Here is a 57,671-nt window from a genome sequence, read left to right as displayed (position 1 = left end):
CTACCCTGGGACAAATGCTCACGGTAGCTCAGGGCTCAATTCCAGTCTTCTTAAGCGGATACATCATTACTGCGCCACGTTGGGACGAAAGAATCACCGTCGATTCGATAATGCTCGTATCACCCGATCCATATTGTGATGATCGAAGCGAAGGAGATCGGCAGGATTGGTGTCGAGTACTCGAAGAACTCGACTTACCCAGGGACACCATGATGCCTGATGAATTTCTTCGCCTTCCCTATTCGCCAAGCTCAGGGTCCGCCTGGTGGATGTGGTGGGACTGAAGCGCCTAATCTAGGACCATGATGATTCGTCGTGCATACACCTGGCTCTTCGACCACTTCATTTACCGAACGGATCCAGAACGGGCCCACCATCTGGGTATTAAAGCAATCGAATTGGCAGGTAAGGTTCCGGTCACCAGGGGGCTGATGCGAGCAACCATGGGCTACGAGGAACCTTTCTTTTCTGCCTCAATTCCCAGTGGGCACCCGAGTCGAGAAATCACTTTAGGCAATAGAAGGGTGCGTGGACGTCTCGGTCTAGCCGCTGGCATGGACAAAGATGCCCAGGCGGTGCTCGGCCTAGATGCCCTCGGTTTCGGCTTCATTGAAATCGGGACAGTGACCCCCAAGGCACAGCCTGGAAACGATGCGCCACGCCTATGGCGTCTGCACGGCGAGCACGGTCTGCGCAATCGCATGGGCTTTAACAATGACGGAGCTGACGCAGCAGCTGCACGATTGCGCGAGTTGCGCTCCACAAAAGCCGGTAGGGCGGCAATTGTGGGTGCAAACATTGGAAAGAACAAGACGACGTCAGAAGAAATGGCTGCTGGCGACTATGAGTACTGTGCGCGCATCCTGTCCCCCTGGGTTGACTTCATCGTGGTGAACGTCTCCTCACCCAATACGCCCGGACTTCGAGACCTTCAATCAGTCGATGCCCTGCGGCCAATCTTGCAGGCGGCCGCGCGCGGTATTCACGCTTCGGTCAGCGACCGACAGGTGCCACTCTTTGTCAAAATCGCTCCTGATTTGAGCCCCGAGGACATCATTGAGATTGTCGAACTAACCAAGGAGCTCGATATGGCCGGAGTCGTTGCAACGAACACAACGATCGACCATGACCTGGGTGAGGGAGGAGTGTCAGGCGCCCCCCTTTACGACAAAGCCTTGGACGTTGTGCGCCTCGTCGCAGACCACCTGGACGATGATCAGATACTCATCGCAGCTGGCGGCATTTTCACTGTCGAGGACGCGATCAGAATGCTCAACGCGGGTGCTGATATGGTTGAAGCCTTCTCTGCGTTCATTTATCAGGGGCCCAGCTGGCCAGGTGAAATCAATAGAGCACTGTCGCAGTACTAATCATGCTCATTCCCCTAGAATCTTCCGACCTATCAGCCGATCCAAGACTTTCTGACTACACCCGTCTCAAAGACGTGAAGTTACGCTCCGCCCTCGAGCCTGAGCGCGGCCTCTACATGGCCGAGTCCACGAATGTCATCATGCGAGCACTTGAGATTGGACACCGACCACGCTCGTTCCTCATGTGCGAAAAGTGGCTTCCTGACCTCGCTCACCTCATTGAGATGTCCACGGGGGCAGCAGATGGAGGCGCCGTCCCCATCTTTGTCGCGCAAGAGGAGTTGTTGAAACAGATCACTGGATTCCATCTACATCGCGGCGCATTGGCAGCAATGCAACGACCACAGTTACCTACCGTCGACGAGCTTATCGCAACAGCCCGTCATGGCTCACCGGCCAGGAGGATCGTCATCCTGGAAGACTTAGTGGACCACACGAATGTGGGAGCTGCTTTCCGCTCCGCTGCAGCCCTGGGAATCGACGCGGTCCTGGTGACTCCGCGCTGCGCCGATCCCCTCTACCGGCGTTCAGTACGTGTATCAATGGGAACTGTTTTCCAAGTGCCGTGGACCCGCATCGAACAATGGCCTTCATTGGACACACTTCACAGTGCAGGATTTACAGTCGCCGCCCTCGCATTGTCGGATGACTCAATCTCCCTCGATGAGTTCGCCGTATCTGCAGCATGCACTGATCCAAGTTCGCGCGTTGCCCTCGTCATGGGCACCGAGGGCGACGGCCTAAGTGCGCGGACCATCACCGCCTGCGACACGGTGGTTCGTATCCCCATGTCAGGGGGCGTCGACTCCCTCAACGTTGCGGCTGCTTCGGCAGTTGCTTTTTGGGCCACGCGCCACGTCGGAACTCAAGCCCTTTAATGGGCTGGGACAACGTCTTAGATTGAGCCAAGACTGGCGTCATTGATGAGTTCAGCAATAACTGCGGCACATTCTTGCCAATCAGAAACCTCACGGGTCGGATAACCCGCGGCTTTGACCGGATAGTCGTTACCTTGGGGATCCAAACGATCTCCAATGAAGAGCATCCTGTGCGCATCAATACCGGTGTGTTCGACAAGTTTGGCCATGCCATATGCCTTGTCGATGCCACGTTCGGTGATGTCGACCGAGGTCGATCCCCCACCGCGTACATCCAGCTGAGGTAAGTCCGCGGCGACAGCGTCACGCAGTGCCGCCTTCTTCGTCCCGTCCGGATCCCAGGCCTGTTTGGCTTCCAGAGGAGCTTCCTGGCCCAATGCTGAGAAAGTGATCTGAGATCCTCTGTCCTCGATGATGTCTCCCCACGGGTTGTCCTCCCACAGATCGAGCCTGCGGGCATGGCGCTCCAGGGATTGGCAGGCAGCATGTCTGAGGTCTACTGGCAGGTCGTGGGCGTACACCTCGTTCCAGTGTCCGTCCTCGTAGCGCAAATATCGCGTACCGCAGGTCGGCATGAGGTGGAGGCGAGATAGTTGATCCTCGCTCGCTTCGATGTGCTCAAGAACCTGGCTGCGAAACTGAGCGATCTGCCCGCCGGAAATAATGCACACGTGCACGCGATCCAGTAAGGAACGCAAGCGGGTAGCCATGAGTTCAGGTAGCGCACTCTTAGACGGAGCCAGGGTGTCATCTAAATCGAAGGCAACAAGTTGAATCGCCATAGGTCTTAGGATTCTCAAACCTGCGGGTGGGCGTCGATCTGGGCCTGTAAGGCGTTTCGTTCCTCATCGGAGGGAACTGACAGAACTTGCAGTAGGACAATCGAGGCTACGAGCCCACCCCACACGAGCAAGATCGTGACAATCATGAGAAGAATCGCGGCAGCGCTCATCGTTCGTCCTCCTGAGCCGTTCCGGTTTGTGAAGCGCCGAGAACCTTATCGACTGCCTCTTGGGAGATCGTCGGATGTTTCCACGGCAGCACGGTGAAGATGCCTGCAACCACGATCGTGAAGATCAGGCATCCCCAGCCAAAGATATGGATGAACGCCGGTTTGTAATCGCCATAACCATTTTGCGCTAATTCGATTAGCGTCATGAAAGCCATGATTGCCAACACCACGGGGATGACGATTCCGACCAGAGGCTCCCACGCTTTGGAAACCTTAACTGACGACACGGAGTTCAAGTGCATGCGTAAACCCTTAGCGCGAATACCTGCGAAAGCAACCAGCAGTGCCATCGCGGTAGCTCCAGACACAATGCCGATGTTGTTAATGAAGTAGTCGATGATGTCGAGGTTATTTAGACCCGAGCGGGTACCAAAGAGAGCCAATGACACGACCATGGCGGGTACGCCCAACACCAGGGCAGCTTTAACTGGAGAGAAACCGAACTTGTCTTGAAGTCCGCCAGATACCACCTGAAGCAAAGACAGCAGCGAGGTGACTCCGGCAAGCACGAGCGAGCCAAAGAAGAGGACACCGAAGATTGATCCACCGGGCATCATCGAGATGATCTGGGGGAAGGTAACGAAGGACAGAATTGGGCCGGATAGCCCTTGAACATCTCCCACGCCCACGTTCTGTTGTGATGCCATGAAGCCAATCGCTGAGAAGACGCCGATACCGGCCAAAATTTCAAATGACGAGTTGGCAAATCCTGCGACAAGAGCTGTACCTGTCAGATTCGACTTCGGCTTGAGATACGAGGCGTAGGTCAGCATGATGCCAAAGCCCACAGACAAAGAGAAGAAAATCTGCGAGAAGGCAGCTAGCCACACGGAAGGATTCGAGAGCGACGACCAGTGCGGGCTAAAGAATGCGTTGAGTCCTTCCAAAGCCCCGGGAAGGAAGATCGCCCGCACCACCATCACGAGGAAAAGGACGACTAACAGCGGTAGGAAGATCCTATTTGCTACCTCCACACCTTTCGACAAGCCACGTCCAATGACGAGTAGGACGAAGATCCATACGAGGGCGAGAGGAATCATCACCGAAAAAGCCGGCTCCCAGGAGAAAGTTGCACCATCGACAACTTGGAGGAACTCGCCCGTGAAGAAGCCTGCGGGATCATCACCCCACGCCTGGTTGACCGAATAGATCGTGTACTTAACGCCCCAAGCCAGAACGGCACCGTAGTAAACCATGATGACGAAGCAGACGATCACTTGGAACCAGCCAATGTATTCGCCCGCCGAGTGCAGCTTGCGCAACGCCCACGGAGGAGAGCCACGGAACTTGTGGCCCAGGGAGTAGTCGAGCCACAGCATGGGAATACCTACGACTACGAGTGCCACCAGATAGGGAATAAGGAAGGCACCGCCGCCGTTCGTGTATGCCACCCCTGGGAAACGCCAAATGTTGCCCAGGCCGATCGCGGAACCGATTGCGGCGAAAAGAAAGCCTGCTTGGCCCGACCAAGTATCTTTGCGGCTGGGTTGGATGACCGCCGTGCTCTGTGTAGTCATGTGGGATTCTTCCTCCTGAGGATTCGGCCCCAGACTAGTTCGGCGCGCACACGGGTTCTTGACCGTCTCGCATTTTTGGATGAGCAAGGGTGGCGTGACCTATCCATCATCTTCGATAAGAATCCGTCGGAAAACAGATTTTGGGATTCAGACGCCCGCAAATATGCGAAATAACCACGCTGTCAGGATGGTTAAAGGTAACGAGGCGAAAGTCGTGGCCAGTACGGTTCCCTGCGCAATTTCTTGTCCAGTTTTAGCTCGAGTCGCCGCGATAAAGGCGTTTTGCGCAGTGGGAAGTCCCGCCATGACGGTGACCGCCATCAATCCGCTTGGCGACATTCCAATCGCGTAGCCCACAGCCCACGCAATCAAAGGTTGGGCGACAAGTTTGCATCCGCTTGCTAAGAGGATTGCTATCCCCTTGGTGGACTTGAATGAGAAGCGCTGTCCAACGAGAGATGCACCAAAGGCCAAAAGAATCATTGCTGGCGCAGCCTCGCCAAGCATGGACGTTGTCACCTCAACGATTCGTGGCACGCGGAGTTTCGACCATGAGAAAACGAAGCCTGTTACTGCTGCTAAAACCATAGGGTTGGTGATCACCGTGCGAATGATCGACCATGGCCGAGGTTTATTCGACGAACCCGCCAGGTCAGCCAAGACGAAGAACATTGGCGTAAAGAATCCGAGTTGAAAGACCAGAATCGGTACAACGTGGGATGCATCTGCCAAAACATATACGGCGATGGGAATACCAATGTAAGCGGCGTTATTGAGAGAGGCCGACATTGCACCTAGGACCAAATCTCCACCGCGCACTCTTGCAACACCTGCCGCTAATGCGACGAAGAGCAACGCTGAACCCAAACCGGAGGCTGCACTAACCAGCAGGGGTTGGCCAAGTACATGGGCCACGTCAGTTGAGCTGACTGCGGAAAAGAGCATGGCCGGTGATGCCCCCCAGTAGCACAGGGTTGCTAGGACATCGGAGGTCTGGGCACCCACGATGTCTCGGTGACGAACCCACCAGCCGATTGCGATGAGTACAGCGATCGCGCAGATGCTCCAGATAATGTCGGACACAGCAAACACTTTAAGCGCGTGGGGCTCCCCCAGGCGCCAGTGTCCCAATCCGGCCACAACGCACGATGCAATGGCCGATTATTTCCAGGTGGAGACAACCTCATCAAATTTGGTCAACGCCGACGCAATCGCCATATGCATATCCAGGTATTGGTACGAGCCCAGTCGCCCGCCAAAGAGCACGCGATCTTGGGTGGCTCGAAGAACGCGATATTCCTCGAGTTTTTCGCGATCTTGAGGCGAAGAAACCGGGTAATAGGGTTCATCCTGCCCCTGAGCGAAGCGCGAAAACTCCCGCATAATGACAGTGTTCGTTGCTCCCGACCGATCACGTTCAGGGTGAAGATGTTGGAACTCGTGGATACGGGTGTAGGCCACCTCCTCGTCCGCGTAGTTCATGACGGAGCACCCCTGGTAGTCGGAGGTTTCGACTACTTCAGTGTCGAAATCCAGGGTCCTCCACGACAGCCGTCCGGCCTCGTAGTCGAAGTAACGATCAATAGGGCCTGTGTAAACAATGGGAACTTGGCCCACCGTTTCCATCTTCGTCATACCGTGTGAACCGGAGAAGAAATCCGTGTCGGTATGTATTTCGATACGTCGATGATCTGCCATATTGTGCAACCACTGGCCATAGCCATTAAGGGGTAGCCCCTCGTATTTATCTTTGAAATAACGGTTCTCGTAGGTCAGTCGTACGGGCAGGCGCGAAATGATTGCAGGGTCGAGGACGGTTGGGTCGGTTTGCCACTGCTTAGCGGTGTACCCCTTGATGAAAGCCTCGTATAGCGGACGGCCGATGAGGCTGATGGCTTTTTCCTCAAGGTTGCGAGGTTGGGCTCCACCCAATTCAGCTGCTTGCTCTTCAACTAGTCGGCGCGCCTCGTCTGGGCCGTATGCAGCACGGAAGAACTGGTTGATTGTTCCCAGGTTGATGGGCATCGGGAAGACTTCACCACGATGGTTGGTGTAGACGCGGTGACAGTAGTCGTTGAAAGTCGTGAAGCGGTTGACGAAATCCCAGACACGCTCGTTGGATGTGTGAAATAGGTGAGTTCCGTAGCGGTGAACCTCTACACCAGTTTCCGGATCAATGGACGACCATGCGTTGCCGCCAATATGCGGTCGTCTCTCGATAATGGTGACATTCATTCCCAGGTCTTCGGCGGCTTTGCGGGCGATGGTCAGACCGAAAAAGCCTGAGCCAACAACAAGAAGATCCACGGTTCATGCCCCTTAGAAAGATCGACAACGACGTGATCATCATAGCCTCGTAGCAATTCCAGGGCTTCGCGTCGGATCGACTCTATTCCTGACCGACGAGTAGCATTTGGTCTGTGGCGTGAGCCTGATTTGAGGGAAAAGGAGCTGTTCGATGATTCGGATTGCCATCGTCGAAGATGAACCCGTCAGCCGCAAACTGTTGCTGGACTATCTGGCTCGCTACGAAAAAGAGCACTCGGTGTCTTTCGAGGTCTCAACTTTCGAGGACGGGTCAACGATTACCCGAACCTACAGGCCGCGCTACGACATCATCTTGATGGATATTCAGATGAAGTACATGGACGGAATGTCGGCGGCGAAACACATCCGGTCTATCGATGATCAAGTCGTATTGATCTTCATCACCTCATCTCCGCAATTTGCTATTAAAGGCTACGAGGTCGACGCGATCTCCTATCTACTCAAACCTCTGCCCTGGTTCGCTTTCGAGCAAGAACTTATGCGATCCATTAATACCGTGCGTAAACGCCAAAACTCTTCTCTTTTGCTTCAAACAGGCAATGAAGTGATCCGCCTGGATATTGATGATGTGACGTATATCGAGTCGATCAAACATCGTCTTGATGTTCACACTCGAGATCATGTTTATTCCATTGTCGGCACACTCAAAGATATGGATGCGAAGCTGGCCGAACATGACTTTTTTAGATCAAATTCTTGCTACCTCGTCAATCTTGCCCATGTCCAGCAAATCCAGGACCAATCCTGTTTTCTCACTGGCAACGTCGAATTGAGAATCTCTCGCCCTCGTAAAAAACCTTTCTTGACGGCGCTGACTCAGTACGCGGGCGGTTTACGCTAATGAACGACGCCCTACCTGATATTCCTCGCCTCTACACGGGGTTGGCCGAGGCCGGGGCTTGCATGCTCTACATGTGGTTTCGTTCCTATCGGATTTCTCGTAGCCGTTTCGTTGGCTCGTGTGTTTTCGGCTTGGTTGTTCTCATTGGTACTCAACTCATTGCAGGCGAACTACCGGTGTCGCTCTGGATTCCGTCGATGCTCTCTGCTGTTGGCCTGATGGGAGTCACCATTTGGTTGGGTACATCCGCATCCCTGGTCGAAGTCGCTCATTTGACTCCGCGAGCCTTCATTCTCGCCGAGCTTGTCGCCTCTCTTTTCTGGCAGCTCAACGTCTTCTTCTCATCAACTACACCGAAAGTCACTCCACCCGCTGTCATCGCGGTGCTAGTTGTCTACTCAGCCCTTTTTGGCTGTGCAGGTTTCATGGAAAGACGTAATCTTCGCCCCGGCGAGCCCTTACTCCTTGAACGCTCAGATCTGTGGCTAACAGCAACGATCGCAATTATCACTTTCGCCATGTCGAATCTGAGTTTCGTTTCAACGTCGACCCCATTCTCAGGTCGTTTAGGGCCCGAGGTGTTCTACATCCGCACACTGGTCGATTTGTGCGGCTTTGCAGCGCTTTATGCTCAACAGGAGCGGATTCTACAGATGAGGGCTGTATCAGAACTGTCATCCATACAGGCACGGCTGGAATCTCAACACAGCCAGTATTTGCAGTCAAAGACGGATATCGAAGCCTTGAGTCGCGCCCATCATGATCTCAAACATCAGATTGCTTTGATCCGCGCCGAAGTTGATCCACACTCACAGATCGAGCATTTCGAACAGATTGACAGATCGATGGCTGAACTCGGACAGCGGTACCACAGCGGCAACCCAGTTCTCGACGTCATTTTGACGTCCAAGGGCCGAACCTGTGCGGCCTGGGGTATCGATTTCACGGTGATTGCCGACGGTTCGTTGCTTGAGGGAATGAGTTCCATGGATATTTCTACCCTCTTTGGCAATGCCCTGGATAATGCGATCGAAGCCAGTCGTAAAGTCAAAGATAAACAGCGCAGACTCATCAAACTCTGGTTAACGTCCCAGGGACAGATGACAGTGATCCGTGTGGAAAATTGGTTTGTGGGTGAGGTTTCGTACAACCCCGACGGTTCGCTCCAGACTCTTAAGTCCGATCACGATCACCACGGCTACGGGGTGAAGTCGATTCGTTGGACGGCTCGCAAGTATGCGGGAGAGGCTACCACCTCGATTGACGGCAACTGGTTCCGGTTGACGGTGCTACTGCCAAGCTGTGTGCACGCAAGCGGGACTTAAAATCAGATTGGGACGTTGCCTCAGTGACAGACGTACCGCTCTAATCAGTTAAATCCCAGAACAGCGCGAGCAACCTTGTAGCCGTTGGAAATTACTCTTGTGTTACCGTGCCTGACAAGGCGAGCAAGGAAGTCTTTTTCGACGGCAGCTGCAGCATCGGGGGACGTTTCTTCCAGGCGGCGCCACAAACGGTCTTTGAGTGCGAGATGTTCGGGAGTTCCCGATAAATGCGCCATGACTGTTGTAATGACGCAATTAATCCTTAAATAGTGGCACATGTAGCGGTAGAGGTTCGGGTGTACGTTGCCAGGATCTGGCATTGCTCGAACCATTGCTTCGTTTACCCGATCGAGTTGATCAAGGCGCGAAATCATCACTGTTTCATTGACAGATTGATCATCGCGACCAATGAAGTAGCGATACAGGTCGACGTCGAGATAGCGAATGGAACGAATGTAGGGCAAAGGAACGTGTGAGTACAGATAATCGACGTAGAACGTGTGTTCTGGCAGAACAACACCGCTGTCACGGATCACCTGGGTGCGCATCGTCAAAGAGTGCATCATCAGGTATTGGTCGTAGCGGCACCGATGTACCTGTTCCCATCCGATCATTTTTCGAGTGGGCAAGACGTTTCGATAACGGATGACGGCTTTGTGGGCCTTGCCTTGCTTCTCATAGACGTAGTTCGTCACTAAAAGATCAAGGTCGCGCCCCGCTTGACGTTCTTGACGAAGAACGTCAAGAGCCTTGTTGAGGGCGGTCCGATCCAGCCAGTCATCGGAATCAACGACTCTGACGTGAGTACCAGTGGCGTGTTGGATACCAGCGTTGACTGCTCCCCCATGTCCCTTGTTCTCTTGGTGAATGGCTCGCACGCACGTTGGGTAACGCGTGGCCCAGTCATCAGCAATTTGCGCTGTTCGGTCCTTTGATCCGTCATTGACAATGATGACTTCAACCTCGTCGTTGTAACCGACCAGGGTAGTCATTGCTCGGTCGAGGTAGTCCTGTGAGTTATAGGACGGGACGATCACGGTCAGCAACGGTTGGGTCGCCACGAATTATCTTCCTTTACCTCAAGTGAACAGGTCAGAGTTGTGTCCCCTCTATGGTGCCTCAGATCTGCCCAACATACATAGGACTCGCGTGTGTGATGAAGGGGCGCAGATGCTCGGGAGCCCTTCAGGCTGCCTGATCGACAGGCTCTTGTTTAAAGATCACCTTGAAGATCGGGAAGAAGACCCAGAATGATACTGCGGAGTTAATAATCATGGTGACGACATCTGCCACGGTCTCACCGGTGGATGCTCCCATGACGTCGATACACCACGAATAGATTGGTTCCTTGTAGAGAACTTGAAGGGCTGCGGCGACGACCGTAATGACGACGTAGGCGATGAAATACCAGAATGCGGCGCGAGCTACGGAAGAGTTTGACTTAAAGGTGATGTTGCGTTGCGCGAAAAAGTTGATGACCTGCGCAATCAGTAGGGTGACTTGCACAGCAAGAAAATATGCGAGGCCGCCGCCGGTTCCGTCAGCCTGAATTGCGCCGGCCGCATAGTCGAAGAGGTAAACGGTCGACCCGCCCGAACTTCCTACGGGAAGAAACTGGAACGCGGTTCCTTGGAAGGAAGTAAACCCAAAGATCCATTTGAATACCGGCATTAACACCAGCTGAAGAACGGTTACTCCGTTCGACAGGATGAAGAAGACAATGAATTGGGCGATGGTCTCGTGCTTCTCTTCGAAGGAGCGCCACCAGCTGACGATTTTATTCACGTTCCTGTGCTTTCTTACTCTTGTTAATCGACCGCGCTAGGCGTTCATTTAAGACGAGTGTCCGTCGAGTTCTCGTTGTGTGCGCCGATCCGCACGGCGGTTCCTAAGGTATCCACCAACGACGGTTTTAAGGCCACGCCAGGTACGCGCATTGACCAGGTCGACAATGCCGTCAACCATCTCGTCAGACACCATGCCTCGAGTCATCTTGCCCATCGTCCTGAAAGGCATATTGAGGATGAAAAGGATATTGAGATCCGGTTTTCCTGTTGCGTCCGCCTGTGCTTTCTTCTTGTGCAGGAAACGAGCGGCCGAGCGAGCGATCCTCGACTTCGCTCGGTTCATTGACGAAAGCGGATCCGCATCGGTCAAGAGATCCTGTTCCTCCTCGCGGGGAATCTCTCGTCCCAATAACGCAGCGAACTCGGCATCGGTAACGTCGTGCACATTGCCGGTCCAGTAACTGCCAAGAGAGCTGTTGGCGGGTTCAGGTACAGTGCCAGTGACCTGGTGCGTGGCATGCAGAATGAGGTCGGAGGCGTTGCGGCCGATATGAACCGTCCACTGCCCGTCTTCGACCGCCCACTGATCTGAGTCTGTGTCCCAATGTCGGAAGGTATATCGGTCAAAGGGAATAAATACGTCAGTGCTCTGACCCGCCTGGAGCGAGACCTTGGCAAATCCTTTGAGTTCGATGTTTGGTGCGAACACTCCGCCCGGTGATGACACATAAAGTTGAGGAACTTCGGCGCCCTCGACGTCAGACGTATTCGTCAAGGTGAAATGGACACCGTCGCTCTGAACACGCAGATCGGCGTAGTCGAAAGTCGAGTAGGACAGCCCGTAGCCAAAGGGATAGGCCACTTCAGTGCCGGTGGTGGCAAAGTAGCGGTACCCAACGTAGGGCCCTTCTTTGTAATACGACAATGTTGATGTTGCCGGGTAGTTTCCATAGGTCGGCTCATCCGAATACGCAAGAGGATACGTTTCATTGAGCCGTCCAGAGGGATTGACCGCGCCGGTAATCACTCGCAGAACAGCGGAGGCACCGGCCTGCCCAGAAAGGGATGTGTGGATGATGGCGCGAGTATTGATAGCCCAATCTGTTTCCACAGATGATCCTGCGGACAATACAGCGACGACATTCGGATTGACCTCTGCCAGGCGTTCCAAAAGTTGAGTTTGCACCTGCGGTAGGCGCATATGGGTGCGGTCGAGTCCCTCGGATTCTGACAATTCATCTAGACCGATGTAGGCGAGCACAACATCAGCGCGTGAAGCAAGATCGATTGCTTGACGCACTAAGTCCTCATGAGGTTCTCTCTGGCGGTTGTAGCCCTGAGCGTATCCGACGCATTCAAGTGGGAACTGGTCGAGCACGTCAAGGGTTGTCTCCAACTGCGTGGGATTAACCTGAGATGAGCCCGATCCTTGATAGCGCGGAGTGTGGGCCATATCCCCGACAATCGCCACCTTGGTTGCGCTCGCTAGGGGAAGAATTCCGTCCTCGTTACGCAGCAGGACGATTGATTCTTCAGCGACGCGGCGCGCCAAGTCGTGGTGTGCTTGAGCCTGGATCGTCGGACGTTGCCCACCCGAACGTGCCCCTCGGGCGAGGGCGACTACTTCCTGAGCTCGGGCCCTGACGTCGGCCTCATTGAGCTCACCGCGTTTGACGGCTTCGACGATTGCGCGGGCTCCGTGCAGTCCGGGCCCTGGCATCTCAAGAGAACCTCCGGCTCGCGCGGCATCCACCGCGCTGTTGGAACCACCCCAGTCGGAGACAACCATGCCGCCAAAACCCCACTCGTCTCGCAGAATGTCAATCAGCAGATGCTTATTCTCGTGGGCATAGGTTCCGTTGATGCGGTTATAGGAGCTCATAATTGTGCGCGGCTCAGCTTCACGCACCACAACTTCAAAAGCGGTCAGATAGATTTCCCGCATAGTACGTTCGTCAACAATTGAGTCCGAGGCCATTCGCCGCAGCTCTTGGGAATTGACAGCGAAGTGCTTAGGGCAAGCAGCCACGTCTTGGGACTGGATGCCTCGCACTAACCCAGCGGCCATACGCCCGGCCAAAATTGGATCCTCAGAGTAGTACTCGAAGTTGCGCCCGCACAGAGGCGAACGTTTGATGTTGAGTCCGGGCCCAAGGACCACATCCACGCCCAATGCACGGGCTTCTTGGCCAAGTGCCTGGCCCATCTCCTCAGCAAGTTCTGGGTCCCACGAATTTGCAACTGTGGCCGCCGTTGGGAAACAAGTCGACGGCTCAGAGGCTGCGATTCCCAGGTGGTCGCCGCTACCGAGCTGGCGTCGAATGCCATGAGGTCCGTCGGACATGACAAAGGACGGGATGCCTTTGGCAGGTAAAGCGCGCGAATCCCACTCGGATTCTCCTGATAGCAGCGCAGCTGCTTCCAGCAGGGTGAGTTCTGGCTTATCGGTCGAGGCCACGTCTTCGTTCCCTTCTCATGCGCCATCGCCTGCCCGAGATACCGGAGCACCTGCAGGCCTTGAAGATATTGAACAATTCCTCAACAATCCCGTTCGACTCGGGCTGCATGATCTGTCATTTTGGTTGCTTATTCTGTCGATGAGAAAAGGCGGCGCCGGTTAAGTTACCGGCGCCGCCGCACTCACCTTAGTTCAGGCGCGTGGCGCTGAGTTCTCAACGCTGACCTTCGGCTGATCAGAGTGCTTGCGCACACGTCGCCACACTCCCCAGGCTCCGGAGAGAATGCCGAGAGTTGCAAGAGCTGTCACCGCGTATTGCGCGTACTTCCACATCGGCGGTTCGTATGTGACAGTCGCACCGGGAGCAAGCCCGTTCATGGCGTTGGAGTTGGCCACCGTGTACAGGATGTTCTTCGTTGCCTGACGGATATTCGTCACTGCCAATGCTGAGTCGTCGTCTTTGAAGGACTTGGACGGAGCAAAGGTGAGTGTCAGGTCAGTACCAGCGTCGATACCCTGATCGGGGCTCATGTAGTTGTAGAGATTGAAATCGGTGATGGCGAAGCCGTCGAATCCCCACTCGGAACGCAGTACGTCAGTCATGAGTGCCTTGGAGCCGCCAGCCCAAGTCGCGCCGATTCGGTTGAAGGAGCTCATGACTGCCAAGGAACCGATCTGCGCTGTTTGGGTGTTTCCGTTGGCGTCAGCAATGTAGGTAACCTCTGAGGACACGTCTTTAACCGCTGCTTCGAAGGCCTTGAGGTAGAGCTCGCGAATTGCCTGCTCATTTGCCCACGATGCAACACCATTATTGACGCGGTTGGTCTCTTGGTCGTTCAAAGCAAAGTGTTTGAGCGTGGTGTAGAGGCCCTTTTCGATCGAACCCTGGGAAACGGCTGCCCCCAGTTTCGCCGAGAGGAGCGGATCCTCCGAATAGTACTCGAAGTTACGTCCAGCAAAGGGGCTGCGATGCAGGTTCATTGCAGGCGCATACCAACCCGCAACGTCCTTGAGCAGAGATTCATTACCAACCATGGTGCCCATGGCCTTGGCCAGCTCAACATTCCACGTCTGTGCAATGGTGAACTCTGAAGGATAGGCCGGTCCGTTAACGGAGGCGTTGATGAATGACGAGAAACCAGCAGGCCCGTCAAGATCAGTCACAGCGGGCTTTGCAATCGATGGAATTGCAGCCGAGTTGTATGCGCCGTTGAGCAGCATATTCGTCATGTCCTCAACCTCGAGAGAGTCTAGGAGCTCATCCCAACGTTCGTCGTCATAGTCGGCGCCTCGCAAGTCAACAAGGGTCAGATCCGTGTCTGCACCGGTTGTGGGCATCTCGCCCTCGAAAGCCTCGGCTGCCCCGGCGGCGTCATATTCAGCAAAACCAGTCTTAATGGCGTCGGAAGCCTGCATCAATTCGGTTCCGATTGGAGATTTCGGGAAAGTGCCAGCAAAGTCTGCTCGTGAAAGGTTGAGAATCTTCCCGGACTCCGAAGCATCATCAGTGAATTGCTTCGAAACATCCTCGAATCTATTCGTCGCACTCACTTCATCACTGGATCGCGGATTGTCCTCGCCGTAAACAACCGTCTGCTCAACGGTGTAGGTCATTGCTTGCGTGCCTTCGGCGATATTGTGCGAGTCGTCTTGAACGGTGATTGCGTAGTCACCAGCTTCCAGTACGTATGCGCCTTCGCCCTCGTAATCGTAGGAGGCCATGTCTTCGACATTGAACTCGACAGTAACGGTTTCAGAGGCTCCCGGGGCGATTTCGCCTGTCTTAGCAAATCCACCGAGTACGACGGAGGACTTTTCAATGCCGCCCTTGGTGTAGGGGGCTGAGTAGTAGACCTCAACAACGTCCTTGCCAGCCACAGTTCCGTTGTTCGTCACCTCGACGTCAAGCGAAATGGTGCCGTTGACCTCGCCAAAGTTCTGAGCGACAACTTTCTGGGAGAAGTCCGTGTAGCTCAGGCCGTATCCGAAGGGGTATACAACGGCGGAGTCGTAGTCGATGAATCCTTCGACAGCCGCTGTTTCGTAGTAGCGGTATCCGACGTAGATTCCCTCGGCGTAGTTGACGAAGGTTGCGTCGGGGGTCACCGTTGCATTCGATGCCGCCGATGAAAGCGCCGACGAAGAGTAGGAAACTTCAAGGTTTTCGTAGGTGAAATCCCCAAAGTTCACAAAGGTCGGATCCTTGGTGAAGTCAGCGGCCCAAATGTCAGTAGTCCGGCCTGAAGGGTTGATTTGGCCAGCGATGACCTTGCCGACCGCATTGAAGCCCGACAGACCTGGTGAACCAATAAGCAGAACCGAGTCAATGCCGGTGTCCTTTTGAATGTCACCCATCTCAATGGTGGTAGACGCGTTGACGACAACAATGACCTTGTCGAAGTTGTCCTTAGCAAAGGACAGCATGTCTTTTTCGTCTTTGTTGAGCTCAAGCTGATGCTGGCCATCGGTGTAGTTGTCGTCCCACCCCTCCATGGATTGGGCGAGGTCGCCACCTTCACCGCCGCCACGGCCAATGTAGACGATGGCTGCATCGGAGTATTCGGCAATGGTCGAGGCCTGGGCTTCATATTCGGCCACCGGCAGTTCGCCGATGTAGTAGGTGGAGACCTCCGGCTTATCCATCTCAATGGAAGCGCGCTCGATATTTCCTGCAGCCGCTTCGATCGCCGTGTACATCGCATCGTTGACTACCAGACCAGCATTTTCCAGGCCTTGGCGGGCATTGACAGCTGAGGTCACGTCCACGGACCCCGATCCGGATCCGCCGTAGACGGGATCAGCGGCTGTGCGCCCGAGCATTGTGACTTTGGCGCCAGCGGACAGAGGAAGCCCCTGATTGTCGTTCTTAGCCAGAACGATGCCTTCGCCTTCGATGTCTTCAATGAGTTCGGAAGCGGCGGCGTTCATCTCTTCAACGGAGGCGTAGTCGGCCTTGTAGTAGTCGGTGTCCCAGTCAGCGGCAGCTTCCTGGTTTGTCACGGTGTAGGTGCCGGGACCGAGAACACCACCGATCCAGCTGTTGAAAATGCCGATCGCAATGTTCGCCACGATAACAACCACTGCGAGGATTGCGAGGATGGGAATCCAGATCGCCATGAACTTCTTGTTCGTCATCGGCGGTTTCTTTGTTTTGGTAGACACTAACCAAACCTCTTCGTTGAGTGATGATTAAAAGTTTGAGCGCCACCCCATCATCGAAAAGGTTGATCGGCGCCGATTTACTTGTGGTGCGCGGGGCCTAAGCTGTTTGTGCTCAGACCCCGCAAACATCGTGTCCTACGAGGACGATGTCACTCGGTGACTTCGGAGATGTTTCCGTCTTGGTCAATCTCGTAGGTCTTCTGAGATTCCGATGCAAGAGCACCGATGACGTACTTACCACCGTCGATCTTGACGATGGAGGTGGTGAGCTTCTCGGTGGCATCGGACCAGTTGTAAGGCACAACGAGCATGCCGTACTTTTCAGTGGGCTTGTCGACGTCATTGGCAAGGTAGATCTGGGTGAGATCGGGGTTGCTAGCCAGAGTGTCGATGACAACCTGACGGGCGTTCACGAGGTCTTCCTTCGTTGCGGCGTCGTCGCCTTCGGCTGCGGGAACCGCAGCGGACTCGGCAGTTGAGGTGGCGCCAGACTCGGAAGAATCGGAACATGCCGCCAGGCCAGCGGTGGTGGTCAGGGCGAGAGCGGCGACGAGGCCGACGCGCAGGAGCGAGTTCTTCATGATCTTTCCCTTTCCCGATCGGCACGATCCCAATCGGTTATCAGTGTTCGCCGAAGCAATGCTGTCTCACTACTCGTTCTATATGCAGCGTTGTGACCCCATTGGCTCGGTGATCTTCGTCGACTTGCATGTGCGAACTTCAACCTTGCTCAGCACATAGGTCCTCCGCCAGGTTGAGGTATAAGTCGAGTCTATGAATCCAGAAGAATAGGGCCCCTATCCTGAGGCACAATCTGTCTGCTTGACCGCACAATCTGCACTGGCGTTACCTATCCGTTACACAACGGGGCCGCCATCGAAGCACAGTGCTGACAAGGTGAATGGGCGGGCCCTACAAACAGGACCCGCCCACTGAGGCTATGCACCAAAGATCAGTCGGAGATCACTGATCCGTCCAGGTGAAGGCCGAAACCGTAGTCGTAGGCATTACCCTTCGAATCGGTGTAAGGCGTCACGTCTTTGGCAACGTCTTCCTTATTTGCTTCAACCGTATCCATATTCGCAGGGAACTGAATAGGCAGGCGACCGTTGGAGTCGTGCAGTCCAAGAGCGATCTGAATCAGAGCTTCCTGAGCTGTACCGAAGCCGACAATAATCGCATCGGCCTTAGCTTCGAACTCTGCGGGGATCACAGGGTTCTTCGCGCTCAGCAGAGAGATCACAGGAATGTCCTTGCCGGAAGCCTCGACGGCTGCGGCTGCGCGGTTGAAGGCCTCGAGGTCAGCGCCATTTGAGATCTTCGAGGTCGCACCGTAGTAGGAGCGGTTCTCTTTGGAGCCATCAGCGAGGATGTCGCCCGAGATCGAAACCTTGCGGACGTTCTCACCATCAGCGGTGTACGGGGAATACTGGAGTGAAAGCGGGTACCAAGTATTCTCAGCCTCATTCCAGCCAGACTTCGAGAAGCTGCCACCGTTGTCGGGCGACTTCATACCAACCAGGACGACATCGACGTTCGACAGGTCTGGTGCAGTGTAGGTGAAGGTACCGTCGCCATTGTCGACGACCTCATCAGTAACGACGGTGCCGAAGTACTTCTTGAGAAGTTCCTCATCGAGGGACAGTCCCTCGGTGGTCTCAGGCTCCGCGGAGAAGAGGGAGGGGTGGCCGGTATCGTAGGTATGGGGGACGTACACGGTCTTGTCCGAGTAGTCGGCCTTCTCATCCAGGGTGATGGCACCGTCGTTCTTGAGGACGACAATCGAGTTGAGCTGAGCCTCCTGGCCCGCCTTAACTTTGTCCTCGGAACCGACAGTCGCCGTCGAGGCATCGAGATCAAGGAAGGGGTTGTCGAAGGCATCAGCATTGAACACCATCGTTAGGACACGCTGAGCAGACTGCTGCCAGCGGGTCTGAGCATCAACTTCATTGGTGCCAGCTTCAAAGTCCTTTTGCCACATGTCGTAGGCAGCCAGAACGGGCGCAGCATCGTTATTACCGCCGAACATGTCAGTGCCGTTCTGGATGATCTTGTAGTGACGTTCTTCCTTCGTCATGGATTCAACGCCCCAGCCTGTGGCAATAAAAGCATCGGGATCAGTCGTAGCGTTCGTGACGCCCCAGTCGGTGCAGATGACACCGTTGAAGCCATTGTCTTCACGCAAAGCCTTGAGTTTGCCAGCATCATAGGAGGATCCCATGCGATCGGTGTAGACCGGTTCGCCGTTGGCATCGAGGGTCACCGAGTAGGAGGTCATCACAGAAGCGGCATCCAGAGCCTCCTGGAAGACTGCCAGGTGTTCAGCAGAGTTTCCACCGACCATAACCTCGTACTTGCCAGCATTGGTGTGGGATTCGCGTCCACCTTCACCCGCTCCGTCACCGGGCCAATGTTTGATCATCGCATTGACGGAGTCATTGCCCCAGCCAGTGTTTTCTCCGCCCTCGGAGTAGGTGCCCTGGAAACCATCCACATAGGCCTTTGCCATTGCACCGGCCATCTGTGCATCCTCACCGAAAGTTCCCGATACACGTAGCCACCGTGGCTCAGTCGCCAGATCAATCTGCGGCGATAGTGCTGTGGCGATGCCGAGGGCCTTGTACTCCTGCGATGCCATCTGACCAAACTGGAGGACAGTATTAGGATTAAAAGTCGCAGCCAGTCCCAGGGATGAAGGCCACGAAGAAATCGTGCCAGTCTCGGAGAAGGTGGACGCCTGAGAGGCATCTGAGCGCGGATCCGACGAGTAATTCACAGGAATGTACGGTGTCTCAGCGGAGCCGAGAGTCTCCACGTAGGCCTGCATCTCATTGACCCATTGAACATTCATCTTGACGTCAGACGGACCAGCATTGAGAACATTTCGCAGGTAAGACTCGGACAGGTAGGTCTTCTGATCGTCGGTCAGGCCATCGCCGGGAGCGCGCTCGTGGGAAGAAAAGAGCATGAGGCCACTCATCTGTTCCTTGGTCAGACCAGCAACATACGCCTGCGCGCGCTCGGAGGCGTCAAGTCGCCAGTCTTCGGCAGGATCCAACTCACCGTTGCCGTTGAGATCCTTAAAGGCGTAGGTGTAGTCGCCATCTTTGGCTTCGATGACCTTCATGGAACCGCCGGTGGCAAACGACAATGTCTGTCCGCCGTTGGGGTTCTTGACCTGAGTGAATTCGGTCTTGCCGTCGGTCAGCTCGGCGGTGACGTAGGTGTTGCCGTCCGCGCCCTCAGCTGAACCGGATTGACCAGCATCACCGTTAGAGCAGCCTGACAGTGCTAAAGCGACAACGCCGACAGCGGCGACCGCACTGGTGCTACGAGAGATCCTCATGGAATTCCCCTCACAAGATGGTAGATCTTCATTGAAATCGGGATGTTTTTCGTGTTTTCCGGTGTCACCGTTTGCGACGTCATCGTTGACGGGAGTTACCTGAACCACGTTTCCTCAGACTACGAATCTTGATGACGTCTTTCCGTGTGCAGATGCACAATTTGTCGAGACCTCTGCACAATCTGCAGCCCCGTGACTTTTTCGTTATCAAAAAAACACGGCTTTCTACCCAGGTGATACGTCTCATCCATACGCACCACCCAACCTTCGATACGGTGATCACATGGCTGATGGGAAACTCGTCTTTATTGATCTGGACGGCACGCTTGTCAATAAGGCTCAACAGGTACCTGAGTCGGCGCGCATTGCTTGCCAACGCATGATTGAAAACGGTCATCGGCTCTTCATATGTTCTGGTCGTTCGATGCCAGAAATCTACCCGTGGCTGTGGGATCTGGGCTTCGAGGGAATTGTGTCTGGGGCAGGTGGGATGCTCCAAGTCGGAGACATTGTGGTCCAAGACCACCGTATCGAAGGGGCTGTGATCGAAAAGATCACTCAGCTATGGAAAGAATTGGGCGCACTATGGATCTGGCAGGGCCCCGACGCCATGTATCCCAGCCCCTCTTTCCTTGAGAGTTTCGTTGCCCAGGCGGGCGAGTCCGTCAACGATTGGGCTCAATACGCGCGTACTGTCGAGCCTTTTCTCCGCCCAGGTTTACCGGCTTCAACAACGAAGTGCACGGTATATATCCCTGCAGGCCGTACCAGCGTCGACGAGTTACGTCTAAAACTGCCCGAACAGATGCAGGTCATATCGGGTTCCATTCCTGCAGGCCAGACTCTGGTCGTTGAGGTTTATCCTCGCGAGATCTCTAAAGGCCGCGGTATTGCCACCATTGCCGCCTACCTCGGCTACGACCTCGCCGACACTGTTGCGATTGGCGATTCGACAAACGATATTGAAGCCCTTGAAGTCGCCGGTATTGGAATTGCTATGGGTTCGCACGATCCTGCGGTGTTAGCCGTGGCGGACATGGTGGCGCCGGGAATCGACGAGGACGGATTCGCTACCGCATGCGAGATGGCGGGACTTATTCCAACATCTATCGCCTAACATCTCAAGGTGCGTTCGTTTTCATCCCCTCTTCACGCAAACCCAGCGTTCCTGCATCTATGGGCCGGGGAAACGGCGAGTCAATTCGGTTTCCAGATCGGGACGATCGCGACCTCGGCAATTGCAATTAACCTCCTGCATGCCTCCAATAATGAGATCGGTTTCCTCTCCGCGGCACAGACGATTGCGTTTCTTCTGATAGGTTTACCAGCCGGGGCTTGGGTGGACCGGTGGCGCAAGCGGCGAGTGATGATTACGGCCGACATTGTAAGAGTCATAGCTCTTGCCTCGGTTCCGATTGCGCAACTCCTGGGGTCTTTAACCCTGACGCATTTAATGGCAGTGGCTGCTCTCATGGGTTTTGCCACAGTCTTTTTTGATGTTGCCTATCAGTCCTATGTACCAGTCATCGTTGGACCCCGATTAGTAGCAGGTGCTAACGGAAGACTCGAGGCGTCTTTCCAAGTCGCTCGCGTTGGCGGCCCAGGCTTGGGCGGTTGGCTCATCGGGCTGACATCAGCGCCTGCCGCTTATATCGTGACATCACTAACTTACGCGCTTTCAGCTTTCTTCATCTGGCGGATTCGAGATCCAGAACCTGCTGTGGAGCCCCCGTCAGACGCGAATTTGTGGCACCAGATTCGCGAAGGAGTCGATTTCATCCGAGGTCAACGTCTGCTCGGTCCTCTTTTCGCATGCATTTCAGTTTCGGCTTTCTTTAGCCAGGGCCAAATGGTGCTGCTCCCAATTCTGGTCTTACGTGAACTTGAGATGACGGCAACAGCCCTAGGCATCCTCCTGTCTTTTGGGGCCCTGGGAGGTATTGCGGCAGCCCTTGTGCGTTCTCATGTGGTTCTGCGTTTAGGAGAGGGCCGTTCTATTTACCTTTGCTACCTCATCGCTTCGGTAGCAACCTTGGGGTTGCCTCTGGCTACGAGGGCGGGAGCATGGGCTTCGACGGTCATCGTGGCCGTGAACATCATCAGTTCTTTCTTCCTCACCATTTACAACGTCACTCAGATGAGTCTTCGCCAACGCCTGTGTCCCTCGCATCTTCTGGGACGACTGAATGCAACATTTCGTTTTGCAGTATGGGGCATGATGCCTCTGGGCTCCATTGCCTGCGGCCTTGTTGCCCAGGCTGTTGGTGTTACGACCGCTCTTTACATCTTCATCGTGGGCACGATCGCGGCAGGCATCGCCATGGCTTTCACTCCCGCTGCTCGTTTGTCCTTGGGCGATACCATCGACTATCCGAAAGACTTGTAGACAACTATCTTTTTTAGGTGTTCAGGGCTGACGAATGAGCGTTATTCGCGCATGTCTTCAACCTCTTGGACGGTCATGCATCGCGGCGACCATAAGCACGGTATCCTAATTGTGACGTGCATCATTGCATGGTTGGCGACACCAGTTGACAAGGAGAACCTGACGATGAGCCAAGCAGAATCGATCCTCGCAGCCTTGGGTGGTTGGGAGAACATCAAGACCATCGAGGCATGCATTACGCGTATCCGTCTCGATGTTAACGACGACTCCGTTGTCGACGACGATGCCCTACGCGAGGCTGGCGCCTTCAATGTCGTGACCGTGGGGGACTCGGTGCAAGTAGTGATGGGTCCAGAAACGGAAGACATCGTCGAAGCCATTGAGGCCCTCCGGTGAGTTACGAGATCGTCTCGCCGGTCCACGGTGAGACGATCGAGTTAGCCTCGGTACCCGATCCAGTATTTGCCGAAGGTGTGGTAGGTCTAGGAGCAGCGATTATGCCGCAGCCGGAGCCAACTACACTCAAGGTTACGGCTCCTGTATCAGGAAAGATCCACCGGATTCATCCCCATGCTTTCATCATTCGCACCTCGGAGGGACAGTCCGTCCTGGTGCACCTAGGAATCGACACCGTCGGACTCAAAGGGCAAGGATTCACACCTCAAGTGCAGGCCGGCGATATCGTCCAATGTGGCGATGTTGTCACCATCTGGCAGACCCATCGGGCTCGCGAAGCGGGTTATTCCACGCCGGTCATCGTCATTGTCATGGAACCGGCTGGCTCTCAGGTCGTTCCTTTGTCACCACCTGGAGCGCTCATCCAGGCTGGCGACAGGCTTTTACGTGTCGATAGCTAACCGCATACAGGTTTACTCACTGGAGGGTTGAAGAAAGCAACGAGAACAGCGAATTCAATCGCTCGTTGCTGCTCAGATCCTCGATGCGAACCTCATGTCCGTCTTGATCACACAGCGGCACACGCCAGTTTGGGTATTCCAAGTGAGTCCCAGGCATATTCTGCGGTCGTCGGTCCCCCACTGCGTCAACCAATGAAGCAACCACTAAAGCGGCGGGGGTCTTCGCCGCGTAGGCGTAGAGAGCTTCGACGATCTCTTTGGGCGTGGGGTTAGGTCCCGTCAACAGTCCGTATTCACGCAGACGCTGTTCAGTTTGTTCCATCTCAAGGCGATCACTGGCTCGGGCCAACTCAACATCATCAACGAGCAAACCAAGTTCGTCACGCAGAGTTGTTTGAATACCCTCGATGTAACCAGCAGTAGGGGGAAGATCGTGAATATTGACGGCAGCGAGGCAAGCCTGACGATAGTCGCTGGGATGCAGTGGCCAACCTGCCGAATCCTTCTCAAACCAGAAGACCGCAGTGCCTAGAACACCGCGTTCACGCAGATAGTCACGCACCCAGGGTTCTACGACACCAAGGTCTTCTCCAATGACGACGGCTCCTGCTCGCTGTGCTTCGAGCAACACAACGCCGACCATTGCCTCGTGATCGTAATAGACGTATGTGCCTTCAGACGCTGGCTGTCCGCTGGGAATCCACCACAATCTAAATAATCCAAGGATGTGGTCGATACGAATAGCGCCTGCGTTTGCTAAAACGGCGCGCACCATGTCGCGCAGCGGTTCATACCCTTCTTCTGCCAGCCGCCTAGGTGACCAGGGGGGCTGGGACCAATTCTGCCCCTGCTGGGAGTACATATCTGGAGGAGATCCCACCGACATCTGCGGGGCGAAGAGTTCTGGCTTCGACCAGATTTCTGAGCCTTGGGGGTGAACACCGACAGCTAGATCGGCCATAATCCCGATGCTCATCCCCACTTGTGTGGCCACATGGTGTGCCTGCGAAAGCTGCTCAGAGGCCACCCATTGGCACCACTTCCAAAATTCGATCTCTCGCGCTTGCCCGCTTCTGGCGAGGTCGGCCGCTGTACCGAGAGGATTGTCGACGAGGCCGGCCAGATCCATCGTGGAATTGGACTCCACAAGTGCACTCCAGAGAGCAAAGTTGGCGAGGTCGGAACCACCACTTTCGACGAATCGACGGAAGAGAGAGTCACGATGGTAGCTACGTCCAGCCTCGAAGATCATCTCCAGCGCCTGGCGTTTGGCTTTCCAACAGCGGTCACGATCAAGAAGATCCGAGGACTCGGGCTCCCCCACGGCCTGTCGGTGTAGTTCTTCAATCGCAGCCTGCTGATCTTGAGTGAGCAAGGCGTACTCTGGGATGGATTCTGGGCGAATATAAATCGGGTTGACCCATCTGCGTGTCACCGGCAGGTACGGTGAGTTTTCCAGCGGAAGGGTGGGCTGACTGGCATGAACAGGATTGATGAGGAGGAAATCGGCACCCCTGTCGGCGCAGACGGCTGCAAGATCGGCCAGATCGACCGCATCCCCAATGCCCCAGGACGATTGCGAACGCACCGAGTACATCTGAGCATTGACACCCCATGTTCTCTTGCCGTTTTGCAGGCTCGGGTGAGTGAGCTTGTCAGGAACGACAATGAGGGCAGCAGACGCGACCCGTCCGTCCTCGAGGGTGGCCACCAGGCGATGCCATCCGAGGGGAAGATGGTCGGGAACCTCGAAGGTCGCACGACCAACAAGGGCTCCATCGATCCACTGCGGTTCAACCCATCGGTCGAGCTGGGCGCAGTCACCGCTCGTTCCGTCCTCGCCGATCCATGACACGGTCACCCAGGTCCCATCGGGAACGTGCACGGGCACCTCACAGCACTTGCCATGACGTACAACCACTGTCGGCGCGATGGTTTGACGCCATTGGCGTTGCTGGGCACGCTCCACGGCGCTGCGAAGATCTGCAACCGTGGAACTTAAGTCAATATCTTCACCTAGGGCTGACAGCACCTTAATGAGAGATTCGGGTGCCACCTGTTGGAGCTGTCCGCGGTAGTCCCAGTAATCCACAGATACGGAATTGAGCTGGGCAAGCCTGCGCAAAAGATCAATGTCAGCTGAAGCCGGGGAAGTCTCATCCACGAGGATTCTCATATCTACCAAAGTTTGAGCGGGGACACTGCCCATCCTAGGCGACGGTCACGAGTCACTTGCAGGCATGGATGTGCCGTCGCCCACGTCAATCAGCGAGGTTATGGCAGAGCTGATCTCACGAGTGCGCAGTCCAGTGACGATTTGAACAAAGTAAGAGGAACGCACGATTGCCAGCACGGGTTTGATTCTCATCGCCTGTTCATCCACCGCCTGCTGATCGACAACACGGACTCGGATCCTCATTGAGCATTCTTCAATGTCGACGATGTTGTCGGCGCCTCCTAAAGCACGGATCAACGTCGATTCGACACTCATGCTCTGCTCCCCACTTCATTTTTTCTGCGATGCGGATCACAGCCTAGTCGTGTCGTTGCGCGCCGGCAATCGCCGCGCCTCGCACATGAATCGTTTTCGCGTGACAATAGCCCGTATGACTGCACCTTTGACGGTTCCAATGATGTCGACAGAACCCGTGGCCTCGGTTCTACGCATTTTGCAACTCAGAGCATCAGGAACCGATTCATTCACCGCCCACAGCCTCCCCCAAGTCCGCCGGGTTTACGGGGGCCAGGTGATCGCCCAAGCACTCTTAGCCGCTGCTGCAACCATCAAGGACACTGCCCGCATGCCCCATTCTTTCCACGCATATTTCCTACGGGGTGGGGATCCTTCTAAGAGTTTTGAGCTGCACGTAGATCGTTTGCGTGACGGACGTTCCTTTTCAAGTCGGCGCGTTTCCTGCAGCCAAGATGGTCAGGAGATCTTGTCTTTGATTTCCTCTTATCAAGGTCAAGAAGACGGACTGAACCACTGTCCTCAAGCACCAGCGGTCCCTGCCCCTGAAACACTGCATTCGGCTTTTGAAATTTTCCGTGCCATGGAACATCCGGTTGGGCGCTTCCTAGGAAAGACCAGTGCCTTTGACGTGCGTCATGTCCAACAGTCTCTTTATACATCGGCTGACCCTTCGCGTTCGCCTCGCCAGCAACTCTGGATGCGTCCGCGCACCGATGTTCCTGCCGAAATGGATCAGAACATCCATCGAGCCTTGCTGGCTTACGTCATTGACCAAGTGATGTTCGAACCGTCGATGCGCGCCTTGGGGCTATCGTGGATGACCCCCGGAATGTCGGCGGCGTCCCTCGACCACGCAATGTGGTTCCATCACGACATCAATATCAACGACTGGTTGCTTTTTGATGGAGAGTGCACGAACGTCAATAATGCGCGCACACTAGCTCGGACTCGGGTGTTTACTCGCGAGGGTGTGCTCGTCGCCGAAGCAGAACAGCAGGGCATGCTACGAATTCCCAATGAAAAAGGCGAGGGTTCTGGGCGTTGGGGTTTCGGCGTGGATCCCAAGACGGGGAAGGTCCAGGTAGGCGCAGCTTAACCGTCCTGGAATCTCAGCAAGCCTTCGCGTAGTGAAGAAGTCTGTCCGCCCGGGTGCGTCTTCAGGGCATGCCCGGCTCCGAGCCGCTGCATAGCAGCGGGGAGCAAGCTCGAAGTCACACTCGGGCGGAGCACAACCACTCAGTCGCGAGTGAGCTTGCGGTGCGTCACGCGATGCGGCGTCGCAGCCTCGGCTCCTAGCCTTTCGAGCTTGTTCTTCTCGTAAGACTCGAAGTTACCCTCGTACCAGTACCACTTTGCAGGATCCTCTTCTGTACCTTCCCAGGCGAGAATGTGGGTGGCAATGCGGTCAAGGAACCAACGGTCGTGGGTGACGACAACAGCGCAACCGGGGAATTGCAGGAGAGCATTTTCCAAAGAGCCCAGGGTTTCAACGTCGAGGTCGTTGGTTGGTTCGTCCAGCAGCAAGAGGTTGCCGCCCTGCTTAAGTGTCAGCGCGAGATTGAGTCGGTTTCTCTCTCCACCAGACAGAACGCCCGCGGGCTTCTGCTGGTCGGGGCCTTTGAAACCAAAAGCTGACACGTACGCGCGGGAAGGCATTTCGACGTTGCCGACTTGGATGTAATCGAGGCCGTCGGAAACAACTTCCCACAGGGTCTTGTCGGGATCGATGCCGCCGCGGTTCTGATCAACGTAGCTGATCTTGACCGTCTCTCCGATAGTCAGTTCCCCGCCATCAAGAGGTTCGAGGCCGACAATGGTCTTGAATAGTGTGGTCTTACCAACACCGTTGGGGCCAATGACGCCAACAATGCCGTTACGAGGCAGCGAGAAAGACAATCCGTCGATGAGAGTACGCCCATCAAAGCCTTTATTCAGGTCCTTGGCTTCGATGACAACGGATCCAAGTCGTGGGCCTGGCGGAATCTGAATCTCTTCGAAGTCGAGCTTGCGGGTGCGCTCGGCCTCAGCAGCCATTTCCTCGTAGCGTTCGAGGCGGGCCTTTGATTTGGCCTGGCGCCCCTTGGGGTTCGAGCGAACCCATTCGAGTTCTTCTTTGAGGCGCTTGGCAAGTTTGGCGTCTTTTTGCCCCTGGACTTGCAGGCGCTTCTCCTTGGTTTCCAAGTAGGTGGAGTAGTTACCTTCATAGGGGTAAAGATGACCGCGGTCGACTTCTGCAATCCACTGGGCGACGTGGTCAAGGAAGTAGCGGTCGTGCGTGACTGCAATAACCGCACCGGAATATGACGCTAGGTGCTTTTCTAGCCACAGAACGGACTCGGCGTCGAGGTGGTTGGTGGGCTCGTCGAGGAGCAGCAGATCGGGAGCCTCAATTAGCAGTTTGCACAGAGCAACGCGGCGGCGCTCACCACCGGAAAGCACGGACACCGGCTGATCGGGCGGAGGGCAGCGAAGAGCGTCCATCGCCTGCTCAAGCTGAGAATCAATATCCCATGCTCCGAGCGCATCGATTTCGGTTTGCAGCTTGCCCATTTCTTCCATGAGCGCATCGAAGTCGGCGTCTGGATTTGCCATTTCTTCTGAAATCTCATTGAAGCGGGCGAGTTTGGCGAAGGTGTCGCCAGCTCCCAGGCGCACGTTCTCGATGACGGTTTTATCTTCGTCGAGGACGGGTTCCTGCATAAGGATGCCAACGGAGTAGCCCGGGCTCAGGCGCGCTTCGCCGTTGCTCGGTTCGTCGAGCCCCGCCATGATTTTGAGGATCGAGGACTTGCCTGCACCGTTGGGCCCAACCATGCCAATTTTGGCTCCCGGGTAAAAAGCCATGGTGACGTCATCGAGAATGACTTTGTCACCGATTGCTTTACGTGCCTTGATCATTTGGTAGATGAACTCTGCCACTGTTCTCCGTCCAGGGTTCAGGATTCTTGGGTGCGAGCTGCACCATTTTCCCCTCCATGCTAGGCCACAAATAGGTTTCCGGGCTGCTTGGGTGAGGATTGGCACCCGCGGCGTGACACGCTTCTCATCTCTCAAGGTTTTGGGGCTATTACTTGCAGAACTTGCGGTGGTTCAACCTGAGGTTGAGACACGCTATACCGGCAAAGTATCTCAAACTTTTAACTTTCGCCCCTATCATTCAGATATTCCAACAAACTTTTAAGCACTTTTTGATAACAACCACGAGGAGGAAGGTCCATGAAAGCCGCGCAAGCCTTCGACACGGTGTCTATCCCCACCTCGTTAACCAGTCCAGTAATCCGCGTCGACTCGACCTCGTCAACCAACGATCTGGCCATGGAACTACTCGCAGATCCGCGCGTGGCCACCCCGCACCTGACCACGGTCCTTGCCCGCGAACAGACACAGGGACGGGGGAGACTCAACCGCACCTGGGAGTCCACGCCCGGACGCTCCCTCACCGCATCAACCATCATCTCTATTCCCAGTTCCCTCAGACAAAGCCCACACGGCTGGTTCTGCCACATCGGCGCTCTGGCTGTACGCGATGCCATCGCAGCCTTTCTTGAACCTCTCGGACGAGAGGTTTCAACCAAATGGCCCAACGACGTCCTCATCGACGACTCACGGAAAATCTGCGGAATCCTCGCAACCCTCGCTCCCTCAGCTTCCCCCTTCGTCACCACATGCATCCTCGGCTACGGTGTCAACGTCTCCATGACCCCCGACGAACGCCCCACCCCCACTGCCACATCTTTGAGCCTGGAAGGCATTGAAGAGGCAGATCACGATCCGATGTCAGTCATTTCTGGACTCCTGGCACACATTCTGCGCGGAATCGACACACGAGTGCGCGCCCTCGTGACTGCTGATGGAAAAGCTGACATCAGCGGGCTTGCCTCCGAAGCAGCAAGCAGATGCACCACCTTGGGACGCTCATTCCGATTCGCAGCCCCCACCGATGATTCCTTAGACCCACTCTCTGCTTCATCGACCAGCGCACGCGCCCTCGATCTTGACTCCAACGGTTGTCTCCTCGTTCAACTGTCCGACGGATCGCAGCATCCACTATCAGCAGGCGACATCCACGTCATCGACTGACTCCACCGAAGATAGGAACGAAAGCACTATGCGAACCATCAATCGCCTGCTCGTTGCCAACCGTGGCGAGATCGCCCTTCGCATCATGCGCACGGCAACCGATCTTGGAATATCCACAATCGCCGTATATGCCGACCAGGACATGGCCTCGCCCCACACCGCAGAAGCCGATGAAGCCCTCGCATTAGACGGAGAGGATGCGGCGACCACTTACCTCAACGCCGACAAACTCCTCGAAGCCGCACTGGCTACCGGAGCTGACGCCATCCACCCCGGATACGGCTTCCTATCGGAGAATGCCGATTTCGCACGTGCCGTTGAAAATGCAGGAATTGCATGGATCGGGCCCTCGGGTGACGTCATCGAAGCTCTTGGAGACAAGATCAGTGCACGCAAAGTTGCCGAAGCGTGCCAAGTCAGCCCCGTTCCAGGCGTCTCAGCCCCTATCACAAGGCGTGACGAGGTCGAAGAGTTCATCGCTAAGCATGGATTCCCAGTCGTTCTCAAACGCGCAGACGGAGGCGGCGGACGAGGCATCACCGTGCTTCGCAGCAATGCAGACACCGACATTTTCTTTGCCCGCCACCAAGGTAGCGACCTCACAGCCCACTTCATTGAGCGTTTCGTCGAGGTCGCCCGACATATCGAAACGCAGTGCGCGCGCGACGTTCACGGAAACTTCCGCGTCGTATCAACGCGAGACTGTTCCATTCAACGACGCAACCAAAAACTCATTGAGGAAGCCCCCGCTCCCTTCCTACCCGAAGGCTCCAACGAAACCCTCACTGACTGGTCGGCTCGCCTCTTTGAACAGGTCGGCTACGTCGGAGTCGGTACCTGCGAGTTCCTCCTCGAACCAGACGGATCCATCTGGTTTCTCGAAGTCAATCCGCGCCTGCAAGTCGAACATCCGGTCACAGAAGAGGTTGCTGGCGTTGACCTGGTACGCGAGCAAATCCGCATCGCTGAACAGCTGCCCCTATCGGAACCAGTTGCCATGCGCGGCCATTCATTCGAGTTCCGCATCACCTCCGAAGACCCTTCAGCAGACTTGACCCCCGCAGCCGGCCGGCTCGACGAAGTGCACTGGCCCACCGGCCCAGGCATCCGCCTCGACCTCGGGATTGATCAGGGAGATTCGGTTCAAACAGCATTCGACTCGATGATCGCCAAGATCATCGTCACCGGCGCTGACCGAGACCAAGCACTTGCCCGCTCACGTCGAGCCCTAGCCGAATTTTCAGTCCAGGGTGTTGCCACCCCCGTGCCCGTCTACCAAGACATCATCGAAGACCCCGCCTTCATTGGGGCTGGAGGCTTCACAGTGTCAACGCGCTGGCTCGAGACAGACTTCCTGCCAAGACACGACTACTCAGCACTAGCCGATCCCGCCTCGGCCCAAGACACGCGCGAACTGCCGCGTCAAACCTACGTCATCGAATTAGACGGACGCAGAATGACCTTGACTCTGCCCCAAGGCATGTTCTCGGTTCCTCCAGCATCTCGAGCAGTGCGCCCCACCCAACCACTACGATCAGCGCGACAAGAAGCACGCGCCAGTCTGGGACGACCAACCTCCACTTTTGGCGCTGAGCCCGGAGCCATCGTGTCCCCCATGCAAGCAACGATCGTGCAGCTATTGATCCAACCAGGCGATTTGGTCCAAGAAGGCCAACTTATTGCAGTGCTTGAAGCCATGAAGATGGAAAAACCCATCCTGGCTCCTCTGTCTGGACGGATTAGTCATCTGGGCTTTAGTCAGGGTGACACAGTCGCAGCCGGCGATCTTCTCATCCGCATCGAGAGTGAGGAAGCATAATGCAGACCCTATCTACTGCGCCGAGTAAGTCGGCGTCGCCGACTCGCACCGGATTTATCGAACGGCAAGAGGAGGTTGCTGCCCAAGCCGAAGCCCAGGCCGCTAGCCGCCAGCATGCAAAGAAGAAGCAGACAGCCCGCGAGCGCTTGAGCGCATTCTTCGACGATGGGCAGTGGAACGAGGTCGGCCAATTCATTGGTGGTTCGGTACGCGCCGGAGATGTCGGCTCTGCTGTTGTGACGGGGTATGGGCGAGTTCAGGGACGAATGGTTGTTGCCTACGCGCAAGACTTCTCTATTCGGGGAGGAACCTTGGGCGAAGTTGAGGGCGACAAAATTATTGATGCCATCGACATGGCGATTCGGATGCGTATTCCGATCGTGGGTATTCAGGATTCGGGCGGAGCTCGTATTCAAGAGGGTGTCGTTGCTCTGGCTCAATACGGCCGTATTTTTAAAAAGACGTGCGAAGCGTCGGGGCTGGTTCCTCAGATCTCCATCATTTTGGGCCCGTGTGCCGGTGGCGCCGTGTATCAGCCGGCGTTGACTGACTTCATCATCATGACGAGGGAAAACTCCCATATGTTCGTCACGGGACCGGATGTTGTTCAGGCGACGACTGGTGAGAAGGTCACCTTGGAGGAGTTGGGCGGCGCGGCAATCCATTCCTTCCAGTCGGGAGTGGCCCACCATATGGCCGAGGACGAGGCTGAGGCAATTTCTTATGTTCGTTCTCTTCTGGATTACTTACCGTCGTCGTGTTTGAGCGCTCCTCCCCTGTACGACTATGAGGACAACGAGGAGGATGTGACCGCAGCGCAGTTTGTGGGTGATTTAGTTCCGTCCTCTGCGCGTCATCCTTATGACATTCGAGAGGTCATTGAGGCAGTCGTAGATCACGGTGAGTTTGTTGAGGTTCAAGATCTTTTTGCTCCCAATGTGTGCATAGGTTTGGCGTGTTTGCAGGGACGAAGCGTCGGCATCGTTGCCAATCAGCCGATGAACGATGCGGGCACCCTTGACGTTGACGCGTCAGAGAAGACTGCGCGTTTCGTACGTTTCTGTGACGCTTTCGGCTTGCCTGTCATCACGTTGGTTGATGTTCCTGGGTATCGTCCGGGCACGCAGCAGGAGCAGGCGGGAATTATTCGGCGCGGAGCAAAAGTGATCGTTGCTTACGCCAATGCGACGGTCCCAATGATCACGGTGATTTTACGTAAAGCCTACGGTGGCGCCTACATCGTGATGGGTTCAAAGTCGATTGGCGCCGACCTGGCATTTGCGTGGCCCGATGCACAGATTGCTGTGATGGGTGCCGAGGGCGCAGCGTCCATTGTGCACCGCAGGGAGCTGGCATTAGCTAAGGAACGCGGTGACTTCGAGGCTGAGAAAGCCCGTCTGATTGCACAGTATGAAGAGGAAACAGTCAATCCAGATCTGTCCATTCGTTCGGGTCAGCTCGACGGGATTATCCGACCTTCTGACACTCGCAAAGTGTTGATTGATTCTTTGGATTTGTTGGCGTCAAAGGATCAGCGAGTAGCCCACATTAAGCGCCACGACAACGGGCCCATGTAGTAGCCGGCCAGTTCCCCTTCTTCGTCGAAATAAATAGATCACTGAAAGAGTTCACAATGCCTACTTTCCTTCATCAGCTCACACAGATTCCTTTCGCCGTGACTTTCGCCGGGCAGGCGACGCCGTGGCGTCAAGGGCTGGACGAATTGGCTCACGACGAGGCGATTGGTCTGAACTTGGCGGCGCTGGTGCTCCAGTCCGATCAGATTCTGTCGCCCGTGCGTCGTTCTTTGGCCACTCAATCTGTGGCGTCTTTACCGTTCCTTCTGCCCGCACGCTCAGGCCAGACTGCTGTGACGCGTCCCGAGGGCGGTATTGATGAGGCGGCTTTGTCTGTTCCTGGCATTGTTCTGACGCAATTGGGAGCCTTGCAGGCTCTTGCTCAGTCGGGATTGGATTTACGTCAGCATCCGGCTGTGGCTTTTGAGGGCCACTCCCAGGGCATCTTGGGTGTGCAAGCCGCGCGAGCGTGGATCAATGGTCAAGAGGATCGCGTGGTCGAGGTTGTGGCAATTGCTCGGTTGATCGGCGCTGCGGCGTCGCGTTCAACCCGCCGTTTGGGGGCTGCTTCGTCGGCGGAGGCCACCCCTATGCTTTCGATCCGAGGCGTGCCGGAATCTTTGCTGGTTGATCTCATCGGTGGTCTTGAGGCCCGTCGCATGGACCTTTCATTTGCTTTGCGTAATGGCACAGATACTCACGTCGTTTCAGGTGCGCCGGCAGATTTGGCGTTGTTAAAGGACGCGATCGAGGCCGCAGCTCGCGCAGATCAGGCTGCTCACGATCGCCATGAGGTGGGTGGCCGGGTTCTGAGCCCAGTCTTAGAATTCCTGCCGGTCCATATTCCTTTCCATTCGTCCCTCCTTCAAGGTGCTGTGGACCAGGTGATGGCGTGGGCGCAAGAGTGTGAGCTCGATAGTGATGTGGCTGAGCAGCTAGCCAGAGCTGTATTGGTCGATCCTGTGGATTGGCCGGCTCAGGTCCGTGAAGCTGTGCAGGCTGGGGCTCGTTGGATCGTAGATCTAGGTCCGGGGCAGACTACCGTCCGTATGACTCGCGCTCTCGTGGAGGGTACGGGCGTGGGGGTAGTGCCTGCGGGAACGGATGCTGATCGCGACCAAGCCTCTACACCTGGATGGGAACCTGCCCCGGTTGCGGATTGGACCAGCCTGGCTCCTCGTTTGATCACGCTAGCTGACGGCCGTACCGTCGTTGACACACGTTTTTCGCGTTTGACGGGTCGTTCTCCGGTCCTTCTGGCCGGTATGACCCCAACCACCGTTGACCCAGAGATTGTCGCTGCTGCGGCCAACGCGGGTTATTGGGCGGAACTAGCTGGCGGCGGCCAAGTCACCGAGGAGGTGTATAACGAAAACCTCGCCGGTCTTCGCGAGCAGTTAAAACCGGGCCACGCTGCCCAGTTCAACTCCATGTTCTTGGACCGTTACCTGTGGAACCTGCAATTCGGTCAGGCCCGGATTGTATCGCGTTCTCGAGTCAACGGCGCTCCCATTGACGGTGTCGTCATTTCGGCAGGTATCCCCGATAAAGAGGAAGCCCTTGAACTCATCAAGCAATTACGTGCTGACGGGTTCCCCTACGTTGCTTTCAAGCCCGGCACAGTCGACCAGATTCACCAGGTCATCAAGATCGCGCAGGAGGCACACCCCACCAAGATCATTGTCCAGGTTGAAGATGGGCACTCCGGTGGCCACCATTCCTGGGAAGACCTTTCCGATTTGCTGTTGGCCACCTACGCCGATCTGCGCACCCATGACAACATTGTTCTAACAGTCGGCGGTGGAATCGGTACTCCCGAACGCGCCGCTGACTTCCTCACGGGTCAGTGGTCTCTTGAACATGGGCGCCCTGCGATGCCCGTTGACGGTGTTCTGGTGGGCACTGCGGCAATGACAACCAAAGAGGCGCGCACCACGAAGGCTGTCAAAGAACTGCTGGTCCAGACCCCGGGAGTCTCAGCTTCCTCGGCTGCGAAGGGTTGGGTTGGAGTAGGCAAATCCGAGGGTGGTGTGACTTCCGGCCTCTCGCATCTTCGCGCCGATATGCACGAGGTTGACAACGCTGCTGCAGCTGCTGCCCGCTTGATTGCCGAAATTGGTTCAGATGGGGCTCAAGTACGTCAACGCAAAGCCGAGATCATTGAGATCCTGGACCGCACCGCAAAGCCTTACTTTGGCGATTTAGAAGATATGACCTACGCCCAGTGGGTGACCCGTTTCGCCGATCTGTCTTTCCCGTGGGTGGATCCGACCTGGCAGCTGCGTTTCCATCACCTGCTCCAACGAATCGAAGCCCGTCTTTCTGCCGTTGATCATGGTGAAGTTGAGACTCTCTTCCCCACTGCCCAGGATTGCCAAGACGGGCCCGCAGCGGTCAAGCGGATCCTTGAGGCTTACCCGAACGCCGCCTCGACGTATGTCACGCCCATCGATGCCGCGTGGTTCCCAACTTTGTGCCGCGAGTATCCCAAGCCCATGCCCTTCGTGCCGGTCTTGGATGACGATTTGATCCGCTGGTGGGGTCAGGATGGTTTGTGGCAGGCCCAGGATGAACGCTACAGCGCTGATTCCGTGCGTATTATTCCCGGCCCCGTGTCAGTCGGTGGTATTGATCGTGTCGATGAACCTGTCGCTGAGCTGCTGGGACGCTTCGAGAACGCTGCTGTCGAAAGGCTCACCCAAGCGGGAGTCGAAGCATCCGCTGTTTTAACCAGGTTGGGTAATGGCAAGCCCGCTTCCAGTCTCGAAGAGTGGCTGCGCACTGTGCCCTTCATTTCGTGGACTGGCCACCTCATGACAAATCCGGCGGCAGTCCTGCCCTCAGAACGTGTCGTCATCGACGTGGACGAGGCCGGTCTTTCGTTGGTCATCCTCCTAGATACTGCGTGGGATCAAGACCCCCACGGCGAAGACAAGCACGCCGTACGCAAACTTGTCTTCCCGTTGACTCTGCCAACCCACGATGGGGGTGTCCCCGTTATTGACGAAGAGCGCCTACCCGAGCAGATGTACGCGATGCTCGCGGCTACAGCAGGTGTGGGTTCAACCTCGGTTGCCGGAGATGCCGTGAGCGCTATGCCGCAGATGGTGGATTCGCAGCTCAGTGAATTCGGTGAAGCCCACTACTCCTTCACCTTGGCGCAGACGCTGGGACACGACCACGCCGAAGCTACTGGAGGGGCTCTTCCCGCTTCTTACGATCTGGCTGCCTGGGTACCCGATGCTCTACTGGGTGTTGCGTGGCCCGCGATTTACGCGGCCTTGGGTTCGGCGATTCACAACGACTATCCAGTCATTGAGGGACTACTCAACGCTGTCCATCTGGATCATTCCATCGAGTTTAACCGCAGCCCGGAAGAACTACTGAGCGAGGGCGTGACCACCATTGACGTGCGCTCTCACGCTGCGTCGATTGAAGAATCTTCATCCGGGCGCATCGTCACCGTGGTTTTGCAGATGAGCGCCAATGGACACCCCATCGGATCGACCCAGGAACGTTTTGCGATCCGAGGCCGCGCCACAGGAAATCGCCCACCGGCCCCCGCTGCTCCCTATGCGGGCATCGATGTAGAGGTCCGTGAAACTCCCCGCTCTGTACTGCGCCAGGTCACGGTCCAGGCACCCGACGATATGACGCCATTTGCCATTGTCTCGGGCGATTACAACCCGATTCACACCTCGTGGACGGCAGCCAAGGTTGCTGGAATGGAAGCGCCTCTTGTGCACGGCATGTGGCTGTCAGCTACGGCTCAGCACGCTGTTTCGGCTGCTCTGGACGGTCACCCTGGTCTGCACCTGCGGTCCTGGACGTATTACATGTACGGCACCGTCGACTTAAATGACCAGGTTGAGATTACGGTCGAACGCACCGGTCGCCTCGCTGGGGGCGGGTTGGCTTTGGAAGTCACCTGCCGTATCAACAAGCAAGTGGTGTCTCGCGCCGCTGCCACCACCACGGCTGGGCGTACCGCCTACGTTTACCCCGGTCAGGGCATCCAGTCGGCGGGTATGGGATTGGACGAACGTGCTCAGTCGCCGGCAGTCGATGCCGTATGGAGGCGAGCTGATGCTCACACGCGCGAAGCCATGGGCTTCTCCATCCTCGCAATCGTCAGGGATAATCCGACATCAATCCGCGCCAAGGGTGTGACTTATCGCCATCCCGACGGCGTCTTGAATCTCACCCAGTTCACCCAGGTTGCGCTCGCGACCTTGGCCATTGGACAGACCGAAAGGTTGCGCGAAGAAGGTGCCCTCGTTGAGGGGTCCGCGTTTGCTGGCCATTCTTTGGGTGAATACACGGCCCTGGCCGCCTATGGCCGCGTCTTCCCGCTTGAGACTGTGCTCGACCTCGTTTTCCAACGCGGTTCCACCATGCATTCCCTGGTCGCACGCGATGAGCACGGCCGTTCTAACTACCGAATGGGGGCTCTGCGTCCCAACCAATTCGGTGTCGACGATGAGCACGTCGTTGAATATGTAGATTCGATCGCACAGCAGACTGGTGAATTCCTCCAGATTGTCAACTTCAATCTTGCTGGTAGCCAGTATTCGATTGCCGGCACGGTTGCGGGCCTGGAGGCTTTGGCAGCTGATGCCCAAGAGCGTGCAGCGAACTACGGCGGTAAGCGTCCGTTCATGTATGTTCCTGGCATTGATGTGCCCTTCCACTCGACGGTATTGCGCGGCGGTGTCGACGAGTTCCGCAAGAAGTTGCAAGACCGGATTACCGACGGTGTCGATCCGTCCGCCCTCGTTGGCAACTACATCCCCAACTTGGTGGCTCGCCCCTTCGAACTGACCCGCGATTTCGCCCAAGCAATCCTCGATGTGGTGCCGTCGCAGGCAATTGAAGCTCTGGTTGCTTGCGATGAGGCGTGGGATAGCGCTGCGGCTGACCCTGAGCAGTTGGCCCGAACGTTGCTCATTGAGCTGCTGTGCTGGCAATTTGCCTCGCCGGTGCGTTGGATCGAAACTCAGCGTGTTCTCTTCTCAGACGAGCCAGGCGCTCTGGCAGTGGACGAGGTTGTTGAGGTTGGTCTTGGCGCTGCGCCCACTTTGGCCAATCTTGCTTCTCGCACTTTGGCTCAGCCTGCGTTCGCGGGTCGCAATGTGGATGTATTCAATGTTCAGAGGGATGCGGCTCGCGTCATGCGCACCGATGTCAATATCGTGACGCAAGATGATGAGGACGAGGCTCCTGCCGACAGTCCCGTTGAAGCTCAGACAGCTCCTCTTGCTTCCGCTGCCCCCGTTGCACAGACTCCCGTTTCTACATCGGTTGCAGCGACCTCAACGGCTGGCCCTTCGGGCGCCGACGTTGCGGACCTACCTTTCACGGCCTCCAGTGCCATTCGTGTGCTGTTGGCCCTGTCGGCGAAAATCCGCCTCGATGAAGTGGGCGATTCTGACACGACAGAGTCGCTGACCAATGGTGTCTCGTCGCGACGCAACCAACTCCTCATGGACCTGTCAGCAGAGTTGGGCTTGTCTTCCATTGACGGGGCCGGTGAAGCTGACATTAAGACCTTGTCCGTGACAGTCGACAAGGCGGCTCGAGGGTACAAGGCTTTCGGGCCCGTCCTTGGCGAAGCCATTAAGGATCGCACCCGTAAACTCTTCGGCGCTGCTGGAGTTAAAGCTTCAAGGGTGGCTGATCGTGTCACGGGAACTTGGCAGCTAACAGACGGCTGGGCCAACCACGTTACTGCTGAGATCCTCTTGGGAACGCGCGAAGGCGCGTCGACTCGCGAAGGCGAATTAGCGGTTCTGAATTCTGAAGCACCATCAAACGCTGCCGGCGTGGATGCTCTCATCGACCAGGCAGTCCAGTCGGTAGCCGCACGCCACGGCATTTCAGTGGCTCTGCCAAGCGCTGGCGGTTCTGCAGGCGCGGGAGTCGTCGACTCGGCTGCTCTGGACGCCTTCGCTGCTCAAGTGACCGGACCCGACGGCATTTTGGCTAACACCGCCCGCCAGGTACTCAACCAGTTGGGCCTGGATACTCCAGTTCCAACCGATGACGAGGACGAGGACGGCGCAGCCGCAATTGAAGCTATCTCGGCCGAGTTAGGTTCCGGATGGGTTGATCTTGTTGAGCCTCGTTTCGATGCTCGTCGCGCGGTCCTTCTCGACGATCGGTGGGCGTCGGCCCGCGAGGACGTGGCACGTTTGGCCACACAGGGCGAGCTTGATGGTTCCCCGGTGTTCCTTGGAGCTGGCGACACTGTTGGTGACCATGCTGATTGGTGGGCGGATCGGACTGAGGCGGTAGGCAAGTCAGATCTTTCGATGGCTCTGCGTGCCATCGCTCAAGAAGCACGCGTGTCGGGGCAGTCGCTGACTGATCGCCTGCCCTACCGCAAGGACGTTGCTCTTGTGACAGGCATGACGCCCTCGTCGATTGCTGGTGGTGTGGTCGCTCGTCTGCTGCGCGGTGGCGCAACCGTTATCGCGACCTCGTCGAATATTTCGGCATCACGACTGGCCTTTGCCAAGCGCCTCTATCGTCAGAACGCTGCTCCTGGGGCAAAACTCTGGTTACTGCCGGCAAACTTGGCAAGTTACCGTGATATCGATGCTGTCACCGACTGGATTGGTAGCGAGCAAACAAAGACCGTGGGTGCAGATGTGCAGGTCACGAAGGAAGCAATGGTTCCAACCTTGTTCTTCCCCTTCGCAGCACCCAGGGTTTCAGGCACGATGGCTGAAGCGGGGCCTGCCTCAGAGAATCAGTACCGCCTGCTGGTGTGGTCGGTTGAACGTACGATCGCGAACCTGTCGCGTATCGGAGCTGATACTCACGCTGACCACAGAGTGCACGTTGTTTTGCCTGGCTCGCCCAACCGCGGCATGTTCGGTGGTGACGGAGCCTACGGTGAGGCGAAGGCGTCCTTCGACGCCATCACGACCCGCTGGTCTGCTGAGCCAATTTGGTCATCTCGCATTTCGATTGCGCACCCGCTCATCGGTTGGGTACGAGGCACGGGCCTCATGGGTGGTAATGATCCGCTCGTCGATGCTGTCGAAAAGGCTGGTGTACGCACCTGGTCAACCCAGGAAATGGCTGATGCCCTCCTCGAATTGGCATCTGAGGAAAACCGCTCGGAGGCTGCTCGCGGCCCAATCCACGCCGATCTGACGGGAGGCTTGGACGAGTCGATCGATTTGCGTGCTCTGCGTGATCAGGCAATAGCGACCCCAGTTGCCCATGAAGAGCCGGTCGAGTCAGTCACTGTTTCTGCGCTGCCCTCACCCACTGTGACCGCTGTCCCCCACCTGGATCCTGCTGATTGGGGGCAGACGACAGCGTCTCTGGAAGACACCGTCGTCATCGTTGGTCACGGCGAGGTCGGGCCATGGGGTTCGGCACGCACCAGGGCTCAAGCCGAACTGGGTATTCATTCGGATGGGACCGTCGATCTGACTCCCGCTGGTGTCCTGGAACTGGCATGGATGACGGGATTGTTGACGTGGTCTGATACGCCGGTAGGCGGCTGGTACGACGCTGAGGATCAACTGGTTGATGAGTCCGATATCTTCGAACGGTATCGGGACGAGGTCGTGGCCCGTTGCGGTATCCGATTCTTCGAGGACGACGGTCCGCTGCACAACGGCTGGACTCCCGAATCGGCGATGGTATTCCTAGATCAGGACATCACCTTTACCGTCGATGACGAGGATGAGGCTCGTTCCTACCTGGATGCGGATCCTCAGTTCACTCAGATTGCTCGCACACCATTCGGTGAATGGCAAGTGACCCGCAAGGCTGGGGCCCAGGTGCGTGTACCTAAGAGGGCGACTCTGGATCGTCGAATCGGTGGTTTGTTCCCCACTGGTTTCGATCCCGCGCGTTGGGGGATTCCCACATCCCTCATCGATTCCATTGATCCCATTGCGGTATGGAACCTTGTCTCAGCGGTAGACGCTTTCGTATCCGCTGGTTTCAGCCCGACCGAGCTCTTGCAAATCGTCCATCCGTCAACGGTGGCTTCCACGCAGGGTACGGGCTTTGGCGGCATGCGTTCTATGCACAAGCTCTTCGTTGACAGGTTCTTGGGTGAGGATTATCCGCAAGATATCCTGCAGGAAACTCTGCCGAACGTGGTTGCAGCCCACACAATGCAGTCCTACGTCGGTGGCTACGGCTCAATGATTAACCCGGTTGGCGCATGTGCGACGGCAGCGGTGTCTATTGAGGAGGGTGTCGATAAGCTTTTCTGCGGTAAAGCGGACTTCGTTGTCGCTGGAGCTATTGACGACATCCAGGTCGAATCCATCGTTGGCTTCGGTTCAATGAATGCGACGGCGAATTCGAACGATATGCTCGCCCAAGGTATTTCTCATCGTTTCGTGTCCCGGGCAAACGATCGACGTCGCGCTGGCTTCGTGGAGGCCCAAGGTGGTGGCACTGTGCTGTTGACGCGCGCATCCATCGCCGTCGAAATGGGTCTGCCTGTGCTCGCGGTTGTTGCGCATGCTCAGACTTTCGCCGACGGCGCCCACACTTCGATTCCGGCTCCCGGCATTGGCGCGTTGGGTGTGGCTCGTGCGGGTCAGAAGTCTGCGCTTGCTCGTAACTTGGCTGCCTTGGGTGTGACGATTGACGATGTTGCCGTGGTCTCTAAGCACGATACGTCTACCAATGCGAACGACCCAAACGAGTCCGACCTGCATACTCGTATCGGGCGTGCTCTAGGCAGATCAGAGGGCAATCCGCTCATGGTGATCTCTCAGAAGACTCTGACTGGCCACGCTAAAGGCGGCGCTTGTGTCTTCCAGGTCGGTGGCATCATCGATGTGTTCCGCACGGGAATAATCCCCGCGAATGCGGCTCTGGATTGCGTCGACGACAAGATGGCACAGTACCCTCACCTCGTGTGGCTGCGTTCACCGTTGGATACGTCGGCACTTGGGCCAATTCGTGCGGCCTTTGCAACCTCGCTAGGCTTCGGGCATGTTTCCGGAATCCTGGCGCTAGTCAACCCCGGAGCTTTCGAGGCAATCGTTCAGCGGGAGCTTGGTGAGGATCGGCTCAAACAGTGGCGAGTGGCGTCGGATTCGCGTCTGCGGGCCGGTACTCGAACAGTTGAAGCCGGCATGCTTGGCCACGCTCCGCTCTTCGAGCCTGTCGAGGGACGTCGCCTACCGGCCACCGACGTTACTCAGGGAGCCGCGGGTGATCCGCACGAGGTCGAAGCAGCATTGCTGCTAGACCCGCGAGCAAGGCTTGGTGAGGACGGCATCTATCACCTGCCCGAGGATTCCAACAAGTGATTCTTGGAATCGGAATTGATCTGGTGTCTCTACCTGAGTTCCAAACTCAGGTAGAGACACCTGGGTCGCATTTCCTCGAGAGCATTTTGACTGCGAGGGAGTTGCGCAGGGTTCACGCCCGCGCAACCGCGGTCGGCGGATCAGATGATCCAGCTTTTGTCGCTCGTCATGCGGGCGGACGCTGGGCCGCCAAAGAAGCCTTCATCAAGGCATGGTCAGAGGCGTTATATGGCGTTGCGCCGGTGATTGAGCGTGATGAAGTGAATTGGAAGATGGCGGAAGTGGTTGACGACCGTTGGGGCCGTCCAGCTTTACAGCTTCACTCCCACTTAGCCCAATCCTTCTACTCCTCCATGGACGAAATCTGGGGCCCCTTGAATGACAAGCTACACCTGCACCTTTCTATAAGCCACGACGGCTCCTACGCTATTGCTCAAGTCCTCATTGAGGCAGGCGGCATCAGTAGGTGAAAGCAGGCTGCGGACTTGACGCAAAACCTTGGCCTGAAATTTGAGACTTTTGAGAACTCGATGTGGTGTGTTCTGCTTCGATGTCGTCATTATCTTCATCTACGTCGAGGTTCTCATCAGGGGCGATGTCGGTTAGGCCGTGAGCATCGGGTGGGCACGATTGCCCCTGAGTTGCATCTGGTTCCTGAGCCACCTCTGGCGTATCTAGCGCGTCGTGCGAAGAATCCTCAGGAGCCATTTCCTGGCTTCGATCTTCATGATCTTCGGATGCATATTGGCCTGGTTGTACGGGCTTTTCAAAGCCAGCGATTCCTTTGGACAGGTCGTGGCCAATAGATTGGGCACTAATGATGACCTGGGAACGTATTTCTTTTTTATCGTCCATCCACCCACTCGCGGTCGGCCGTCCCACAACAATGACGGGCTGACCTTTATGCACGGATCGCAAAATGTTGTGGGCAAGACGATCCCACGCTCGCACGGTATACCAATTGGTTCTGTCTTCGATTAACTCACCCGCGTCATTGACTCTCCAAACTGGCACCGCCAAACGGAAACGTACGATCAAACGTCCGGTGGAAGTCTTGTAGGTTCGTAGATCGGTACCAATGCGGCCCCGTAGAGTCACTGTCATGTCGCTCATCATGTCCTCCTGAAGTTCTTCCGGTATGTACCGGTTCCTTCAGGCTCGCCGAAGCCATGAGCGTCTTGAAACATCCCTCTATTTTTCTGTGGATACAGGGGTGAAGTATTTCTTGTGGATAAGTCAGAGGCGGCCGCCCAACCGGACGACCGCCTCGACAATATTGAGAAAAATTATTGAGAATCGCAGATTACTTCGCCACCGGGCTTTGAGCGATTCCTAGGTCAACGACCTCTTGAGCAATTTTCTTCGCATCGGCTGATCGCACAGGCTCAGACGGGAACAATACCCTGCGGTAGTACTCAAGTTCCTGGATTGATTCCAGGATGTCGGCCAGTGCTCTGTGTCCGCCATGCTTTTGCGGGGATTCCGCATAGGCACCCATGTACCAACGCTTAGCGAGTTCTTTAATAGAGGACACATCGACGAGGCGATAGTGCAGGTGATCAATGACCTCGGGCATGTTCGCTTCAAGGAACATCTTGTCAGTTCCTACAGAGTTGCCTGCGAGGATCGCTTTGCCCTTTGTCGGAACGAAGGACTTGATGTAGTCGAGAACCTGGGTGGTGGCCTCCTCCATTGTCAGTCCTTGAGCCAATTCGTCGAGAAGTCCCGACGTGGTGTGCATGTTGCGCACAAAATCATTCATCTGATCCAGGGCTTCTTGGGAAGGCTTAATGAGGACATCAATACCTGGATCCACAATCTTGAGGTTTGCGTCGGTAATGACGACGGCAACCTCAATGAGGGCATCCTTGGTTGCGTCCAGTCCGGTCATTTCGCAGTCGATCCACACCAGCGGATCTTTGATAGTCGAAGTCACACGCCAAGTGTATGCCCCTGACCGACAGATGATCGCTGCGCGGTCCGTGGAGTGTCTCCCACTAAACTCGCACAGCAGATAGACACCCCAGGAGTGAACATGTGCCCAGCCCACGAACTAACCCCAGCCCGCCTCAACGACATCACTCAGGCAGCGCAGGCTCTCCAAGGCGTCGTTCATCGCACCCACCTCGACCTCAGCGACCGGTTGAGCGACCGCCTCGGCGTTGACGTTTACCTCAAGCGCGAGGACCAGCAGCGTTGCCGCTCTTTTAAGGTGCGCGGCGCATTCTCTCGAATGGTGCAACTTACGGGAGCTGAACGGGAAAAGGGTGTCGTGTGTGCGTCGGCAGGCAACCACGCGCAGGGTGTTGCCTTTGCCTGCGCACGCTTGAGGATCCGGGGCACGATCTATCTGCCTTCCAATACTCCTCGTCAAAAGCGTGCTCGGATTGCTTCCATCGGTAGCGAGTGGGTTGAGCAGGTCATTGTTGACGGCACTTTCGACCGTGCCAATGCGTTGGCGCAAGAAAGCGCACGAGTTTCAGGAAGAATTTTCGTCCCTCCCTACGATGATCCGTTGACTATTGCGGGCCAGGGGACCGTCGGCGTGGAACTCATTGATCAGATGCCTGACGACACAGCGGCCGTCCTCGTCCCTATCGGTGGAGGAGGTTTGATCGCGGGGATAGCCACGTATCTGCATCACATGCGCCCAGGAATCAAAGTTATCGGTGTTGAACCCGAGGGTGCACCTTCGATGCGCGCCGCCATGGATGCCGGAATGCCCGTCACCCTCGATCGTGTTGATCCTTTCGTTGATGGAACTGCCGTCGGACGGGCGGGAACTTTGCCATTCGATGCGGTTATGAAGTACGTCGATGACGTGGTCGTAATCTCCGAGGGCGCAGTTTGCACCGAAATGCTGGGCCTATACCAAACCGATGGCGTTATTGCGGAACCAGCAGGAGCCCTCGCATCCGCTGCGGCTGCCGAATATTTGTCAACGCCGCAACAACGCCAGGAGCTACTGGGAACTACCACAGGTTCCATCGTGTGCATTGTTTCTGGTGGCAACAATGACTTAACGCGCTATGCCGAGGTCCAAGAGCGTTCCCTGCGCCACGAAGGCCTACGCCACTACTTCCTCGTAACGTTCCCACAGCAACCCGGCGCCCTACGGCTCTTCCTCGAAGAAGTCCTCGGCCCAAGCGACGACATCGTTCACTTTGAATACACCAAGAAGAACAACCGAGAATCTGGGCCCGCCCTCGTCGGAATTGATATTGCGGCAAAGGAAGACATTACGGGCCTGCGCCAGAGGATGGAGACCTCTCCCCTACACGTTGAGGAACTTCAGGCAGACTCGGAGATCTTCCGCTTGCTCATTTGAACCTTCACTTCCCAGACGGGAGTGGAATCAGCACGGAAGTTGCGCGCTTGTAGCGCTGATAGTCGGTGCGATCGCCCCACTTGCGATCAGCTTTCTTTTCCAGCAGTGGAATGCCTGAAACGCGGGTGAGCAGGAAGACCACGAAGAACGGCGAAAGAACCGCCACCCACTGCCAGCCTTGAAGCACCGGGGCAACAATGATGAAGGTACCGATCCAGAGCAGGATTTCGCCAAAATAGTTCGAGTGTCGCGACCAGGACAATCTACAATCACCTACCAACCGCCAAACAGCTGCCTGATACGGTCACCGCTCAAGCAGCCAGCGAATGGACAGGCGTGTTGATGAGGTGGACTCCGGGAGTGACGTTGAAACGATATCCCTGTCCACGAACGGTCGAAATGACATCCGGAACAGCTTCGAGCTTCTTGCGAAGGCGTCGGATATGTGCGTCAACCGTACGGGAATCGGAGTCGAGCCCCGAGCCGTTCCAGACAGTTTCGAAGAGTTCTTGCCTGGAGACGGGCCGATCAGCGTTGGATGCCAAGTATGCGAGTAGTTGGTATTCCTTGCCACATAGGGAAGCGTCTTGCCCGCCGATGGTCACGATGCGCTGGTCGAGGTTGATCTCAAGCAGATTCGAGCTGAGTTTAAGGCCTGCGAGGATGTCAAGGAATTCGTCGAAAGTGGTTTGTGCAGCCTCGTTGATCGAGGAGGTGGCTGCGACGGGAGTGTTGACCAGAGTCATGGTGTGTATCCGATTCTTTGGTGCCGCACGCACACACATTCCTCGTGTGGCTAGATCACTGCGGCAGTGATTGACAGGGATTTGGGAGCGTCAATCACATACACATTCGCGCACGCATGTCGCCGCACATGGGGCGGCACATCGGGTTCGCGAAAGCACTCATGGGCCATAGTCTGTTCCACCGGAGCAAGCCGAGTCAATTCGCCTTCCAGAATGTGGGACTGTGTAACAAACGACCTCAGTCGAGTTGAGACATTTAATCAATCAACCTAAGCCCAAACACCCTTTACTTAGGGCTGCCTTATATGTTAAAAGTGAGATGCATTCTCAAATGGCATAAACCTAGTCAGGAACAACATGACCAACCAAGCGAACAACATTCGCACATCCTCACGTTCCGGTTTAAGAGATTCAGTGCTTGGAACTCGAAACCTCATGACCATCGCCGCACTGTCTGTCGTTGGCTCCCTAGTGGTTGTGCCCCTGAGCATCTTCACACCTGTATTCGCAACCACTCCGCGTGCACTCGTCATCCTGTGCGCAATCATGGGCGCTTGGTATGTGGCCTACCTTCTGCCCGGTGTCTTTGTCCGCAAGCCTGGAGCCTTCATCATTGCAGGCCTACTCATGGGAATTGTCTGTACTTTCACCACGCCTTTAGGTCCTGGTGCCATCATCGGCAACGTCATTGGAGCAGCATTCCTCGAAATCCCAATGCTTGTTTTTCTTTATAGAAAATGGACATGGTGGACATACGCTTTGGGAGCAACAATTTTTGGAGCCTTCAACGCTGGAATGTACGGCACCGCCTACGGGGTTTCCCAAACAAGCACCCAATTTGTTCTCGGAATCGTCTGCTCGATAGCTTCCTGTTACATCACACTTGCACTTGTCCTTCTTCTCCGCCGCTCATTGACGCGCGCCAGGCTCGGGATTAGCCAGTGAGTACCGCCGCTGCGCAACTGGCCAACATCCAAGTCCGCTATCACGGCACTGGCAGATGGATCCCCCGCACTCCCATCACTGCCGACATCCCAGCCGGTTCTTCCACAGTCATCATCGGTCCATCCGGGTGTGGAAAGTCGACTCTTGCACTGACACTCAACGGAGCAATCCCGCACTCAATTCCATCCGATTATTCCGGATCGCTCACCGTAACCGGCTCAGAAGTCGCAGAAACTGACGTCACACAGTTGGCCCGCAGCGTCGCTCTCGTCATGCAGGATCCAGACGCACAAATCGTGACATCACGGGTGTGGGATGAGGTTTGCTTCGCCCTAGAAAACCTGTGCCTACCGACCGAAGAGATCGACTCGCGCGCTGCCTACACTCTGAAACTGTTACAAATCGAGCATCTAGCAGATCGAGACCCCTGGACTCTATCCGGCGGGCAACGCCAACGAGTCGTGCTCGCGGGTGCCCTCGCGCAGAAACCGGACATCCTCGTCCTCGACGAACCAACAGCAAACCTCGATCCAGTAGCCGCAGCAGGCTTTTACAAAGCCGTCGGCGGCCTCGTCAACGAGGGAATGACCGTTGTCATTATCGAGCACAACCTCGACGATCTCATCGAATTCATCACTCACGTCATTGCACTTGACTCCGAGGGAAGGATCATCACTCAAGGAAGCCCCGAAGAAGTATTTTCCAACCATGCGCTCGAACTCATCGAAGCGGGCATACGCCTGCCTTCTCCCACTCGCTTGGGAATACTGCTGGATGCCATCCCTTACCCAATCACCCGCCATCAGGCGATAGACGCCATCAAGAAAAGGAATTCCTCACTTCACGCCACGGGAGGGACAAACCGCGAGGAGCTCAACAGCGCCGAACCCGTGAACTCGCAGACCCGGCCTAGCAACAAACGCGAAATAATCAAAGCGCGCGGACTGCGGGTAGCGCGATCGGGTAGAAACATCCTTAGCGATATCAATCTATCGATTAACGCTCAGCAGATGGTTGCTCTTATCGGAGCCAACGGATCAGGCAAATCGACTCTTCTGCGGACCCTTGCTGGCCTCGAGCGCCCTAGAAGCGGCACAGTGTCATTTTCTTCACCAGGACAGGCTTTCAAAGCGCGTAGGTCACACCTAAACACATCATGCACGCTGGTGACACAGAACCCTGAACATCAGTTCGTCACATCCGATGTGCGTGCCGAACTATCCCACTCCATGAGGATTGCCCGGCATCCACACGACGAGATCAACCGGACGGTTGAACGACTTCTAGCCGAGTATGCGCTCGACAATGTCGCCCATCACAACCCATTCACGTTGTCAGGTGGGCAGAAACGTCGCCTGAGTGTTGCAGCAGCTTTAACAATTCCCCGCGATTTGCTTCTCCTCGACGAACCAACTTTTGGTCAGGATGCAAACAGCGCGGAGATTCTCATGGGACACATGTGCCAGTTCTGTGGACACGGCGGGGCTGTTCTCTTCGCCACCCATGACCTTGAGCTTGCCGCGTCCTACGCACACCGGATCATTGTTATGAACGACGGAGAGATAGTCGCCGACGGCCCCACCGATTTAATCCTTACCAACATTCAGTTACTCACATCCTGCGGCCTGCTTCCACCTCCCCTAGTCTCCTTAGCCCAGCAGGCCCGTGATCGAGGTGCCAAAGTCGCCCCCTGGATCAGGTGGGAGGACGTCCCCTTAAGAGCAAGGAATCGACCGTGAAAACAACACCTACAGTCCTTCCTCCCCCAAAGAAAATCCGTCCCGGAATAGCTGGTCGCCTAGCTTTTGACCCACTCGCACCCCTAGTTGCGATCCTTCCATTTATTGGAATCATCGGAACGAGCTTGTCGTGGCACCCAGCAATCCCCATTTTCGCCCTCAGTGTGTGCCTCACTGTTCTTACCCAGCCACGCCGCGGGTCAGCAGCCGCCATCGCAATGATCGCTTTCAGCGCTTTGCTCACCTTCGGATTTGCCACCAGCCCAACTCCGACCGCGGTCATCGACACACCCGACGCTGTATCTTTCCTCCCCTGGTTCCCACCAACTCACTGGAACTACGCGCTCAATATCAGCTCACGCATCGGTTCAATCATTAGTCTTGTCATCCTGACAGGTATGTTGTCTGACCCGCAGGAGACAGTCCGCGCCTTTGTCGTACATCTAAAAATGCCCGAACGGATCGGCCAGGCGGGGATCGTAGCACTCAATTTCGGGCATGTTTTGCGGCGTGAACACGCGTCAATTCTCGAAGCACATCTGCTGCGCGGGTCACGCTTCGACCTGCCAATAGTCGAAGTACCTGTTCGTTGGCTGCGTTCGACACCCGCCCTCGTTGCGGCAGCAATCCGACACGCTGAACGCGTCGCCATATCGATGGATTCTCGAGCCTTCGGAGCCTTAGAAAGGCGGACGCACCGCACCCCATTCGCCTGGCGCCACCGCGACACAGTGCTCATTGTGATTGCGTGGACCAGCTCCATCTTCCTTATCCATTCCCTCTGGGACACGGGCTTTGCCTTGATGCCGAACCGAGCTTAAAAATATGACGACATCATCAACACCAGCAGTCACCCTGACAACGCTACTCATGCCACTACGAGGGCGACTTCTAGCAGTATTTTCGTGCGGTTTCCTTTCAGCGGCATTCGCCCTGCTGGCTCCCATCGCAATCACGCATCTGACTCAAACCGCCCTCGATGGAAGTCTGAGCGCGCACAATGCGTGGCAATGGCTCGCCTTGGTACCAATAGGCTTTTTCTCCTCTCATTTCATAGCAATGGGGGCCACCCGATACGCCCACCAGCTAGAGTTCCGATTCCGCCATGAGCTGCGTTCTCGCATCGCCAACCACATTTCTCGTCTCCCCTTAGGTTGGTTCGTCCGAGAGTCCTCCGGAACTGTCCGGACCCTCATCGGGGAAGATGTCACCAAGATCCACACGATCATCGCCCATTTCGGCGCTGATTTGGGAGTTGCATTAGGGACGGTGGCTCTGGGATCAATCTATCTATTTACCCTGTCGTGGCAGTATGCATTGATTGTCATCGGCTGGTTATTGTTGCTCTTCGTCATTTTCGCTGTCGCCATGACATTGAGCCCCGCCAGCGCGATCGCCGAGTTCACCGAAGCTGAGAAAGACCTCGCCTCATCCACCATTGAAATGGTTGACGGAATCGCAACGGTCAAAGCATTCGGTTTATCTGGGGAACTGTTCTCCCGGTTCTCTCGCGCATTGGATCGCTACACGACGGCCTCGTATGAGTGGATGCGCGGCCCCGGAGCGCCAATGGCAATCATCATGGTCTTAATGTCCCCAGCAGGAATGCTTATTCCCGTGATTGGCGGTGCCTGGATGCTGGCCAACACGAATATCATTGCCCCTGTCCTCATTGTCCCCTTCCTTTTGGTTGGTCTGGCCATTCCTGCAGGCTTCCAATCAATCGTCCCTCTGGTTCATCTGCTAACACAGGGACAGGACGCAGCTTCCCGCATCGGCAAGCTCCTTGATTCACCGATCCTGACAGAGCCTGAATTTCCAGCTGAAATTAACGAATCCCAAGCAGCTGACATTGTTTTCGAGGATGTGTCGTTCTGCTACCAGCACGATGGTCCCGAAGTGCTCAGCCACATCAATGCAACCTTCAAGGCAGGTACGGTCACGGCTGTCGTCGGCCCTTCCGGATCAGGAAAATCGACGTTAGTTAAACTCATCGCACGCTTCTGGGACGTGTCCTCAGGCCAAATTTTGCTGTCAGGCGTTCCGATCACTCGCATGACAACGACGCAGCTATTGTCACGATTAGCCTTGGTTCTTCAAGACTGTGGTCTCATGAACGACACCGTTGCGGCAAACATCCGGTTGGGCCGCCCCGACGCAAATATCGATGAAGTCATTGCTGCGGCAACAGCAGCACGAATTCATGACCGGATCATGGCGTTACCCGAAGGATACGATTCTTTGGTGGGTAGCAAGGGCACTCACTTTTCTGGTGGAGAAGCTCAGCGTATTGCGTTGGCCAGGGCTTTCCTCGCCGATTCACCTGTCTTGCTGCTCGATGAGGCAACAGCTCAAGCAGATCCTCATTCAGAACGACGTATTCAAGAGGCTCTAGGAGCTCTGGCGCGAGGACGTACAACGATCGTTATTGCCCACCGTCTGGCCACAATTGTCGATGCGGACCAGATCCTCGTACTCGATGGTGGATGTATCAGCGAGGTTGGAACCCATGACCAGCTCTTAGCTCTTGGAGGAACCTACGCCCAACTATGGGAGGCACAGCTGTGATCTCAAGTCTTTTGCGACTACTCGACTCGGGTCGTTCGTTCGTCATCGTTCTAGTAGCCCACGTCCTGTCGGGGATATTTCAGGGAGTTTCACTTGCCCTGCTGGTTCCGTTCCTCAGCTCTTTCCTATCCTCGGGTCGGCCTGATCTAGTGGCGGCTGCGTGGATTTTTTCGGCTGTCATCCTCTCCGTCGGTTTGTCAATGCTGGGGTCAATCACCGCCTTCAAGGTGGCATCTTTTGACGTGTGCGGAACGATGATTCGCAAGGTCGGCATGCATGTGCAGGAGCTGCCGTTGGGTTGGTTTGATGCTTCCTCAACCGGTCGCGTTGCGACCGCTACCTCAACTAGCGTCTCGACGCTGTCACACCTGCCTTCGATTGTTCTGCCGCAATTGGCATCGATGGGAGGAGCAGGAATTGCAATTCTCATTTCGGCATTGGTGGTTGATTGGCGGATAGCTCTATCGATCGCGATTTGTCTGCCCGTGTCATACGTGGCGCTGCGTTTGTTGGCCCGCACGGTGGTAGCAGAGCACCGTGCGCATGAGCATGCGATGTCCGTGTTATCCTCCCGGATCGTTGAGTTCTCGCAGCTTCAACCTGTTCTGCGTGCTAGCGATGTATTGTCGAATGGTTGGGCTCCGTTGGAGCAAGCATTCACAGATGAGCACGAGGCAACAAGCAGGGCAGGTGCCGCGAAGGGTCCTGCGGGCACCATGTTCCACACAGGCATTCAGGTCAGTATGGTTCTGGCCATCGGAATGGGTGTTTTCGGTCTGTTGGGCGGGACTTTGTCCACTACGACGTTCATAGCATTGGCGTTAATGGCTGCACGTTTTGCCGAGCCAATCGGTATGTTGGCATTCTACGTCGACGCATTGCATGAACAGCAGGTTGCTCTTGACGAAGTTGAGTCGATTACGAGTGCTTCTGTTCTGGATGAGCCAGATGGTGTGTCTGCTGAAAGTCTTGGCGAGCCGTTCGATATTTCTGTGCGAGACATGTCTTTTGGTTATTCGTCTGACCGCCCAGTGTTTGAACGTGTAGATCTGAATGTTCCTGGGCGTTCTGTGACAGCGTTGGTAGGGCCTTCAGGTTGCGGAAAGTCCACTCTGTTGCGGTTGCTCGCCCGTTTCTGGGATGTTGGGGAAGGAAGCGTCTGCGTAGGCGGCCCGGATGTACGTAATGTCTACTCAAATGACCTGATGGCTCAGGTTTCAATGGTGTTCCAAGATGTCTACCTGTTCAACACGTCAATTGAGGAAAACGTCAGGATCGGCCGTGCCAATGCGACTGCTGAGGAAGTGACTGCTGCTGCGAAGCGCGCAGGTTTGACAGAAGTCATTGAACGTCTTCCAGATGGGTGGAACAGCATTGTGGGCGAGGGTGGATGTGCTCTGTCTGGCGGCGAACGTCAGCGGGTAGCAATCGCCCGCGCATTCTTGAAGGATTCACCGATCCTCCTGCTGGACGAGGTGACGAGTGCACTAGACGGGATGAACGAAGCATCGGTAACGAATGCTTTAACTGAGTTGTCGCGTGGTCGCACTGTTGTGGTGATTGCCCACCGTCTATCAACTATCCGTCGCGCAGATCGCATTGTTGTTGTGAACGAGGGCGGGATTGAGGCTGTAGGCACCCATGATGAGCTCTACGAGGCGGGTGGGACCTATAGACAATTCTGGGACGATCAGTCCCACGTGGAACGCTGGCGCATCTCTTCATCGGCTCAGAAGCCGAACGGCTTTTAGCGTTCAGTCCTACGAGATAAAAGCCAGAAAATAGTCCTGTGACGCGATCTGTTTCAAACGCCGCGGCTCAGAGAATCTATCTACGCGTAGTTAAACCCTGATTTCTAAGCGCCCCCGACAGGACTCGAACCTGCAACCATCGGATTAGAAGGCCGGTGCTCTATCCATTGAGCTACGGAGGCACAGCGTCGCATGACACTGATGCCAGCGTAGCCTCTGACACCAAGTCACTCAAAACTACGGACCACGCAGTGTTCATAGCCATAAAAACTCATCACACCAGTCCACTTTTCAACAGTTTGTTGACCAACCGCAAGCAGCTTGCTAAACTCAGCTTTCATCAGACAAAACATCTGATATTGAGGTCCTATGTCAACAATAAAGCAGCCCGAGAAACAGCTAATTCTATCCGTTCTTCAACAACTCGTTGATCCGCTTGTCGCCTCTATCGTCGGTCCTGCAGAGGTTGCACTGCACGACCTTGAACGCCTGCCTCACTCCATTATTGCTATCAGCGGTGATATCACCGGTCGCAGTGTTGGAGATCCTGCTACGGACAAGCTCCTTGAGTCTGCAGTCAGCGGCAAACTTGAGACCAATATTGGGTATCGCACCATCGCTCCCGATGGACGAGATCTACTCTCAACCACCGTTATCGTCCACGATAGCCAAGGCACGCCCGTCGCGGCATTATGCATCAATCGGGATACCACTCCATGGAACGAGATTGGACGGCTCATACAATCAGCAACGGGTACCGAAGACATTGATGTCGCTTCGCCTTTAGCACCATCTACGAAGATGATTGATGAGTCCTTCGTCAAGGACATAGATGAACTTGCTCAGATCCTAATTAATCAGGCTATTAATGCCTGTCCTGTCCCCGTTGATCAAATGCGTAAAGAGCACAAGATCGACATTGTGCGTGTCCTCAAAGACCGTGGATTTTTTCTTCTACGCGACGCTGCCGCTACCGCTGGTCAAGCTCTCCAGTGTACTCGCTACACGATTTATAACTACCTCAATGAGATTGAGCTAGGTCGATGACTAACGATGCTTTTACCCGTCATCTCAACAGATGGGGCACGCACAGCGCTAAGTGGGACCTCCTCGCTGCCGACCTCGGATCCGATGCCATCTGCTTGTCTGTGGCGGACATGGAGTTCACCACGTGTCCAGAGGTTGTTGATGCCGTCATAAAGGCGGCCGAGCACGCTTCCTATGGCTATACCGAGATCTTCCCAGATTTCGCTCAGGCAGCTGCCGGTTGGCAGAGACGCAGACACTCCTGGGATGTTGATCCTAGCCATGTCCACTTTTTCCCACGCGTTGTTCAATGCGTCTCAGCCCTCGTGAATTTTATCCTTCGAGACAAAGAATGCTCCCCTGTCACGGTAGTCAGTCTGAGCCCCGCTTACTCTCCGCTCATCGAAGTGTGCGAAGCCTCAGGGGCCGAGATTCGCCGAGTCGAACTCATCTCTGATGTATCGAGTTCACCAACCATCGATTGGGAATCTCTCGACAAGGCCCTCACTGGTTCGGATTTACTCCTATGGTGTAACCCTCACAATCCAACTGGACGAGTATGGCATCGTGATGAACTGGAGTTCTTGTGCGAAATCGCCAGAAGAAATTCTTTTCTCATTCTGAGCGATGATATCCATGGCGATTTCGAACGCCCCGGGCGCAATCGCTATACCCCACTCGCCACTCTGTGCCCAGACCTATGGGAAGATGGCCGTCTCATTCATTGCGCGTCCCCTGGAAAGACCTTCACCATCGCAGGTCTGGAGGCCACCGCCGTCATCACTACGTCCAAGATGGGAGAGCGGTTGGAAGCCGCTAAGAGGCGTATGGGACTGCATAACCCAAACTATTTTTCTATCCCCGCAAGTATTGCTGCCTGGACCCAGGGTGACCGATGGGTTGACCAGCTCTTAGAGACCATAGACTCGAATATCGTCGCCGCCCGTGAATTGCTCACCAGAGAATTACCCTACGCCCGTGTGCTAGATCCTGACGGCACTTATTTGCTATGGGTCGACGCTCGGCACTACCTCGTTTCCGCTTCTTCTCTCGAAAAAGCGAGTCTCCACTCGCATGTAGCTGTCAGTCCGGGCAAAGACTTCGGCGTTCCATACGAAGGTTTTTGCCGCATCAACGTCGCGCTGCCCAGGAACGAGCTTCTCGAAGGAATCTCTCGCTTAGCAAATGAACTCAGATACTAAGCCAAGATCAGTATCAATTCCAAGGCTGATGTGCAGACACACAGACTTAATGAAAACTCTGCCAGCCACTTGTTAATCCCCTCATGAAAGGACAATGATGTCGCAATCATCCCACGGCGCTACTAAGCTCACGCAAGATACTGAGCATCGACGCCCAACACTCCTTATCGCAGCAATGCCCGTCATTACTCTCATCGTCTTACTTGGTGGCGGATACATCTTCGCCGAACTTCCCGTAGAACCTCTTCTCATTGCATCGGCTGTTGTAGCCGGTATTGTGGCTCGGCACCTCGGGTACTTGTGGGAAGAAATCATGAGCTCCATCGCAGACAAAATTGCCAAGACGATGCCGGCTGTTCTAATTCTTATTAGCGTTGGCATGCTCATCGGCACATGGATGGCTGGCGGCACGATCCCTATGCTTATCTACTACGGCCTGAAGATAATCAACCCTCAGTACTTGGCTCTGATTGCCTTGGTTGTCACCGCAATTGTTTCGCTGTGCACAGGTACCTCATGGGGCTCAGCCGGTACCGTAGGTGTCGCATTTATGGGTGTTGCGGTGGGTATGGACGCAAATCTAGCAATGGTCGCTGGCGCAGTCGTTTCGGGAGCTTATTTCGGCGACAAGTTATCACCGCTATCGGACACAACAAATATCGCTTCAATGGCCACCGGCGTCAACCTCTTTACCCACATCAAACACCTGCTATGGACAACCCTTCCGTCCTTTGTTGTTGCAGGCGTTGTCTACTTACTTTTCGGCTTGGGCTTACATGGTGGCGAGGTACCCGTCAAGGTCGGTGAAATCCTCGCAACTCTGGATTCTGCCTTCTCATGGAACCTGATGCTATTGGTACCGATCATCGTTGTGTTGGGCGGCTCCATGTGGAAAAAACCAACGATCCCTGTAATCCTTGTATCGAGCGTAATTGCAATGTTCAATGCTGTGGTTTTCCAGGGCATCTCTTTCAAGGACAGTATTATTTCCTCGGTCAACGGATTCGACATTGAAATGGTCACACGCGACGGTTTCAATGCTGCATCAGTTATCGAAGATGTCACCCGTTTACTTAACCGAGGCGGTATGAATTCAATGATGTCTGTCTTGCTCATCTGTTTCTGTGCGATCACTTTCGCCGGTGTTGTATCGGTATCTGGCTCATTAGACGTTTTGATCTCACATCTACTTAAGCCCATCAAGGGCGCATTCGGACTCATTGCCGCCACTGTGATCACCGGTCTGGCGACTATCGGCATTACATCAAATGGACAAGTTTCTCTGTTGATCCCTGGTGAAATGCTCCGTTCCGAGTACATCAAGCGTGGTTTAGATCCGAAGAACCTGTCACGGACAATTGAAGATTCAGCAACCCTGTGGGAGCCAATTCTGCCTTGGACATCAGCAGGCGCATACATGGCGGGCACTCTCGGCGTAGCAACACTGTCGTACATGCCGTGGGCAATCTGTAACTGGATAGCTATTGGCTTTGCTCTCCTGTGGGGCGCAACGGGTATCGGTATCGCCCGATTGTCGGATGCTGAACTCAAAAATAGGCTCTCTGTCTGATTTATTCCTGGACCCTTCGCCTAGAAAGATTCTCTACGAAACGGTTAGTGCTCGAGGAAGGAATTGCCATAAGCAATCAGGATGTCAAACATTCACAGTTCAGAACCTATCGTTGAAAAACTCTCCCCCGTCAAAGGGTTCAACAAAGGTCAACTGAGAATGCGGCTCAACAATGAGCTCGTTCAGACGATCATTGAAGGGTTTGCCGTAAGGCATGTTCATGTGAGCTTGGAAGGCTTCTTCGTCGCGGTAGATTTCCATGACGAAGAACTTGTGGGGATCGT

General features: G+C 55.6%; 43 protein-coding genes and 1 tRNA gene (2 of these 44 only partly in view). 24 read left to right on the top strand and 20 right to left on the bottom strand.

All coding sequences use genetic code 11. The features are described 5' to 3' along the window. The 3 genes in view from G439_RS12175 to G439_RS0106510 are tightly spaced (at most 21 nt apart) and all read left to right on the top strand, a layout consistent with a single transcriptional unit that may run on beyond the window. Positions 1 to 284: the 3' portion of a hypothetical protein gene (locus G439_RS12175; protein ID WP_131333555.1), read on the top strand. It extends 232 nt beyond the left edge of the window; 284 of the gene's 516 nt are visible here — the last part of the coding sequence; the start codon falls outside the window, past its left edge; it ends in the stop codon at positions 282 to 284. A gap of 21 nt (positions 285 to 305) precedes the next feature. Beyond that, the gene (locus G439_RS0106515; protein WP_026459473.1) at positions 306 to 1,370 is read left to right on the top strand and encodes a quinone-dependent dihydroorotate dehydrogenase; all 1,065 of its coding nucleotides are present in this window, start codon (positions 306 to 308) and stop codon (positions 1,368 to 1,370) included. A 2-nt stretch (positions 1,371 to 1,372) separates the two neighbouring features. After that, positions 1,373 to 2,248 (top strand): TrmH family RNA methyltransferase, encoded by an 876-nt coding sequence (locus tag G439_RS0106510; protein ID WP_022868381.1) that lies wholly within the window; start codon positions 1,373 to 1,375, stop codon positions 2,246 to 2,248. A gap of 17 nt (positions 2,249 to 2,265) precedes the next feature. On the opposite strand, the gene G439_RS0106505 is transcribed toward G439_RS0106510, so the two are convergent. From G439_RS0106505 to glf, 5 genes are all read right to left on the bottom strand, one after another. Then, positions 2,266 to 3,024, bottom strand: a complete 759-nt coding sequence (locus G439_RS0106505) for an HAD-IIB family hydrolase (protein WP_026459472.1) — start codon at positions 3,022 to 3,024, stop codon at positions 2,266 to 2,268. Between the two features lie 20 nt (positions 3,025 to 3,044). After that, the gene (locus G439_RS12390) at positions 3,045 to 3,200 is read right to left on the bottom strand and encodes a methionine/alanine import family NSS transporter small subunit (protein WP_022868379.1); all 156 of its coding nucleotides are present in this window, start codon (positions 3,198 to 3,200) and stop codon (positions 3,045 to 3,047) included. Further along, a complete protein-coding gene (locus tag G439_RS0106495) occupies positions 3,197 to 4,777 on the bottom strand; it encodes a sodium-dependent transporter (protein ID WP_022868378.1) in 1,581 nt (526 codons plus the stop codon). The genes G439_RS12390 and G439_RS0106495 overlap by 4 nt, the downstream gene beginning before the upstream one ends. 147 nt (positions 4,778 to 4,924) lie before the next feature. Then, positions 4,925 to 5,860 (bottom strand): AEC family transporter, encoded by a 936-nt coding sequence (locus G439_RS0106490; protein ID WP_026459471.1) that lies wholly within the window; start codon positions 5,858 to 5,860, stop codon positions 4,925 to 4,927. A 78-nt stretch (positions 5,861 to 5,938) separates the two neighbouring features. Next, positions 5,939 to 7,084, bottom strand: a complete 1,146-nt coding sequence (glf, locus tag G439_RS0106485; RefSeq protein ID WP_022868376.1) for a UDP-galactopyranose mutase — start codon at positions 7,082 to 7,084, stop codon at positions 5,939 to 5,941. 151 nt (positions 7,085 to 7,235) lie between these two features. Here glf and G439_RS0106480 point away from each other — a divergent pair, with 151 nt between their 5' ends. After that, a complete protein-coding gene (locus G439_RS0106480; RefSeq protein WP_022868375.1) occupies positions 7,236 to 7,946 on the top strand; it encodes a LytR/AlgR family response regulator transcription factor in 711 nt (236 codons plus the stop codon). Beyond that, the gene (locus tag G439_RS0106475; protein WP_022868374.1) at positions 7,946 to 9,271 is read left to right on the top strand and encodes a GHKL domain-containing protein; all 1,326 of its coding nucleotides are present in this window, start codon (positions 7,946 to 7,948) and stop codon (positions 9,269 to 9,271) included. The genes G439_RS0106480 and G439_RS0106475 overlap by 1 nt, the downstream gene beginning before the upstream one ends. Positions 9,272 to 9,315: 44 nt before the next feature. On the opposite strand, the gene G439_RS0106470 is transcribed toward G439_RS0106475, so the two are convergent. The 6 genes from G439_RS0106470 to G439_RS0106440 all read right to left on the bottom strand — a co-directional run bounded on the left by G439_RS0106470 (position 9,316) and on the right by G439_RS0106440 (position 20,024). Then, entirely contained in the window at positions 9,316 to 10,332 is a 1,017-nt protein-coding gene (locus G439_RS0106470) for a glycosyltransferase family 2 protein (RefSeq protein ID WP_022868373.1), read from the bottom strand. 124 nt (positions 10,333 to 10,456) lie between these two features. Then, positions 10,457 to 11,056 carry a hypothetical protein gene (locus tag G439_RS0106465; protein ID WP_022868372.1) on the bottom strand — a complete coding sequence of 200 codons (600 nt, stop codon included), beginning with the start codon at positions 11,054 to 11,056 and terminating at the stop codon, positions 10,457 to 10,459. 48 nt (positions 11,057 to 11,104) lie between these two features. Then, positions 11,105 to 13,516 carry a glycoside hydrolase family 3 C-terminal domain-containing protein gene (locus G439_RS0106460; RefSeq protein ID WP_022868371.1) on the bottom strand — a complete coding sequence of 804 codons (2,412 nt, stop codon included), beginning with the start codon at positions 13,514 to 13,516 and terminating at the stop codon, positions 11,105 to 11,107. A gap of 192 nt (positions 13,517 to 13,708) precedes the next feature. Continuing rightward, on the bottom strand, positions 13,709 to 16,651 hold the full coding sequence (locus G439_RS11410) for a glycoside hydrolase family 3 protein (RefSeq protein WP_207382266.1): 2,943 nt from the start codon (positions 16,649 to 16,651) through the stop codon (positions 13,709 to 13,711). Positions 16,652 to 16,827: 176 nt separating this feature from the next. After that, positions 16,828 to 17,259 (bottom strand): hypothetical protein, encoded by a 432-nt coding sequence (locus G439_RS0106450; RefSeq protein WP_022868369.1) that lies wholly within the window; start codon positions 17,257 to 17,259, stop codon positions 16,828 to 16,830. 371 nt (positions 17,260 to 17,630) lie between these two features. Further along, complete coding sequence (locus tag G439_RS0106440; RefSeq protein WP_026459469.1) at positions 17,631 to 20,024, bottom strand: glycoside hydrolase family 3 N-terminal domain-containing protein; 2,394 nt, start codon at positions 20,022 to 20,024, stop codon at positions 17,631 to 17,633. Positions 20,025 to 20,307: 283 nt separating this feature from the next. Here G439_RS0106440 and G439_RS11405 point away from each other — a divergent pair, with 283 nt between their 5' ends. From G439_RS11405 to G439_RS0106420, 4 genes are all read left to right on the top strand, one after another. Next, positions 20,308 to 21,141: a Cof-type HAD-IIB family hydrolase gene (locus G439_RS11405; protein WP_022868366.1), complete on the top strand. Its 834-nt coding sequence runs from the start codon at positions 20,308 to 20,310 to the stop codon at positions 21,139 to 21,141. A 9-nt stretch (positions 21,142 to 21,150) separates the two neighbouring features. Next, positions 21,151 to 22,410 carry an MFS transporter gene (locus G439_RS0106430; RefSeq protein WP_022868365.1) on the top strand — a complete coding sequence of 420 codons (1,260 nt, stop codon included), beginning with the start codon at positions 21,151 to 21,153 and terminating at the stop codon, positions 22,408 to 22,410. A 165-nt stretch (positions 22,411 to 22,575) separates the two neighbouring features. Continuing rightward, positions 22,576 to 22,806, top strand: a complete 231-nt coding sequence (locus G439_RS0106425; protein WP_026459468.1) for a PTS sugar transporter subunit IIB — start codon at positions 22,576 to 22,578, stop codon at positions 22,804 to 22,806. After that, a complete protein-coding gene (locus G439_RS0106420) occupies positions 22,803 to 23,267 on the top strand; it encodes a PTS sugar transporter subunit IIA (RefSeq protein WP_022868363.1) in 465 nt (154 codons plus the stop codon). The genes G439_RS0106425 and G439_RS0106420 overlap by 4 nt, the downstream gene beginning before the upstream one ends. A 16-nt stretch (positions 23,268 to 23,283) precedes the next feature. On the opposite strand, the gene malQ is transcribed toward G439_RS0106420, so the two are convergent. Both malQ and G439_RS0106410 read right to left on the bottom strand, forming a co-directional pair. Continuing rightward, the gene (malQ, locus tag G439_RS0106415; RefSeq protein WP_022868362.1) at positions 23,284 to 25,431 is read right to left on the bottom strand and encodes a 4-alpha-glucanotransferase; all 2,148 of its coding nucleotides are present in this window, start codon (positions 25,429 to 25,431) and stop codon (positions 23,284 to 23,286) included. A 57-nt stretch (positions 25,432 to 25,488) separates the two neighbouring features. Beyond that, complete coding sequence (locus tag G439_RS0106410; RefSeq protein ID WP_022868361.1) at positions 25,489 to 25,758, bottom strand: PTS sugar transporter subunit IIB; 270 nt, start codon at positions 25,756 to 25,758, stop codon at positions 25,489 to 25,491. Positions 25,759 to 25,873: 115 nt separating this feature from the next. Between G439_RS0106410 and G439_RS0106405 the strand changes: the two genes are divergently transcribed. Then, a complete protein-coding gene (locus G439_RS0106405; RefSeq protein WP_022868360.1) occupies positions 25,874 to 26,836 on the top strand; it encodes an acyl-CoA thioesterase in 963 nt (320 codons plus the stop codon). A 140-nt stretch (positions 26,837 to 26,976) separates the two neighbouring features. Here G439_RS0106405 and ettA read toward each other — a convergent pair whose 3' ends face one another. Beyond that, positions 26,977 to 28,659 carry an energy-dependent translational throttle protein EttA gene (gene ettA / locus G439_RS0106400; RefSeq protein WP_022868359.1) on the bottom strand — a complete coding sequence of 561 codons (1,683 nt, stop codon included), beginning with the start codon at positions 28,657 to 28,659 and terminating at the stop codon, positions 26,977 to 26,979. A 297-nt stretch (positions 28,660 to 28,956) separates the two neighbouring features. Between ettA and G439_RS11400 the strand changes: the two genes are divergently transcribed. Genes G439_RS11400 through acpS form a run of 5 tightly spaced genes read left to right on the top strand, consistent with a single transcriptional unit; the run spans position 28,957 to position 42,982 of the window. Beyond that, positions 28,957 to 29,820 carry a biotin--[acetyl-CoA-carboxylase] ligase gene (locus G439_RS11400; RefSeq protein ID WP_051125717.1) on the top strand — a complete coding sequence of 288 codons (864 nt, stop codon included), beginning with the start codon at positions 28,957 to 28,959 and terminating at the stop codon, positions 29,818 to 29,820. A gap of 28 nt (positions 29,821 to 29,848) precedes the next feature. Further along, positions 29,849 to 31,639, top strand: a complete 1,791-nt coding sequence (locus G439_RS0106390) for an ATP-binding protein (protein WP_022868358.1) — start codon at positions 29,849 to 29,851, stop codon at positions 31,637 to 31,639. Beyond that, on the top strand, positions 31,639 to 33,216 hold the full coding sequence (locus tag G439_RS0106385; RefSeq protein ID WP_022868357.1) for an acyl-CoA carboxylase subunit beta: 1,578 nt from the start codon (positions 31,639 to 31,641) through the stop codon (positions 33,214 to 33,216). Before G439_RS0106390 ends, G439_RS0106385 begins: the two co-directional genes overlap by 1 nt. Before the next feature lie 56 nt (positions 33,217 to 33,272). Continuing rightward, positions 33,273 to 42,512: a type I polyketide synthase gene (locus G439_RS0106380; protein WP_022868356.1), complete on the top strand. Its 9,240-nt coding sequence runs from the start codon at positions 33,273 to 33,275 to the stop codon at positions 42,510 to 42,512. After that, positions 42,509 to 42,982: a holo-ACP synthase AcpS gene (gene acpS, locus G439_RS0106375; protein ID WP_022868355.1), complete on the top strand. Its 474-nt coding sequence runs from the start codon at positions 42,509 to 42,511 to the stop codon at positions 42,980 to 42,982. Before G439_RS0106380 ends, acpS begins: the two co-directional genes overlap by 4 nt. Here acpS and G439_RS12170 read toward each other — a convergent pair. Together G439_RS12170 and orn are read right to left on the bottom strand one after the other, a co-directional pair. Then, complete coding sequence (locus G439_RS12170; protein WP_165544526.1) at positions 42,972 to 43,625, bottom strand: single-stranded DNA-binding protein; 654 nt, start codon at positions 43,623 to 43,625, stop codon at positions 42,972 to 42,974. The genes acpS and G439_RS12170 overlap by 11 nt on opposite strands. Positions 43,626 to 43,815: 190 nt before the next feature. Then, on the bottom strand, positions 43,816 to 44,448 hold the full coding sequence (gene orn, locus G439_RS0106365) for an oligoribonuclease (RefSeq protein WP_022868353.1): 633 nt from the start codon (positions 44,446 to 44,448) through the stop codon (positions 43,816 to 43,818). 99 nt (positions 44,449 to 44,547) lie between these two features. Here orn and ilvA point away from each other — a divergent pair, with 99 nt between their 5' ends. Continuing rightward, a complete protein-coding gene (gene ilvA / locus G439_RS0106360; protein ID WP_022868352.1) occupies positions 44,548 to 45,840 on the top strand; it encodes a threonine ammonia-lyase IlvA in 1,293 nt (430 codons plus the stop codon). 4 nt (positions 45,841 to 45,844) lie between these two features. Here the strand turns inward: ilvA and G439_RS0106355 are convergent, their stop codons facing one another. Together G439_RS0106355 and G439_RS0106350 are read right to left on the bottom strand one after the other, a co-directional pair. Beyond that, positions 45,845 to 46,102, bottom strand: a complete 258-nt coding sequence (locus G439_RS0106355; protein ID WP_022868351.1) for a DUF1295 domain-containing protein — start codon at positions 46,100 to 46,102, stop codon at positions 45,845 to 45,847. 49 nt (positions 46,103 to 46,151) lie between these two features. Beyond that, a complete protein-coding gene (locus G439_RS0106350; protein ID WP_022868350.1) occupies positions 46,152 to 46,586 on the bottom strand; it encodes a winged helix-turn-helix domain-containing protein in 435 nt (144 codons plus the stop codon). Between the two features lie 357 nt (positions 46,587 to 46,943). Here G439_RS0106350 and G439_RS0106345 point away from each other — a divergent pair, with 357 nt between their 5' ends. From G439_RS0106345 to G439_RS11385, 5 genes are read left to right on the top strand one after another with little or no spacing between them, the layout of a single operon-like run. Beyond that, positions 46,944 to 47,531, top strand: coding sequence for an ECF transporter S component (locus G439_RS0106345; protein ID WP_022868349.1), 588 nt, complete (start codon positions 46,944 to 46,946; stop codon positions 47,529 to 47,531). Beyond that, positions 47,528 to 49,270 (top strand): ABC transporter ATP-binding protein, encoded by a 1,743-nt coding sequence (locus tag G439_RS11390; protein WP_022868348.1) that lies wholly within the window; start codon positions 47,528 to 47,530, stop codon positions 49,268 to 49,270. Before G439_RS0106345 ends, G439_RS11390 begins: the two co-directional genes overlap by 4 nt. Continuing rightward, positions 49,267 to 50,091: an energy-coupling factor transporter transmembrane component T gene (locus tag G439_RS0106335; RefSeq protein ID WP_022868347.1), complete on the top strand. Its 825-nt coding sequence runs from the start codon at positions 49,267 to 49,269 to the stop codon at positions 50,089 to 50,091. Before G439_RS11390 ends, G439_RS0106335 begins: the two co-directional genes overlap by 4 nt. Before the next feature lie 4 nt (positions 50,092 to 50,095). Continuing rightward, complete coding sequence (locus G439_RS0106330; protein WP_022868346.1) at positions 50,096 to 51,838, top strand: ABC transporter ATP-binding protein; 1,743 nt, start codon at positions 50,096 to 50,098, stop codon at positions 51,836 to 51,838. After that, complete coding sequence (locus G439_RS11385) at positions 51,820 to 53,589, top strand: ABC transporter ATP-binding protein (protein WP_022868345.1); 1,770 nt, start codon at positions 51,820 to 51,822, stop codon at positions 53,587 to 53,589. Before G439_RS0106330 ends, G439_RS11385 begins: the two co-directional genes overlap by 19 nt. A 109-nt stretch (positions 53,590 to 53,698) precedes the next feature. Here G439_RS11385 and G439_RS0106320 read toward each other — a convergent pair. Further along, positions 53,699 to 53,771 (bottom strand) — tRNA-Arg (locus tag G439_RS0106320). A 187-nt stretch (positions 53,772 to 53,958) separates the two neighbouring features. Between G439_RS0106320 and G439_RS0106315 the strand changes: the two genes are divergently transcribed. From G439_RS0106315 to nhaC, 3 genes are all read left to right on the top strand, one after another. Further along, positions 53,959 to 54,636 (top strand): helix-turn-helix transcriptional regulator, encoded by a 678-nt coding sequence (locus G439_RS0106315; protein WP_022868344.1) that lies wholly within the window; start codon positions 53,959 to 53,961, stop codon positions 54,634 to 54,636. After that, positions 54,633 to 55,817 (top strand): MalY/PatB family protein, encoded by a 1,185-nt coding sequence (locus G439_RS0106310; RefSeq protein WP_022868343.1) that lies wholly within the window; start codon positions 54,633 to 54,635, stop codon positions 55,815 to 55,817. Before G439_RS0106315 ends, G439_RS0106310 begins: the two co-directional genes overlap by 4 nt. A 94-nt stretch (positions 55,818 to 55,911) precedes the next feature. Then, positions 55,912 to 57,387, top strand: coding sequence for a Na+/H+ antiporter NhaC (nhaC, locus tag G439_RS0106305; RefSeq protein WP_022868342.1), 1,476 nt, complete (start codon positions 55,912 to 55,914; stop codon positions 57,385 to 57,387). 99 nt (positions 57,388 to 57,486) lie between these two features. Here nhaC and G439_RS11380 read toward each other — a convergent pair whose 3' ends face one another. Further along, a protein-coding gene (locus G439_RS11380; protein WP_022868341.1) for a putative quinol monooxygenase crosses the window boundary here: on the bottom strand, positions 57,487 to 57,671 show its 3' portion. It continues 133 nt past the right edge of the window; only the last 185 of its 318 coding nucleotides appear in the window; the start codon falls outside the window, past its right edge; it ends in the stop codon at positions 57,487 to 57,489.

It is taken from the genome of Schaalia vaccimaxillae DSM 15804, assembly GCF_000420425.1.
In the GTDB taxonomy this organism is placed as follows: domain Bacteria; phylum Actinomycetota; class Actinomycetes; order Actinomycetales; family Actinomycetaceae; genus Pauljensenia; species Pauljensenia vaccimaxillae.
This window is presented reverse-complemented; position numbering and strand designations above follow the sequence as displayed.

Excerpts from the sequence above, each read along its gene's own strand:
- G439_RS0106390 (WP_022868358.1), top strand. The coding sequence starts at position 29,849 with ATGCGAACCATCAATCGCCTGCTCGTTGCCAACCGTGGCGAGATCGCC.
- G439_RS0106475 (WP_022868374.1), top strand. The coding sequence starts at position 7,946 with ATGAACGACGCCCTACCTGATATTCCTCGCCTCTACACGGGGTTGGCC.
- G439_RS11400 (WP_051125717.1), top strand. The coding sequence starts at position 28,957 with ATGAAAGCCGCGCAAGCCTTCGACACGGTGTCTATCCCCACCTCGTTA.
- G439_RS0106350 (WP_022868350.1), bottom strand. The coding sequence starts at position 46,586 with ATGACTCTGGTCAACACTCCCGTCGCAGCCACCTCCTCGATCAACGAG.
- G439_RS11385 (WP_022868345.1), top strand. The coding sequence starts at position 51,820 with ATGGGAGGCACAGCTGTGATCTCAAGTCTTTTGCGACTACTCGACTCG.
- G439_RS0106515 (WP_026459473.1), top strand. The coding sequence starts at position 306 with ATGATTCGTCGTGCATACACCTGGCTCTTCGACCACTTCATTTACCGA.
- G439_RS0106425 (WP_026459468.1), top strand. The coding sequence starts at position 22,576 with ATGAGCCAAGCAGAATCGATCCTCGCAGCCTTGGGTGGTTGGGAGAAC.
- G439_RS0106330 (WP_022868346.1), top strand. The coding sequence starts at position 50,096 with ATGACGACATCATCAACACCAGCAGTCACCCTGACAACGCTACTCATG.
- G439_RS0106450 (WP_022868369.1), bottom strand. The coding sequence starts at position 17,259 with ATGAAGAACTCGCTCCTGCGCGTCGGCCTCGTCGCCGCTCTCGCCCTG.
- G439_RS11405 (WP_022868366.1), top strand. The coding sequence starts at position 20,308 with ATGGCTGATGGGAAACTCGTCTTTATTGATCTGGACGGCACGCTTGTC.
- G439_RS0106345 (WP_022868349.1), top strand. The coding sequence starts at position 46,944 with ATGACCAACCAAGCGAACAACATTCGCACATCCTCACGTTCCGGTTTA.
- G439_RS0106405 (WP_022868360.1), top strand. The coding sequence starts at position 25,874 with ATGACTGCACCTTTGACGGTTCCAATGATGTCGACAGAACCCGTGGCC.
- G439_RS0106440 (WP_026459469.1), bottom strand. The coding sequence starts at position 20,024 with ATGAGGATCTCTCGTAGCACCAGTGCGGTCGCCGCTGTCGGCGTTGTC.
- G439_RS0106310 (WP_022868343.1), top strand. The coding sequence starts at position 54,633 with ATGACTAACGATGCTTTTACCCGTCATCTCAACAGATGGGGCACGCAC.
- G439_RS0106410 (WP_022868361.1), bottom strand. The coding sequence starts at position 25,758 with ATGAGTGTCGAATCGACGTTGATCCGTGCTTTAGGAGGCGCCGACAAC.
- G439_RS12390 (WP_022868379.1), bottom strand. The coding sequence starts at position 3,200 with ATGAGCGCTGCCGCGATTCTTCTCATGATTGTCACGATCTTGCTCGTG.
- G439_RS12170 (WP_165544526.1), bottom strand. The coding sequence starts at position 43,625 with ATGAGCGACATGACAGTGACTCTACGGGGCCGCATTGGTACCGATCTA.
- G439_RS0106315 (WP_022868344.1), top strand. The coding sequence starts at position 53,959 with ATGTCAACAATAAAGCAGCCCGAGAAACAGCTAATTCTATCCGTTCTT.
- ilvA (WP_022868352.1), top strand. The coding sequence starts at position 44,548 with ATGTGCCCAGCCCACGAACTAACCCCAGCCCGCCTCAACGACATCACT.
- G439_RS0106380 (WP_022868356.1), top strand. The coding sequence starts at position 33,273 with ATGCCTACTTTCCTTCATCAGCTCACACAGATTCCTTTCGCCGTGACT.
- G439_RS0106385 (WP_022868357.1), top strand. The coding sequence starts at position 31,639 with ATGCAGACCCTATCTACTGCGCCGAGTAAGTCGGCGTCGCCGACTCGC.
- G439_RS11410 (WP_207382266.1), bottom strand. The coding sequence starts at position 16,651 with ATGACGAACAAGAAGTTCATGGCGATCTGGATTCCCATCCTCGCAATC.
- G439_RS0106480 (WP_022868375.1), top strand. The coding sequence starts at position 7,236 with ATGATTCGGATTGCCATCGTCGAAGATGAACCCGTCAGCCGCAAACTG.
- G439_RS0106495 (WP_022868378.1), bottom strand. The coding sequence starts at position 4,777 with ATGACTACACAGAGCACGGCGGTCATCCAACCCAGCCGCAAAGATACT.
- nhaC (WP_022868342.1), top strand. The coding sequence starts at position 55,912 with ATGATGTCGCAATCATCCCACGGCGCTACTAAGCTCACGCAAGATACT.
- G439_RS0106510 (WP_022868381.1), top strand. The coding sequence starts at position 1,373 with ATGCTCATTCCCCTAGAATCTTCCGACCTATCAGCCGATCCAAGACTT.